This is a genomic window from Isoptericola sp. NPDC056578 (assembly GCF_042793275.1).
Lineage (GTDB): Bacteria > Actinomycetota > Actinomycetes > Actinomycetales > Cellulomonadaceae > Isoptericola.
In genome coordinates this window covers 1-56,653 of record NZ_JBHTVC010000023.1, presented here as the reverse complement: position 1 = coordinate 56,653, position 56,653 = coordinate 1, and the positions used below count along the sequence as shown (strand labels likewise).

Genomic DNA, 56,653 nt, shown 5'->3' with positions numbered 1-56,653 from the left:
ACCGCACCTGGAGCTCCTCGACGCGATCGGCGAGCTCGATGAGACGGGCGGCGCCGGGGAACAGCCGCGTGCGGAAGTCGGTGGTGATGCCGAACGCGAAGACGTCCAGCTCCACCTCGTCGACGAGGCGGGCCAGCTGCTCCACCTGGGCCGGGGAGTAGAACTGCGCCTCGTCGCACACGAGGTAGTCCACGACCCGACCGGCCTGCCGCTCGGCGGCCACGACGTCCCAGAAGTCGGTGTCGTCGGTGACCTCGCGGGCGTCGACCTCGAGCCCGAGCCGCGACGACAGCCGGGAGGTGCCGGCGCGGTCGTCGCGCGTGAAGATCAGACCGGTCCGCCCGCGCGCCGCGTGGTTGTGGTCGGTCTGCAGCGCCAGCGTCGACTTGCCGCTGTCCATGGTCCCGGAGAAGAAGACGAGCTCGGCCATGGGCAGATCCTGTCAGACCCGTGCCCCGTGCCGGGCCGGCGCCCGCGGCCTACTGCCCGACGCGCCCGTCCACGCACTCCCGCAGCAGGTCCGCGTGCCCGCAGTGCCGCGCGTACTCCTCGACGTGGCCGAGCAGCAGCTCGCGCAGCGAGATCTCGCCGCCCGGCTCCGCGCCCAGGTCGGAGAAGCCGGCGTTCGTGCTGCCGAGGTCGTCGAAGCCGTCGACCATGCGGTCGGTGGCGGCCATCTCCTCGTGCCAGCTCCGGAACGCCTCCGCGACGACGGCGGGGTCGGCCACCGCGCCGTCCCAGTCGCCGTCGCGGTGCGTCTCGCTGCGGTACAGCCACGGCGCGTCCTCGCCGGTCATGATGCGGCGCACGTGCCGCTCGTCCTCCGTGAGGTGGCGCACCAGTCCGAGCAGCGACATCGTCGACGGCGGCACCGAGCGGCGGGCGAGCTGCTCGGCGTCCAGGTCGGCGCACTTCATCTCGACGGTGAGCCGGTACGAGCGGAGCGAGTCGAGCAGGATCGCCCGTTCGTCGACCAGCTCGACGTCGCTCTCGCGCGGGTCGTCGTCCGGGTCCACCCACATGTCGGGGTAGACGGTGGCGCGGGTCCAACGGGACTCGGTCGCAGGGTCCTGCTCGCGGGGCTCCATCTCGGCATCGTGACACCCGCGACGCGGGCGCGCCACGGCTTTCCGCGCCGTGCTCGTGCCGTGCTCGTGCCGTGCTCGTGCCGCGCTCGTGCCGCGTGCGAGGGCGACGACCGCCGGGGCTACGCCTGCGCGACCAGCAGCGGCACGACCATCTCCGCGGGCGTGAGCGACCCGTGCACGCCCGGCATCTCGCGGGCGCCGGACGGGTGCAGGCGCGAGTCGACGACCGTCGCCGCCCCGCGCGCCGCGACCAGGACGTCGCCCACCGCGGGCAGCACGTGGTCGGCCACGGGACCCAGCCATCCGGCCGCGACCGCGTCGTCGCGCAGCACGACGAGAGCGTCGTCCCCGAGCACCGCGGCCCAGCGGTCCGCGACGTCCCGCGGGTCGGCGCCGGGAGCGACGTACACGTGGCCGGCGCGCGGCTCCCCGCCGAGGAGGGCGACGTCGCGCGCGAGCTCCGGCCGGGCGGCGACGTCGTGCTGGTGGGACAGGTCCGCCGTCACCTGACCGTGGTCGGCCGTGACGACGACGAGCGTGCCCTTCGGGACGGAGCGCACCAGGCGGCGCAGCTCGGAGTCCGTCTCCTCGAGGGCGTCGCCCCACTGCCACGACTGCGGACCGTGCTGGTGGCCCGCCTTGTCGACGGCACCGTGGTAGAGGTACACGAGGCCGGGCTCGCGCAGCTCGCGCACCGTGGTGCCCACCTGGGCGTCGAGCCCCTCGGCGGCCGCGTAGCGCGGGCCGCGCAGCGCCGCGCGCGTCATCCCGGAGCCCGCGAACCGCGCGGGCCCGGGCGAGGTGACGCGCACCCCGCGCCGCACGAGCGTCTCGAGCACCGTCGGCTCGCGCTGCACGTCCTCGGGCTCGGCACGCATCGGACCGGAGAGCTTGGTACGCCGGTACGGGTCCGACTGCTCGGTCCAGGACACGGTGGTGGCGAGGCCGCCCGTGGCGGGGTTGCGCTGCGTGTAGCCCAGGAGCCCGGTGCGGCCCGGGGCCGTGCCCGTGCCGAACGTCGCGAGCGCCGCCGCCGTCGTCGAGGGGAAGCTCGACAGCACCGACCGGCCGTCCGCGGCCAGCGAGCGCAGGAACGGGGCGTGCCCGCCACGCTCGGCGAGGTTGGCCAGGCCCAGGCCGTCGACGAGGACGACGACCACCCGGCGGACGCCGGAAGGCAGCCCGAGCGCGTCGCGGCAGTCCGCCGACCGCAGCCCGGTCGCGGTCGTGAGGTCCGCCCCGAGGGCGCCCGCGACGGCGGGCAGCACGGCGGCGAGGGAGCCCGTCCCGTAGGAGGGGGCGAGGAGGCCGTCCGGCAGCGCGAGGGTCGCCGTCATCGGGCGGCGCGCCCGCCCGTCCCGGTCGCCGCCGACAGGGAGCGCGAGAACGCGATCGCGCGGCGCAGGGCGTCCCGACCCTCCGCGGCACCGCTGACGCGCACGACGACGTCGTCGGGCGTGAGCTGGCCGGTGAGCCCGTGGTCGGCCTCGCAGTTCGGGTCCGGGCACTGCACGGGCTCGAGGTCGACGCGGGAGACGGCGCCCCAGCCGATGGCGAGCGTGAGCTCGGACGCGCTGTCCCCGGGGCGGTGCTCCGCCGGCTCGGCGACGATGTGCGTGAGGGCGACCGACCGGATCTCGCTCAGCGGCACGGCCTCCGTGGTCGCGGCGGCCGACGACGGGTGGGCGGCGTCGCCCTCGTGGTCGTCGACGTGCGCGGTGACGAGGCGGGTGGGCGTGAGGGCCAGCACGGTGAGGTGCCGGCGCACGGCGTCGTCGAAGGTGGTCTCGGCCTGGACGAGGTGGGCGAGCACGTCCTCGTCGGCGAGCGCGACGTCGAGGACGTCCTCCACGAGGTCCGGGTAGTACCCGGCCCGGCGCACGTGGGCGGACAGTTCGGTACGGAGGTTCTCGCGGGCGGTGGCATGCGGCACCCGCGCATTCTCCCACCGCCCCGGCGGCCGTGGCCACCGCCGTCCCCAGCCGGTGCCGTCCCCGCGTTCCGGCACGTCAGCCCGGCAGGGCGCGGCGCGGCGCGTCCGCGCGCTGCGCCGCCGACCGCAGCCGGACGACGGCGTGCAGCACGCTCACCCCGACCGAGCCGACGACGACGGGGTACAGCTCCAGCGACGCGAGCTCGGGCAGGTCGTCCGCCAGCACGGACACGCGCGCGAGCACGTCCTCGAGCGCGTCGATGTCCGCCTCCGGCGCGCCGCCGTACCCGAACAGCCGCGGCGCCGCGCGCACCGTGCGCACCATGGCGGCCACGTCGACGTCCGTCAGCGGCGGGATGCCGTAGGCCACGTCGTCGAGGAGGTCCGTCGCGTCGCCCGCGAGGCCGAACGACACCTTCGGGCCGAACAGCGGGTCCTCGCCCGAGCGGATGACGCACGGCACCCCGACGGGTGCCATCGGCTGCACCTCCATGGCGGGCTCGTCCTCCCCCAGGACGTCCAGGGCGACCTGCCGCATGCGCTCGACGTCGGCACGCAGCTCGGCCGCGTCGGCGATGTCCAGGCGCACCCCGCCCAGGTCGGTGCGGTGGCGCAGCGCCGTCGAGGCGGTCTTGAGGGCGACCGGCCAGCCGAGCTCGTCGGCCGCCGCGACGGCCTCGTCCGCCGTGCGCACGGTCCGCGAGCGCCAGAGCCGCACGCCGTAGCAGTCGAGCAGCTCCGCCGTCTCGTCCTGCGTGAGCGCCCGCCCCTCGCCGCCCTCGGCGTCGGCGAGCCAGCGCTCGACGAGCTTGCGCGCCCGCCGCGCGTCCATGCCCTCGGGCCGCACGTGGGTGCCGCGGTCCTCCGTGCGCCAGCGCGCGTACGTCACGACCTTGCCGAGCGCCGTCACCGCGTCCTCCGGCGTGGAGAACGCGGGGATCCGCACGGGCGTGCCGTCGGGGCCCGTGGCCGCGAGCTCGTCGGGCAGGCCGCTGAGGCCGAGCATCGACGCGACGGTGGTGCGCCCGGTCCGCGCGGCGGCCTCGGCGACGGCGCGCGCCACGGCCCCGGTGCGCGGCACGACGACGGGCACGTCGACGGCGACGACGACGTCGCACGCCCCGGGCGCGTAGAGCGCACCGGTCACCTGCGCGATCTGCTCGTCGGTGGCGTCCGGCGGCAGGAAGTCGGAGGACGCCGCGACGACGAGGCCCGCGGCGGCCGCGGCCTCGGCCACGAGGGCCGCGAGCGCGGCGGACGACGCGAGGATGCCCACCCTGCCGCCGGTCGGCAGCGGCTGGTGCGCGAGCACCTGCGCGACGTCCATGAGCTGGTGGGTGTTCTCGGCCCGGATCACGCCGGACTGCCGCAGCATCTCGTCGAGCAGGCGACGCGGCGCACGCGTGGCGCGCACGGCGTGCCCCGGGGGCACGACCTGGCCCGACCGGCCCGCCACGACCACGACGACGGGCTTGACCCCGGCCAGCCGGCGCGCGATCCGGGAGAACTTGCGGGGGTTGCCGATGGACTCGAGGTAGAGGCAGACGACGGCGGTGCGCGCGTCGTCCTGCCAGTACTGCATGAGGTCGTTGCCCGACACGTCGGCGCGATGCCCCGCGGACAGCAGCGCCGAGACGCCCAGGCCGCGCCGCTCGAGCGTCCGCGTGAGCGTGACGGCGGCGGGCGCCGACTGGCAGAACATGCCGACCACGCCGGCCCGGGGCGTCCGTTCCGCGAGGCTCGCGTGCAGCCGCGCGCCCGGCGTCGTGGTGAGCAGGCCGAACGACGCGGGGCCGATCACCCGCATCCCGCCCGCGTGCGCGGCGCGCACCAGCTCGCGCTGCCGGGCCAGGCCGTCCGGCCCGGTCTCCGCGTACCCGGCGGCCAGCACGACGACGCCGCGCGCGCCGCGACCGGCCAGGCGCCGCACCGCGTCGACGGCGGCGTCCGGCGGCACCGCCAGGAGCGCGAGGTCGACGCCGTCGTCGCGCGCGTCCCCGTCGCTCGCCTCGTCGCCGGCCCCGAGCGCGTCGTCCCACGACCCGGCGACCGCGAGCCCCGGGGCGTCCGGGACCGGACCGGGGGCGCCGAGCACCGTGAGCCGGGTGTCCCCCGGGTCGGTCGCCGCGGCGTCGACGACGCGCTGCGCGAGGTGGTGTTCCGGCGTCGCTCCGCCGGGCCCCGCAGGGCCGGGCCCGACGAGCAGGACCCGGCGGGCGGACAGCAGCGCCTGCATCGAGCGCGCCTCCGCGCGGTGCTCGCGGTCCGCCATCACCTCGCGGGAGCGCTCCGTGGGGTCGAGGTCGAAGGCCACCGTGACCACGCCGTCGTCGAGGTGCTGGCTCACCGCGTACCCGGCGTCGCGGAAGACGGCGAGCATCGACGAGTTCTGCGGCAGCACGTCCGCGGTGAAGCGCCGCACCCCGCGCTCGCGCGCCGCCGCGGCGACGTGCTCGAGGAGCACCGAGCCGAGGCCCTTGCCCTGCATCGCGTCGGCGATGTTGAAGGCCACCTCCGCCTCCGTGGGCGTGACCTTGTCGTACCGGGCGACGCCGAGCACGTCCTCGCGCGGGCGGCCCGCGTCGTCGGCGCCGGGCCGCACCGCGACCAGGGCCACCCGGTCGCGCTGGTCGAGGTGGGTGAGGCGGTTCAGCTCGCGGTCCGTCAGCCGGCGCACCGGCGCGAAGAAGCGGAAGTACGCGGACCGCTCGGACTGCGCCTCCTGGAAGCGCTGGATCGCGTCGGCGTCGTCGGGCCGCAGGGGGCGCACGTGCATGGTCGTGCCGTCGCGCAGCACGACGTCGGCCTCCCACGCGACCGGGTACCCAGGGTCCGGCCGAGCGTCCTGCCCAGCCGCCGGCCGGGCGTCCGGAGTGTCGGGTGCGTCCACCCGTGCAGGCTATCCGGGCCCTGTGACGCGGGCGCGTCGCCGCGCCTGCGCGGCCCTGTGGGCGCCGGCGACTAGAGTCTGGTGCCGTCCGCGAGGGACGCCGACCGCGAACCCCGCCGGCCGTCCCGCCGAGCCGTCCATCGAACTCAGGAGCCGCACCGCATGGCGCGCAAGAGCAGCAGCGCACCCGCCACCGACGAGCCGTTCGACGAGAAGATCGTCGACATCGACGTCGCGGCGGAGATGGAGACGTCGTTCCTCGAGTACGCGTACTCCGTCATCTACTCGCGCGCCCTGCCGGACGCCCGCGACGGCCTCAAGCCGGTGCACCGCCGGATCCTCTACATGATGTCCGACATGGGCCTGCGGCCCGACCGCGCGCACGTGAAGTCGTCGCGCGTGGTCGGCGAGGTCATGGGCAAGCTGCACCCGCACGGTGACACCGCGATCTACGACGCGCTGGTGCGCCTCGCGCAGGACTTCTCGATGCGCCTGCCGCTGGTCGACGGGCACGGGAACTTCGGCTCCCTCGACGACGGCCCGGCCGCTCCGCGGTACACCGAGGCCCGGCTCGCCCCGCCGTCGATGGCGATGACCGCGGGGCTCGACGAGGACGTCGTCGACTTCGTCCCGAACTACGACAACAAGCTCACGCAGCCCGCGGTGCTGCCGTCCGCGGTGCCGAACCTGCTGGTCAACGGCTCGTCCGGCATCGCGGTCGGCATGGCGACGAACATGGCGCCGCACAACCTCGTCGAGGTCGTGGCCGCCGCCCAGCACCTCATCACGAACCCCGACGCGACGCTCGACGACGTCATGCGCTTCGTGCCCGGCCCCGACCTGCCCTCGGGCGGCAAGATCGTCGGGCTCGACGGCGTGCGCGACGCCTACCGCACGGGGCGCGGCACGTTCCGCACGCGCGCGACGGCGCGGGTCGAGAACGTCACGCCCCGCCGCAAGGGCATCGTGGTGACCGAGCTGCCCTACGGCGTCGGCCCGGAGAAGGTGATCGAGAAGATCGCCGACGGCGTGAAGGCCAAGAAGATCCAGGGCGTCACCAACGTCCAGGACCTCACCGACCGCACCCACGGGCTGCGCCTGGTCGTCGAGGTGAAGACCGGCTTCGACCCCGACGCCGTGCTCGAGCAGCTGTACCGCACCACCCCGCTCGAGGACTCGTTCGGCATCAACAACGTGGCCCTCGTCGACGGGCAGCCGCGCACGCTCGGCCTCCTCGAGCTGCTGCGGGTGTGGGTGGCCCACCGGATCGACGTCGTGCGCCGCCGCTCGACCTTCCGGCTCGCCAAGCGGCAGGAGCGCCTGCACCTGGTCGAGGGCCTGCTGCTGGCCATCGTCGACATCGACGAGGTCATCCAGGTCATCCGCACCTCCGACGACGCGGGCGCCGCGCGCGAGCGCCTCATGAGCGTCTTCGACCTCTCGGAGCCCCAGGCCACGTACATCCTCGACCTCCAGCTGCGCCGCCTCACCAAGTTCTCCCGCATCGAGCTGGAGAAGGAGCAGTCGGAGCTGGAGCGCGAGATCGCCGAGCTCCAGGAGATCCTCGCCGACGACGCGCGCCTGCGCGCCGTCGTCAGCGCCGAGATGGGCGAGGTCGCCTCGACCTACGGCACCCCGCGCCGCACCGTGCTGCTCGACTCGGCCGGCGGCGCCACCGTCCCGGCGGCGACGAACGGCCGCAGCAAGGCGCCGGCCATCAGCCTGGAGATCGCGGACTCCCCCACCCGGGCGCTCCTGTCGGCCACCGGGCTGCTGGCCCGCACCTCGGGCGAGGCCGCGGACGCGCCCCTCGAGCGCGCCGGGCGCCGGCACGCCCACGACGCGATGCGCGGGGACGTCGCCACCACGACGCGCGGCGACGTCGGTCTCGTGACGTCCGCGGGCCGTCTCCTGCGGGTGTCCGCGCTCGACCTTCCCGCGCTCCCCCCGGTCGACGGCCCGCCGTCCCTCTCGGGCGGGATCCCGGTGAGCGAGCTGGTCGCGCTCGCGCCCGGCGAGACCGCCCTGGCCGTGGTCTCGCTGGACGACGACGCGCCCACCCTGGCCCTCGGCACCGCGAACGGCGTCGTCAAGCGCGTCGCCGCGGGCGACGTGCCCGCGAACCGCGACGAGTGGGACGTCATCGCCCTCAAGGACGGCGACCGTGTGGTCGGTGCGAGCCCGGTCGGCGAGGACGACGAGCTCGTCTTCGTCGCCTCCGACGCGAGCCTGCTGCACTTCGACGCCTCCGCGGTGCGCCCGCAGGGCCGGGCCGCGGCCGGCATGGCGGGCATCCGCCTCGGTGCGGGCCAGCAGGTCGTCTTCTTCGGCGTCGCGAGGGCCGCGACCCGCGACCTGCACACGGTCGTCACGGTGGCGGGGACGTCGGGCGCGCTGCCCGGCACGGGCGGCGGCTCCGCGAAGGTCACGCCGTACGAGCTGTACCCCGGCAAGGGGCGCGGCACCGGCGGGGTGCGCGCGCACCGCTTCCTCAAGGGCGAGGACGGCCTCGTCCTGGCCTGGGTGGGCGAGGGGCCCGCCCGCGCCGTGGGCGGCGCCGGTCAGCCGGCCGAGCTGCCGGAGAGCACCGACCGCCGCGACGGTTCGGGCCAGCCGCTGCCCGCGCCCGTCGCCGCGATCGGCTGACGGCCGGGCATGACCCCGGGCCCCGTCGCCGAGCCGGACGACGTACCCGTCCTCGTGGTCGTGACGGGCCGCCCCGGCACGGGCAAGACCACGCTGGCGCGGCGTCTCGCCCGGGCGCTGCGCGCCGCCTACGTGCGGGTCGACGCGATCGAGGCGGCGCTCGGCGCCGGCGACGCCCGCTCCGCCGGACCCGAGGGCTACGCGGTCGCGCACCTGCTCGCCCGGTCCACCCTCGAGCTCGGCGGCGACGTCGTGGTGGACGCCGTCTGCCCGGTGCCGGAGTCCCGGTCGGCCTGGGCCGACACCGCGCGGGCCGCCGGGGCACGCCCCGTCGTGCTCGAGACCGTGCTCGCGGACGCCGCCGAGCACCGCCGCCGCGTCGAGGCCCGGCGGCCCGACCTCCCGGGCCAGCGTGTGCCGACCTGGCAGGACGTCGCGCTGGGCGGGTACGCGTCCTGGGACGAGGCCCGCGACGGCGTGCGCACCCCGGTCGCGACCACCTCGTCCGACGACGCGCTCACGACCGCGCTCCGTACCGTCGGCCCCCGCGGCCGCGCCCGCCCGGTCCGCTAGCGGTCGACTGCGGCGACGATCGCCGTGCCCAGGTCGGCAGGGCGCGAGAACATCGGCCAGTGGCCCGTGGGCAGGTCGACGATCTCGTAGTCGTGCAGCCGCGCCAGCTCGGCCACGAACGGGTGACCCTCGGCCATCAGTCCCCGCAGCACCTCGCCGGGCATCTCGCAGGCGATCACCGTCGTCGGGACGTCGAGCCGGCGCGCGTCGTCGCCGAGGTGGTGGCCCTCGCGGACCGTCCCGCCGGGCTGCGGCACGGCACGGTCCCGGAACCGTGCGCGGACCTCGTCGTCGAGTCCGACGAGGTCCTGCTCCTCGAACTCGCTCCATGCGGGCAGCTCGTGGTCGACGACGTCGGCCGGGAGGTCGGCATTCACGGCCTGGCCCTCGGCGAACGGCCCCGAGTCGACGTACACCACGCGGGCGACCCGGTCCGGGCGCCGGTCGGAGGCCGCGTACACGAGCCCTCCGCCGGCGGAGTGCCCCACGAGCGCGACGGGCGCGTCGCCCGGGACGGCGTCGATCGCGGCGACCACGGTGTCCACGTGGTCCGCCAGGCGGATGCCGGAGCGGTCGGCGTCCACCGATTCCAGTCCCGGCAGGGTGACGGCGTGGGGCGTGTGGCCCGCCGCCGCGAGCACCGGGACGACGTCGTCCCAGGCCGATCCGTCGAGCCAGAACCCGGGTACGAGGATGATGTCCATGTCCCGAGATTAGGCGTGACCTCCGACACGTCGGCTGCTTCACTGCCGCCATGCCCGACCTCGACCTGCCGGACCCCGACCTCCACCTGCCCGACGGCTACGTCTTCACCACCGCCCGCGAGCGGATCGACGCCGACCGGGTGCACGAGCTGCTCGCTGCGCACGCGTACTGGGCCGCCGGCCGTTCCCGCGAGCAGCAGCGCGCCGCCATGGCGGCGTCCCGGAGCTACGGCGTCCTCGCCGCGACGGGCGACCTCGCCGCCTACGCCCGCCTGGTCACGGACGGCGCGACGTTCGGCTGGCTCGCGGACGTGATCGTCGACCCCGCGCACCGGGGGCACGGGCTGGGCCGCGCCGTCGTCGCGGGCGCGCTGGCCGACGTCGAGTCCCTCGGGCTGAAGCGGGTCCTACTGCGCGCGTCCGACCAGGGCCGGCGCATCTACGAGCGCGCCGGCTTCATGCCCGTCCCCGAGCCCGACAGCTGGCTGCAGCTGCAGGCGAGCACCCCGGCCACCAGGAGCGCCTGACCCGCGACGTAGGTGAGCATCACCCAGAAGCCGGAGGCGGGCGGGTCGAACCAGCCGGTGAAGGCGCCCAGCGCGATCATGGCGTCCGACGCCAGGAAGACGACGCCGCCGGCGCCGGCCAGCGGGTGCACGCCCGTGGCGAGCACCGCCATCGCCACCAGGCAGACCCCGTAGACGACCACGGCGGCCAGCAGCGGCCCGGGCGCACCCGGGGCGCAGGCCACGACGAGCGCCACGGCCGCGAGGACGTAGGGCGCGAGGAGCGCCGGCCGGCGCACGACGCTCGCCCGCCGGGTCGGCCAGAACGCGACGACGTAGGCACCCTGGGCGAGCAGGAAGAAGCCCACCATGACGAGGAACGCGGCATCACCCTCGAACGCCGCGGGAGCCGTGTCCCCCAGCCAGGACAGGCCGAGGGCCACGGCGACCAGGCGCACCAGCCGCGAGCGCGGTGCGGGCGCGGCGCACCAGAGCGTCACGGCGAGCAGGGGCATCAGGCAGACCTGGGTGACGCGCGCCCAGGTGCTGGCCTCGGCCACCTGGGCCACGAGGTGCAGCACGGTGAGCATCGCCAGCGCGACGGCGGCCGCGCGGGAGGTGACGGTGGGCAGGAGCCGCTGCGGCGGCGCCGGGAGCAGCCCGGGATGAACGACGTCGGTCACGCGGGGCAGCCTAGGGCCCCGGGGCGTCAGTCCGAAACCCGCCGTCGGGTGAGCCCCGTCCGCCGGTCAGAGCTCGATCGTCACCAGGCGCGAGCCGTGCCGCTCGGTGTACCCCAGGCTCGCGTACAGGCCGTGGGCGCCGCTCGGGTTCTGGGTGTCGACGTCGAGCGCGGCGACCGCCATGCCGTCGGCGGCGAACGCCCGCATGCCGGCGGCGAGCAGCGCGACGGCGACCTTGCGGCCGCGGTAGGCGCGGCGCACGCCGAGGATCTCCGTGTAGCCGAACGGGTGGCCGCGCACCGCGAAGTCCGCCGTGAACCGGGCCGCGACGTGGTAGCCGACGACGAGCGGCTCACCCGCCCGCAGCGCGGCCGCCGTCTCGCCGTCGGTGCGCGGGTCGGCCAGGAGGGCGGCGACGTCCGGCGCAGGGTCCACGACCACGAACGACCACTCGGGGGCGTAGGTCGAGCGCCCGCTCCGCCACTGCTCCGGGGTCTGCGGCTCGCTGCCCCAGTGGTCGCGGAACGCGTCGTTGTGGGCCAGGCGGGCGGGCTCGTCGAGGTCGTCGGCGAGCGGCACGAGCCGGAGCCCGTCGTCGAGCGCGACATCGGGCACGGGGTGCGCGTCGAGGTCGCGCAGGTCGCGCTCGAGGTCGGAGTAGAAGCGGCGCGGCGTGAAGCCCGCACGCTCGTACAGCCGCACCTTCGGGGCCGGGGCCGTGTCCTCGAGGAACCCCCCGATCCGGCCGGGGACGCTCGCGCCGGAGGCGGCGAGCATCTGGCGGGCCCGTGCCTCCTGCCAGGCGAACAGCTCCCGGCCGATGCCCTCCCCGCGGCGGTCGGGGTGCACGGCCCCCCACAGGAACGCCCGCACCCGGCTGGTGTCGCCGGGCATGGTCTCGACGTAGCCGTAGGCGCGCAGCAGACCGTCGGCGTCGAGCCCCACGACCGAGTCGGTCGCGAGCCGGCGCCACGGTGCGTCGAGGATCTCGAGCAGCTCGTCCAGCGTTTCCCGGTACGGCTCGCGGTCCGCCTCCGCGACCGTGTTGCGCAGGTCGAGCAGGGCGCCGGCGTCGTCGCGGGTCGCGGGGCGCCAGGTCAGCCCGCCGGCCGTGAGCGGCGGCAGGACGGACGGGGCGCCAGCGCGCTCCGCGAGGGGCGCGAGCGGGGCGGGGGCAGGGGTCGCCATGGGCCACACGGTAGGCACCGCCGGGGCCCCCCGCACGGCCTTTTCGTCCGCCGGCGCTTGTCCGGGGCGGCGGCCGTGTGGCACGGTGCACCGTCCTGACCTGCACCGACCGCAACGGAGCGTGCGATGACCGAGACCGTCCCCGCCGTGTACGAGCTCCTCGACCCGCGGTTCGCCGCCGTGCGCGGCGACAGCCGCCTCGAGCGCCTCTGGACCGGCGCGCGCTGGACCGAGGGACCGCTGTACGTCCCCGCGGGCCGCTACCTGCTGTTCAGCGACATCCCCAACGACCGGGTGCTGCGCTGGGACGAGACGGACGGCTCGGTGAGCGTCTTCGACTCCCCCGCCGGTTACGCCAACGGGCGCACGATCGACCGGCAGGGCCGCGTCGTCACGTGCCAGCAGGGTCCGCGGCGCGTGGTGCGCACGGAGCACGACGGGTCCATGACGGTCCTCGCCGACCGGTGGCAGGGACGGCGCCTCAACAGCCCCAACGACGTCGTCGTGTCGGCCGACGACGCGGTCTGGTTCACCGACCCTCCGTACGGGATCACGAGCGACTACGAGGGCGAGCACGCGGAGCCGGAGATCGACGGCTGCCACGTCTACCGGGTCGACCCGCGCACGGGCGAGGTGGCCGCCGTCGCGACGGACCTCGAGCGCCCCAACGGACTGGCGTTCTCCGTCGACGGGCAGCGGCTGTACGTCGCGGACACGCAACGCCGGCACCTGCGGGCCTTCGACGTCGACGGCGGACGACTCACGGGCGGGGACGTCCTCGCCGAGCTCGACGGCGGGCCGGACGGCGTGCGCGTCGACACGGCGGGCCGCGTCTGGGTGGCCGCCGGGGAGGCCCTGCACGTCCTCGACCCCGACGGCACGCTCCTCGGGCGGCTCCACCTGCCCGAGGAGGTCTCGAACCTCGCCTTCGGCGGCCGCAAGCGCAACCGCCTCTTCGTCACGGCGTCCACGTCGGTGTACTCGATCCTGCTCACCGTGAACGGCGCTCCGCTGCTCTGAGCCGGGCCCGCGGGGCCCGCTCGCGACGGTGGACGCGCCGTCCGAGCGGCGCCGCGCGCCGTTACGCTGCACGGGTGACGACCACGCTCGACCCCGCCGCCGCCGACGCCCGCTCCACCGCCCTGCGCGAGGCCCTGCGCACGCGCGTCGTGGTGGCCGACGGGGCCATGGGCACGATGATCCAGGCCGCGGACCCCACCCTCGAGGACTACGAGGGGCACGAGGGCTGCAACGAGATCCTCAACGTGTCGCGGCCCGACATCATCCGCGCCGTGCACGACGAGTACCTCGAGGTGGGCGTCGACGCGATCGAGACCAACACCTTCGGCGCCAACTGGTCGAACCTGTCCGACTACGGCATCGACGACCGGATCCGCGAGCTCGCCCGGGCGGGCGCCGCCCTGGCCCGCGGGCGCGCGGACGCCTTCGCCACCGCCGACCACCCGCGCTGGGTGCTCGGCTCGATGGGCCCGGGCACCAAGCTGCCGAGCCTCGGCCACACCACGTACGCGCACCTGCGCACGACGTTCGCCGAGCAGGCGGCCGGGCTCCTCGAGGGCGGCGCGGACGCGCTGCTGGTGGAGACCAGCCAGGACCTGCTGCAGGCGAAGGCGGCGGTCACGGGCTGCCACGACGCGATCGCGGAGGTCGGCCGCGACGTGCCGGTCATCGTCTCCGTCACCGTCGAGACCACCGGCACCATGCTCATGGGCTCGGAGATCGGCGCGGCGCTCACCACGCTGCAGGCGATCGGCGTCGACGCGATCGGCCTGAACTGCGCCACCGGCCCGGACCAGATGAGCGAGCACCTGCGCCACCTCGCGCGGCACTCCGAGGTGCCGGTCACCTGCATGCCCAACGCGGGCCTGCCGGAGCTCGGACCTCACGGCGCCGTCTACCCGCTGACGCCGCAGGAGCTCGCCGCCGCGCACACGCAGTTCGTGCAGGAGTTCGCGCTCGGCCTGGTCGGCGGGTGCTGCGGCACGACGCCCGAGCACATGCGCCAGGTGGTCGAGGCCGTGCGGGGCCGGGAGCTGCCCGCCCGGGACCCGCAGCGCGAGAACGGCGTCGCGTCCCTCTACTCCCACACCGACCTGCGCCAGGACACGTCGTACCTGGCGATCGGCGAGCGCACCAACGCCAACGGCTCCAAGGCGTTCCGTGAGGCGATGCTCGAGGGCCGCTGGGACGACGTCGTCGACATCGCGCGCGCCCAGACGCGCGACGGCGCGCACCTGCTGGACGTCTGCATCGATTACGTGGGGCGCGACGGCGTGGCGGACGTGCGCGAGGTCGTCTCGCGGCTGGCGTCGGCCTCCACGCTGCCGCTGGTGATCGACTCGACCGAGCCGGCCGTGCTGCAGGCAGGGCTCGAGCTGCTCGGTGGGCGCGGCGTCGTGAACTCGGTGAACTTCGAGGACGGCGACGGCCCGGGCTCCCGCTACGCGAAGATCATGCCGCTCGTGCAGGAGCACGGGGCCGCCGTCGTCGCGCTGACCATCGACGAGGAGGGCCAGGCGCGCACCAAGGACGGCAAGGTCGCGATCGCCACCCGCCTCGTCGAGCAGCTCACGGGCGACTGGGGCATGCGGGTGGACGACATCATCGTCGACGCCCTGACCTTCCCCATCGCGACGGGCCAGGAGGAGACGCGGCGCGACGCCATCGAGACGATCGAGGCGATCCGCGAGATCACCACCCGCTTCCCCGGCGTGCACACCACGCTCGGCGTCTCCAACGTGTCGTTCGGCCTGAACCCGGCCGCACGCACGGTGCTGAACTCGGTGTTCCTGCACGAGGCGACGCAGGCGGGCCTGGACTCCGCCATCGTGCACGCGGCGAAGATCCTGCCGCGCAACGCCATCCCCGACGAGCAGTGGGAGGCGGCGGAGGACCTGGTGTGGGACCGGCGCCGCTACGACGACGAGGGCAACCTCGTCCACGACCCGCTGGCGCACCTGCTCGAGCTGTTCTCGGGGGTCGACGCCACCGCCCTGCGCGACCAGCGCGCCGCCGAGCTCGCCGCGCTGCCCGTCGGCGAACGGCTCGAGCGCCGCATCGTCGACGGCGCGCGCAAGGGCCTGGAGGAGGACGTCGACGAGGCGCTCGCCGACGGCATGAAGGCCCTCGACATCGTCAACACCCACCTGCTGGGCGGCATGAAGGTCGTGGGCGAGCTGTTCGGCTCCGGCCAGATGCAGCTGCCGTTCGTGCTCCAGTCCGCCGAGGTGATGAAGACCGCGGTGGCGCTGCTCGAGCCGCACATGGAGAAGGTCGAGGGCGGCGAGGACCGCTCCAAGGGGACGGTCGTGCTGGCCACCGTGCGCGGGGACGTGCACGACATCGGCAAGAACCTCGTCGACATCATCCTCACCAACAACGGCTACACGGTCGTGAACATCGGCATCAAGCAGCCGGTCAGCGCGATGATCGAGGCCGCCGAGGAGCACGACGCCGACGTCATCGGGATGTCCGGCCTGCTCGTGAAGTCGACGGTCGTGATGAAGGAGAACCTCGCGGAGCTGGTCTCCCGCGGGCTGGAGAAGCGCTGGCCCGTGCTGCTCGGCGGCGCGGCCCTCACCCGCACGTACGTCGAGGACGACCTCGCCTCCGCGTTCCCCGGCACCGTGCGGTACGCGAAGGACGCGTTCGAGGGGCTGCGGCTCATGGAGCCGCTCGTCGCCATCGCGCGCGGCGCCGACCCGGAGTCCGTGGGCCTGCCCGCGCTCCGCAAGCGCCGGCACGGCGTCGTCACCGTCACCGAGACGGCGCCGGAGGACCTGCCGGCGCGCTCCGACGTCGCCGCCGACAACCCCGTGCCCGAACCCCCGTTCTGGGGCACCCGCGTGGTCAAGGGCGTCCAGCTCGCCGACTACGCGGCGTTCCTCGACGAGCGTGCGACGTTCATGGGCCAGTGGGGGCTCAAGCCCGGTCGAGGCGAGGACGGTGCCTCGTACGAGGAGCTCGTCGAGACCGAGGGCCGGCCACGGCTGGCCGCGTGGCTCGAGCGCGTGCGCACCGACCAGATCATGGACCCGACCGTCGTGTACGGGTACTTCCCCGTGTGGTCCGAGGGCGATGACGTCGTGGTGGCGCACCACGACGGGCCCGACGGCGGCTCCGGCGGCGAGCCGGGCACCGAGCGGCTGCGGTTCCACTTCCCGCGCCAGCGCCGCGACCGGCACCTGTGTCTCGCCGACTTCGTGCGGCCGCGGTCGTTCGCCGAGGAGACCGGCCGGTTCGACGTGCTGCCCGTGCAGCTCGTCACCGTGGGCGACACCGTCTCGGGCCACACCGCGAAGCTCTTCGAGGCGAACGCCTACCGCGAGTACATGGAGCTGCACGGCCTGTCCGTCCAGCTCACCGAGGCGCTCGCCGAGTTCTGGCACTCCCGCGTGCGCGACGAGCTCGGCTTCTCCGGCGAGGAGCCCACCGACGTCGAGGGCCTCTTCAAGCTGCAGTACCGCGGCGCGCGGTTCTCCCTCGGCTACCCCGCGTGCCCCGACATGGAGGACCGCCGCAAGGTCGTCGAGCTGCTGCGGCCGGAGCGCGTCGGCGTGACGCTGTCCGACGAGCTGCAGCTGCACCCCGAGCAGTCCACCGACGCGTTCGTCTTCCACCACCCCGAGGCGAAGTACTTCTCGGTGTGAGTCCTGGGGCGTGCTCTGTCGGGTCGACCAGGTTCGACGTCGGGCGCGCAACCAGGGACGATACGAGCATGAGCACGCCGCAGACCGGTCAGGACGTCATGCCCACGGGGCCCCACCAGGCGATCGCCGTGGACCGCTACCGGCCCACCGACCGCGACGCCCTCTACGACGTGTGCCTGCGCACGGGCGACTCGGGCGAGGACGCCACCGGGCTGTACGCCGACGGCGACCTGCTCGGCCACGTCTACCTCGGCGCGTACCTCGAGCTGGAGCCCGACCTGGCGCGCGTCCTGCGGCGGGAGGACGGCACGCCCCTCGGGTACTGCGTGGCCACGGCGAGCACCGCGGACTTCGAGCGCCGCTGCGAGGAGAGCTGGTGGCCGGCGCTGCGGCGGCGGTACGCCGCCCCCGCGGAGGACGACGCGTCGCCGGACGCGCCGCTGCTGCGCGCGATCCACGCGCCGTCGCGCACCACGGCGCCGTGGCTCGACGAGTTCCCTGCGCACCTCCACGTGGACCTCCTGCCCGAGGCGCAGGGCGGCGGCCGCGGACGCCGCGTGCTCGAGGCGGTGCTCGACGCCGTCGCCGCGGCCGGTGCGCCGGGCATCCACCTCGGCGTCGGCGGGCGCAACGTGCGCGCGATCGGCTTCTACGAGCACCTGGGCTTCCGCACGCTGGAGCACCACCCGTGGGGGCTGACCATGGGCATGCGCCTGCCGCGCCGCTGATCCCGGACCGGCGCCGTCGATCGATCGCCGGCCACAGGCTAGGCGGCCGCGCTCCCTCGCAGGATGGACGTCATCTTCTTGCCCTTGGCGACCTCGTCGACGAGCTTGTCCATCCAGCGGATCTGCTGCATCAGCGGGTCGTCGATGTCCTCGACGCGCACACCGCAGATCACCCCGGTGATGAGTGACGCGTTCGGGTTCATCGCGGGCGCCTGGGCGAAGAACGTCTCCAGGTCCACCTCGTCGGCGACGGCCCTCTCGAGGCCGCCGTCGTCGTAGCCCGTGAGCCAGGTCAGGACGCGGTCGAGGTCGTCCGTGCTGCGGTCCTTGCGCTCCACCTTCTGCACGTAGAGCGGGTACACGCTGGCGAAGGGCATCCGCCGGATCCGGTCGGCAGGCATCGGTCGCCTCCTGTCGTGGCGGTCGGGTGTGCTCCCGTCGAGGCTATCGCGCGGCGACCGCGCCGACGCCCGGCACGGACGCCCGCTCGAGCCGTGCCACGAGCGCGACGAGACCCGCGGCGAGCGGCACGAGCACCAGGTTGCCCAGCAGCATCGGGCGCAGGAAGGGCAGCCCGGCGACGTAGCTGGCCAGCAGCCCGTCCAGGCCCGCGGGGTAGAACGTGCCCCGGCCGAGCCACCACACGCCCGCGTTGGTCCACAGGTAGAAGAACAGGGAGCTGCCGACGCCGAAGCCGAGCGCGGCGACGAGGCGTCCCGCGCCACCCCGGGTGCGGCCGGCCCACCAGGCGCCGACGCCGATCACGGCCCAAGCGGTCCACGTGAACACCAGCACCGAGGAGTTCCCGAGCAGGACGTCGCTCACCGCGACCACGACCAACGGCGCGAGCATCGCGAGCCGGTGGCGCAGCAGCCCCGCGGCGGCGAACGCCGCCGCGGTCGAGAGCTCGAGGTTCGGCGGCGCGCCGAGATCGGTCTTCACCAGCCGCCAGACGACGGCGCCCGCGACGAGCAGCACGGCCAGCGCGGGCCGCCACCACCGGTGCACGAGCTCGCGGGCGGCCAGCGGAGCCTCCAGGCGCGAGGTCACGGCGGTCACTGCTCGATCTCCTCGAGCTTCCAGGTGATGGTCTGCCCGTCCTTGGTCTCGAGCGAGCCCGCGCCGACCTGGGCCATCTCGTCGTCGACGTACAGGCCCCAGAACTCCGTCTCCGGGTCGGCCTCGCGACCGCGGATCGCGGTGACGAAGGCGTTCTCGCCCTCGCCCTGCACCTGCGCGTCCGGGTCCTTCTCCTCCAGCAGCTCGAGAGCGGTCTTGCCGTCCTCGCCCTCGTAGGAGAACTTGCCGACGTTCTCGGCCACCTGCTCGGTCGCATCCACCGATGCGGAGACCGACGGCGACGCGCCGTCCGACGAGCCGCCCTCCGAGCACCCGGCGACGACCCCCGAGGTCAGGGCCAGTGCGGGCAGGAGTACGAGCAGTCGTGGCGCCGTCCGGCGCGTTGCGGTCTTCACGGCCAGAGGGTACCCATCACCGGGGCGCACCCGCCGCTCGGGCCGCCATGCGGACGAGGTCAGGCGTCGATCCGCGACTGGTCCAGCGTGCTCGCCCCGGCGACGATGAACTCCTTGCGGGGTGCGACGTCGCTGCCCATGAGCAGCTCGAACACCCGCTCCGCGGCCTCGGCGCCCTCCACCGTGACGCGGCGCAACGTACGGTGCCGCGGGTCCATGGTGGTCTCGGCGAGCTGGTCCGCGTCCATCTCCCCCAGCCCCTTGTACCGCTGGATGTCCTCCTTGTACCGGCGGCCGGCACGGTCGAGCTTCTTCAGCGTCGCGGTGAGCTCGGCCTCCGAGTACGTGTACACGTACTCGTTCTTGCGTCGGCCGCTGCCCAGCACCTCCACCCGGTGCAGCGGCGGGACGGCGGCGAACACGCGGCCCGCCTCGAGCATCGGACGCATGTAGCGGTAGAAGAGCGTGAGCAGCAGGGTGCGGATGTGCGCGCCGTCGACGTCGGCGTCGGTCATCAGCACGATCTTGCCGTAGCGGGCCGCGTCGAGGTCGAAGGACCGTCCGGAGCCGGCCCCGAGCACCTGGATGATGGCGGCGCACTCCGCATTGCGGAGCATGTCGCTGATCGACGCCTTCTGGACGTTGAGGATCTTGCCGCGGATCGGCAGCAGCGCCTGGAAGTCGCTCGAGCGCGCCAGCTTGGCCGTGCCGAGGGCGCTGTCGCCCTCGACGATGAACAGCTCGCTGCGGTTCACGTCGTCGCTGCGGCAGTCCGCGAGCTTCGCCGGCAGCGACGACGCCTCGAGGGCGTTCTTGCGCCGCGAGATCTCCTTCTGCTTGCGCGCCGTGACGCGGGCGCGCATCTCGGCCACGACCTTCTCGAGCAGCAGCGCCGACTGCGCCTTCTCGTCCCGCTTGGACGACGTGAGGAGGGCGCCCAGCTCCTTCTCGACGACGCGGGAGACGATCGCCCGCACGGGTGCGGTGCCGAGCACCTCCTTGGTCTGCCCCTCGAACTGCGGCTCCGCGAGGCGGACCGTGACGACCGCGGTGAGGCCCGCGAGGACGTCGTCCTTCTCGATGCGCTCGGCCGCGTCCTTCGTGGAGACCTTCAGTCGCCGCGCGTTCGTCTCGATCTGCTTGCGCACCGTCTTGAGCAGACCCTGCTCGAAGCCGGACAGGTGGGAGCCGCCCTTGGGCGTCGCGATGATGTTGACGAAGGTGCGCACCTCCGTGTCGTACCCGCCGCCCCAGCGCAGCGCCACGTCCACCTCGCAGTCGCGCTGCACCTCCTGCGGGGACATGTGGCCGCGGGAGTCCAGCACCGGCACGGTCTCCGTGAAGTGGCCGCTGCCCTTGAGCTGCCACGTCGACGTGACCGGTGCGTCGGGCGCGAGGAACTCGACGAAGTCGACCGCGCCGCCGTCGTGCTGGAAGACCTCCTCGTGCGGGCCCGACTCCCCCGGCGTGCCCGGCAACCCGCGCTCGTCGCGCACCGTGAGCTTCAGGCCCGGCACCAGGAACGTCGTCTGGCGCGCGCGCGTGACCAGCTCGTCGTAGCTGAACACCGCCGTCTTGGGGAACACCTGCCGGTCGGCCCAGTAGCGCACGCGCGTGCCGGTGACGCCGCGCTTCGCCTTGCCGACGATCGCGAGCTCCGACCCGGACACGAAGGGCTCGAACGGCGACTCCGGCGACGGGCCGGAGGCCGGGTCCCCGAAGACTCCCGGCTCCCCCCGGTGGAACGTCATCCCGTACGTCTTGCCGCTGCGGTCGACCTCGACGTCGAGCCGCGCCGAGAGCGCGTTCACGACCGAGGCGCCCACGCCGTGCAGGCCGCCCGACGCCGTGTACGAGCCGCCACCGAACTTGCCGCCCGCGTGCAGCTTGGTGAAGACCACCTCGACGCCCGTCAGGCCCGTCTTGGGCTCGACGTCCACCGGGATGCCGCGGCCGTCGTCCTCCACCGTCACCGACGAGTCGGCGTGCAGCACGACGCGGATCGCGGTCGCGAAGCCGCCGAGGGCCTCGTCGACCGAGTTGTCGATGATCTCCCACAGGCAGTGCATGAGGCCGCGCGAGTCGGTGGACCCGATGTACATGCCGGGGCGCTTGCGCACCGCCTCGAGGCCCTCGAGGACCGACAGGTGGCGCGCGGTGTACCCGGACTCGGAGGTGGCTGTCACGGGAACGAGGGTAGACGATTCGAACGCCTGTACCGTCGACCCACGCCGCCGGGTGTGCTCCACGCCGCTATGCCCGGAGCGAACCCGGCCCGGGTCGGGGATGCTCCGGGCCACCTGTCTGGTTGGATGGTCATGTGAGCACCACGACGACCGAACCGACCCAGCCGCTGACCGCCGCCGACCGCTGCGACCGCTGCGGCGCCCAGGCGTACGTGCGAGTGGTCCTGCCTGTCGGAGAGCTCCTCTTCTGCGGGCACCACGCACGCGCGCACGCGGACGCCTACCAGGGTGTCGCCGTCCACGTCCAGGACGAGACGGACCGGCTCCACGAGGAGCACGGGGCGCGCTGACCCCGGCGCAGCACACCGACCCCACGAGAGCCCCGCACCGTCCGGTGCGGGGCTCTCGTGCGTCGTGCGCGGGATGACGGTCGTGGCCGGCGAGGATCAGCTGCTGCGGCCCGAGAACGAGCCGACCCACGACCCCGGGACGCCGAGGGTGGTGCGCCACCCGTCCGCCGTCTTGGTCCGCGACACCTTCGTCCCCAGGGCCGAGGTGGCCGTCAGCGTCTTGACCTGGCCGCTCGACCACCGCGACGTCACCGCGATCGAGCGCACCGACGCGAGGCCGAAGACCGACCGGGCCTTCGCCTGCGTGATCGAGTCGCTCCACGTCAGGTACGGGTTGCCGGGCGCCTTGGCCGAGGAGGTGTCGGCCACGTGCACGAGGTAGGGCAGTGCCGCAGTCCCGAACACCTCCGTGTTGGTCGCCGTGCCGCGGCGACCTCCCGCGCTGCCGGTCGACGCGAAGTACGGCGTCTCCGCGAATCCGCCCTCGGCGTCGCGCAGCACGGTCACCGTGCCTTCCTGCACCGTGGCGTCCACCGCCGCGACCCAGGCGCTCCCCCAGCTCCCGCCCTGCTTCTTCCAGCCGGTGTAGTGCTGCGAGCGGGTGTCGTCGTAGACGTGGCAGCCGCACGTGGACTTCAGGCCCTTCACCTTCTCGACGATCGCGTAGTTGCGCGCCGCGACGGCCTGCGCCTCCAGGGCGGCAGCACCGCGGTTGCTGCTCGCGCCCCAGCCCGAGGGCATCTCGTCGAGCCCGTAGAGGTACTCGGTGTTGATGACCACCTGGTTGACGACGTTCGGCCGGTTCGACCGCTTCGTCACCACCAGGCGTCCGTTGCGGTAGGTCCCCTGGGCGCCGGCCACGGTCGCGACCGCCTTCGTCCCGGTGGGCTGGTAGTCCCGCGTGCCGGACCACTCGTAGGTCAGGCTGGAGCGCGCGGACACGCTCTTCGTCGTCGTACCGCCCTTCGTCACCTTGGCCGTGACCCCCGCGGACGCGACGCCGACGGTCACCTTCTCCGAGGCTCCGCCGCTCGCCACGACCGCGCCCGTCGGGTCCTTGAGCCGCCAGGCGCCGGAGCCGACCGCCAGCACCGTCGTGGTCCGGCTGTCCGACGGCGGTCCGAGCACCTGCACGTCCAGGGTGGTCCGGGGGTCGTTCGCCGTCGAGACGGTGGTGCCCGGGTAGTAGTAGCCCAGGATCTGGGCCGCGGTACGGCCCGAGCGCGACTGCTCGTAGGCGCCCCACTGGGCCATCCCGACGCCGTGCCCCGAGCCCGAGCCGGAGATCGCGAACCGCACCGGCACCACGAGCACCGTGACACCGCCGCTCGTGGCGTGGCTGGTCCGGAAGCGGTACGTCGTCGAGGCGGTGGGCTTCACCGTGGTCGACACGCGGCCCGTCGACCCGGTCCGCACGGTGCGGACCTTCACCCACGACGTCCCCGTCTTGCGCTGCAGCGTGACCGTCGCGCCCTGCACGGGCTTGCCGGACTTGAGGTAGCGGACCGTGAGGGACTTTCCGGTCGCCGCCGTCGTCGTCCCCCCGCCGGAGCCCGTCAGCGACCAGGTCGCCGCCTGCGCCGGGGGCGCCACGAGCACCGAGGCGAGCGACAGCGCCAGGGCGACGACGAGCGCGAGCAGGGCGACGACCCGGGGCCGCCCGGGGAGGGTCGTGGTCTGGAGCACGCGGACACCTTGCCACATCGACCCAGGCCAGGGGAACGACCCCCACAGTTCACCCGGGGGCCCGGGGCACCGACCGTCATCGCCGGCGCGCGGCCGTCTCTCTCTTCTCGGCACCGTCCACCGAAGGAGAGTCCCCGATGTCCAGCTCCGCTCCCGCCGCCCCCGACCGCGACCTCGACGGGGCCGCCGCCCTCGCGGCCCAGCTCGACCGCGCGCTCGACGGCACCACGGCCCTGCCCGCCGACCCGGCCTACGACGCCGCGCTCCCCGGCTTCAACCTCGCGCTCGCCCACCGGCCCGCGCTCGTCGTGCGGGCGGCCTCGCCCGAGGACGTCGTCGCGACGGTCCGCGCCGCCGCGGGCCACGGCTTCGGCGTCGGAGTCCGCTCCACGGGCCACAGCGCCGCCGCGACCGGCGCCGGCGACGTCCTGCTCGACGTGTCCGCCCTCGACACCCTCGTCGTCGACCCCGTCGCCCGCACCGCGACCGTCGGGCCCGGCGTCCCCTGGCAGGCGGTGCTCACCGCCGGCGCAGACCACGGGCTGGGCGGGCTCTGCGGCTCGTCGCCCCACGTCGGGGTGGTCGGCTACACGCTCGGCGGCGGGCTCGGCCCCCTGGCTCGCACCTTCGGCTTCGCCGCCGACCACGTCCGCGCGATCGACGTGGTCACCCCGGCCGGCGACCTCGTCACGGCGACGCCGACGCAGCACGAAGAGCTCTTCTGGGCGCTGCGCGGTGGCGGCGGGTCGTTCGGCGTCGTCGTGGCGATGACGTTCGACCTCTTCCCGCTCGACACGGTCCGGGCCGGCACGCTGTGGTTCGACGTCGACGACGCGCCTGCGGTGCTCCACCGCTGGCGGGCCGAGACCGCCTCCCTTCCCGAGGAGGTCTCGACGTCGGTGGCCCGGCTCAACCTGCCTCCGCTGCCGGAGGTCCCCGAGCCGCTGCGGGGCCGCGCCGTGCTCGTCGTCCGGTACGTGCGCCACGGCGAGCTCGCCGCGCCCGACCCGCTCGTCGACACGCTGCGGCAGGTCGCGACGCCCATCCTCGACACGGTCGGCGACCTGCCGTACGCGCGGATCGGCGAGGTGCATGCCGACCCGGACGCCCCGATGCCCCTCGTGGACCGCGGCGGCCTCCTGCACACGCTGGACGAGGACGCGGTCGACGCCTTCCTCGGCGCCGTGCCTCCGGACTCCCCCGTGCTCGCCGCGGAGATCCGGCTGCTGGGCGGCGCCGTCGCCCGGCCGGCGGGCGTGCCGAACGCCGTCGCCGGCCGCGAGGCGTCCTACACGGTGTTCCTGGGAGCGCTCGCCGCCCCCGTGGGCCCCCCGGACGTGGCCGACGAGCTCCAGCGGGTGTGCGAGACGATGGCGCCGTGGAGCACGGGCGGCGCCCTGGTGAACTTTGCGGGGCCGCGCGACGACGTCGGCGCGTCGCTCGTGCACCGCGCCTACGGCCCGGCCTACGAGCGCCTGGTGGCGCTGCGCCGGCGGCTCGACCCGCACGGCGTGCTCGCCCCGTCGGCCCGGTGGGACGTCGTGGACGGCACCCCGGCGGCCTGACGTCGGCCGTCACCGTCGTCCCGGACGTGCGAGAGCCCCGGTACCGATCCGGTACCGGGGCTCTCGCGTGCTGCGGGCGCGGCCGCATGGGCCGAGCCGTGCAGGCTCAGTCGAGGTAGTCGCGCAGGACCTGCGAGCGCGACGGGTGCCGCAGCTTCGACATGGTCTTGGACTCGATCTGGCGGATCCGCTCACGCGTGACGCCGTAGACCTTGCCGATCTCGTCGAGCGTCTTGGGCTGGCCGTCCTGCAGGCCGAAGCGCATGGAGACGACGCCCGCCTCGCGCTCCGAGAGGGTGTCGAGCACCTGGTGCAGCTGCTCCTGAAGCAGCGTGAAGCTCACGGCGTCGGCCGGGACGACAGCCTCGGAGTCCTCGATGAGGTCGCCGAACTCGCTGTCGCCGTCCTCGCCGAGCGGGGTGTGCAGCGAGATGGGCTCGCGGCCGTACTTCTGGACCTCGACCACCTTCTCGGGGGTCATGTCCAGCTCCTTGGCGAGCTCCTCCGGGGTGGGCTCGCGGCCCAGGTCCTGGAGCATCTGGCGCTGCACGCGGGCCAGCTTGTTGATGACCTCGACCATGTGCACCGGGATTCGGATGGTGCGGGCCTGGTCCGCCATCGCGCGGGTGATCGCCTGCCGGATCCACCAGGTCGCGTACGTCGAGAACTTGTAGCCCTTGGTGTAGTCGAACTTCTCGACCGCGCGGATCAGACCGAGGTTGCCCTCCTGGATCAGGTCCAGGAACAGCATGCCGCGGCCGGTGTAGCGCTTGGCGAGGGAGACGACGAGACGCAGGTTCGCCTCGAGCAGGTGGTTCTTGGCGCGCTTGCCGTCGTGCGCGATCCACCGCAGGTCGCGGTACATCCGACGCTCGTCGGCGCTCGCCTTCGTCTTGTCGTAGGCGGCGAAGTCCTTGGACAGGCGCTCCTCCGCGAACAGGCCGGCCTCGATGCGCTTGGCGAGCTCGACCTCCTGTTCAGCGTTCAGCAACGCGACCTTGCCGATCTGCTTGAGGTAGTCCTTGACGGGGTCGGCGGTCGCGCCGGCCGTGACGACCTGCTGCGCGGGCTGGTCGTCGTCGTCGGTGTCCGAGACGACGAAGCCGGTCTCCTCGTCCTCGCCCTTGCCCTTGCCTGCGGCGGCGGTGGCCTTGCCGCCCTTGGCGGCGGCCTCGTTCTCCTGCTCGTCCTCGGCGTCGTTCACGTCGTCGAGCTCGACGTCCTCGACGTCGTCGGGACCGGGCTCGTCCTTCGACGCCGCCTTGCGGCCACGCGTCGGCTTCGCGCCCTTGGCCGCGGCGGTCTTGGTGCCTGCGGACCTCGTGGACGCGCCCTTCGCCGCCGGCTTCTTGGCGGTCGTCGCCTCGGCCGGCTCGTCGTCCGTCGACGCGGCGGACTTCACGGCGGAGGTCGTCACGGTCGAGGTCTTCACCGGGCTCGCGGACCGCGCCGCGGGCGCCTTCGCACGCGTCGTCGTGCTCCGGCCGGCGCTGGCAGCGGCGACCTTGGTGGCCGTGGGCACACCGATCTCCACCCCGGCGGTCGCGAAGGCGCGCAGGACCGCCTTCAGACGCTTCGGGTCCGCCACCGCGGCGTTCTCGCAGGCAGCGCGGAAGCTCTCGGCGTCGACCCGGCCGTCGGCGGTGCCTCGAGCGAGCAGGCCCTGCAGGGCAGGGTGCTCGAACTCGCGGGGAAGTGCAGGGTTCTGCGCAGTGGACGCCACAAACCGACCTTTCGGCATTCGAGGGGACGGTGCACCGCCGTCAAGGCCTCCGACTCGGACTGTCGTGGCTCAGGCGGACACCTCTATTGTACCGGCGACATCAGCGACGGAAGGGCACCACGGGCTCCTGCGCCCAGTCCCGTACCCACGTCGTCCGTTCCCCGGTCCTGGCTCAACGTACGGGGCGGCGCGAAGATTCCCGGTCGCACAGGCGGAACGGCGGGCGAAACTCCGGGCGGCACGGCGCCCCCGGAGCTCACCCGTGCTCGCGCCGGACCGCCCGAGGACGGTCGCGAGCGTCACACCGCACGGCTCCAGGGCCGCGCGGGTCGCCGCGCGTGTCGTCACGGCTTCACCGCCAGGACCGGGCAGGGCGCCTCGAGCAGGATGCGCTGCGCGCCGGACCCGAGGATCAGCTTGCCCACCGGGCTGCGCCTGCGCAGGCCCACGACGATGAGCTCGGCGCCCGCCTCCTGCGCCGTGCGCACCAGATCCTCGGCGAGGTCACCTGTTCCGCCCACCACCGAGTAGACGAGCCCTGAGGTGGCCAGGTCGTCCTCGACCGCCTGTCTCTCGGGCCCGCCGTCGTCCCGGGCGACGACGACCGTGAGCGGGACGGACCGCTCCCGCGCTTCGCGCTTCGCTGCGGCCAGCGCCGCCTGTCCCTCGGCCGTGCTCAGGAGTCCGACGACGATCGCCATGGGGGCACGCTACCCGACGGTCGGCCAGGTCACACCGACCGCACCGGACGCACCTTCCACAGCGGGCCCCCGCGCCGCGCTCACCCACCCGGGCGGGACCGCGGCCTCCAGCACGCCGGCCACGAGCGCGGCCAGCCGGTAGGTCGGGTCCTGGCGCGCGGACTCCCGCACGCGGCGGGCCGCGAGCCACCCGTCGCCCCGCCACCACGCCAGGAAGCCCAGCAGCGCGAGGGGCGGCGCGTGCCACCGCCGCGGCGCGCCTCCCACCAGCTGCTCCAGCACGAGCCGGGCCGCGTCGGCGGTCGCCCCGTCCGGCGGTACCCCGACCCTCGGGTCCACCACCCGGGCGATCGCTCGGGCCGTGGCGGCCTCCACGTCGCGCGTGACGGCGGCGTCCCCGCCCGCCCCGGCGGTCCGGTCCGCCGCCTCGCGCGCCCCCGGGACCAACGACAGCAGCACGGCGTCGCGGACCCTGACGTCCGCGAGCGCCACCGCCAGGCGGCCGAGTCGTGCTGCGGGGAGCTCGACGTCGCCGTCCGGGCACGTGCGCAGCTCCGCCGCCGCCTGGCGCACCAGGTCGCACCAGACGCCGTAGGCCTCGGCACGCCAGTGCCCCAGCTCGTCACGGGCCGTCCCACGAGGCGCCGCACGGGTCGTGTCACCTGCCGCCTCGCGCGCCCGCGCCGCGCGTCCGGCGGCCTTGGCGACTCGGTCCCGCACGCTCGCCGGCAGCGCGCGCACCCGGTGCGCCTCCTGCTCCGTGTCGGCGACCGCCCGCCCGGCGACCACGAACGCCGCCCCCACCTCTCCGTGCTCGAGCTCGCCCACCGGCCGCCCTCGCGCCGGGCAGCACGCAGGATCGACGCAGTCGAGGCCGCGGTAGCCGTCCGGGCCGACCAGCCAGGCCTCGACGTCGACCGCCGGGCCCAGCGACTCCGCCAGCGCCGCCACCCCGGCTGCCTCGCGCGCCCGGGCCTGGTCCGGCGGGGACGCCGTGTAGAGCACGACGAGCGCCAGGCGGGCCCCGACCCCGGCAACCGCCCGGGCGACGACGTCCGTGCGGCCCCACCCCTCGGCGACGTCGCCTCCGGAGGCCTCGCCGCGGTCTGCCGGTCCGGTCCGCACGACGAGGCCGACCCGGCCCTCCCCGGTGACGGCGACGACGACCACGCACTCCCGCGGCCGGAACCCCAGCAGGTACGGCACGGCCGCGAGCAGGTCACGGGAGGAGCGGAGCACGACGGGCGTGTCGAAGGCGAGGCCGGGCTCCCCGGCGCGATCGGTGGCATATGCGGCGTCCATGGGTCCGATCCCAGGGCACCGCTCGAGCCCCTGCGCCGCTGGCGTGCCCTGCTGTGGACGGCGCCCGACTGGGGGCAGGCTCCGTGGCCTGCGTCGCCGCGCGACGTCCGCGGCGTCCCGCCCGTCCGGACGTGCGAGCGGGGCACAGCGGGCCGCTACGGTAGGCGCCGTGCCCTCGCTCCCCCGCCTTCCGCGCCGCGCGGCCCGGTCGCGTCCCGCACCCGCGGCGGGGGCCCGCGGCGTCGGCGCCGCGGCGCTCACCGCGCTCCTCGCGCTGTCCGGCTGCGGGCTGCTCGGCGACGCCGGGGCACCGGACGACGACGTCGCCGCGACCGGCGAGGACGGGTCCGGGGTCGGGGTGCGCGGCGCGACCGAGGCACCCGCTCCGGAGGCGGGGCCGGGCGACGCGTCAGCCCTGCCCACGTTCGACCCGGACACGACGGTCGGCGGGTACGCCGACGGGTTCCCCGAGAAGCTGCTCGGGGCCCCGGAGGACGCGACGGTGCTCGCCAGCTCGGCCACCTCGGGCGAGGGCGGCCTCACCGACGTCACCCTCAACCTCGCCACGCAGCGCGGCACGCAGGAGGTCATCGACCAGCTCGCCAAGCGGCTGCGCAAGGCGGGCTTCGAGGAGTCCGGCACGTCGAGCCTGTCCGGCCTCACCGCCCAGACCACCTTCGGCCGCGAGAGCACGCCGAAGGGGAAGAAGGACGCGGGACCGGTCGTGGAGTCCGTCACCCTCGGCGTGCTCGACGAGGGCGAGCGCCGCCTCGTGACGGTCAGCGGCTCCGTCGTCGTCGGCTGACGGGCCTCGCCCCGTCGGGACCTCCCGACCGGGCGCATAGGCTGTCGGCATGCCCACTGCCGCGTCGCTGGTCGACCTCGAGAACCTCCGCACCGACGTCGACGCCAGGGTCGAGGAGCACCTCGACGCCCTCGCCCGCGAGGTCGCCTCGATCGGCACCGCGGCGACCGCGCTGACCGACCAGGCCGCCGTGCTGCTGCGCGGGGGCAAGCGGCTGCGGGCGGCGTTCTGCTACTGGTCCTACCGGGCCCACGGCGGCGCCGCGGTCGGCCCCGAGCGGGACGCGGTGGTGCGGGCCGGTGCGGCACTCGAGCTGTTCCAGGCCGCCGCCCTGCTGCACGACGACGTCATGGACGCGTCGGACACGCGCCGCGGCGAGCCCACCGCGCACCGCGCGTTCGAGGCGCGGCACGCCGCCGCGGGCTGGGCGGGCTCGGCCGAGCGGTTCGGCACGTCCGCCGCGATCCTGCTCGGCGACCTGTGCCTCGTGGCGTGCCAGCGCGAGATCGCGGCCGCCGTCGCCGACCTGCCGGCGGAGCGCGCGGCCGCGGCCCGCGCGCTGTTCGACGCCATGCAGACCGAGGTGGTCGTGGGTCAGTACCTCGACGTCCTCGTGCAGGCCGAGCCCTGGGGCCTGGACCCCGCGGCCGACGAGGAGCGCGCCCGCGACGTGCTGCGCGCCAAGTCGGCGCGCTACTCGGTCGAGCGCCCGCTCGTGCTCGGAGCGGTCCTCGCGGGGGCGTCGCCCGCGCGGGTGACGGCCGTCTCGGACGCCGGGCTGCCGCTCGGGGAGGCGTTCCAGCTCCGCGACGACGTGCTGGGCGTGTTCGGCGACCCGTCCGTGACGGGCAAGCCCGCCGGCGACGACCTGCGCGAGGGCAAGCGCACGGTGCTGGTGGCGCGCACGCTGGCCGCCGCGGGCGCGGGCGACCGCGACCTCGTCGTCGCACGGCTCGGCGACCCGGCCCTGGACGCCGCCACCGTCGAGCGGCTGCGCGGGATCATCGCCGGCTCGGGGGCGCTCGACGGCGTCGAGACCCTCATCGACGGTCTCGCGGACGGCGCGCTGGACGCGCTGTCGGCGGCCCCGCTCGCCGAGCCCGGGCGCGAGGTCCTCCTGGACCTCGCGCGGGCCGCCGTCGACCGGGCGGCCTGACCCTCCGGCCGCCCTCAGACCGAGGGACCGGGCGTCAGAGCAGCGCCTGCGCCACCCGACGCACCTCGGCCCGACGACCGGCGCGCAGCTCCCCGATCGGGGTGCGGCCGATCGACGGCTCGGTCTCGAACAGCCAGCGCAGGATGGCGGCGTCGTCCAGCCCGACGTCCGAGAGCACCAGCACGGTGCCACGCAGCGTGTGGAGCACGTGCGGGGCCCCGTCGTCGGTCACGAGGAACGCGGCGGGCACCTGGAACGTGTTCCGCTCGCCCCGCTTGATCCCCACCAGCGAGCGCTCCGAGACCAGGCCGCGCACCTTGCTCACCTCGGTCCCGAGGGCCTCGGCCACGTCGGGCAGGGTGAGCCACTCGTCCACGAGGGACTCGAGGGCGGTGCGGTCGTCGGTGCGGTCGTCGGTGCTGCCGGAGGCGGGGGCGCCGGGCTCCGGCGTGGTGGTGTCGCTCACCGGACCAGCCTACGGGCCTGCCGAACCGGGCGCCCCTACACTCGTCGCGTGGCCATCACGACGACCGACCCGATGCTCGGCCGCCTGGTCGACGGGCGGTACGAGATCGTCGCGCGCGTCGCCCGAGGGGGCATGGCCACGGTGTACCGGGCCACCGACCGCCGGCTCGACCGCGAGGTCGCCGTCAAGGTGATGCACCCGCACCTCGCGGACGGCGTGGACGGCGCCGCCTTCGTGTCCCGCTTCCGCCGTGAGGCGCGCGCCGCCGCCCGCCTCACCCACCCCGGCGTCGTCGCGGTCTACGACCAGGGCGTCGACGGCGACACCAGCTATCTCGCCATGGAGTACGTGCCGGGCACCAACCTGCGGCGCGAGCTGCACGCGTCGGGCGCCCTCACCCTGGGCCGCGCCCTCGACGTCGTCGCGCAGGTGCTCGCGGCCCTCGCCGCCGCGCACCGCAAGGGGTTGGTCCACCGGGACGTCAAGCCGGAGAACGTGCTCGTCGTCGGTGACGACGCCGCCCCCGACGGCCCCCAGGACGACTCCGCCGGCGGCACCGTGCCGGGCGCACGGGTCAAGGTCGCCGACTTCGGCCTCGCGCGCGCGGTCACCGAGGTGACCACGACCACCACCGGAACCGTCCTGGGCACGGTCGCGTACCTGGCGCCCGAGGTGATCACCAGCGGCACCTGCGACGCCCGCACCGACGTCTACGCGGTCGGGGTGCTCGCCTACGAGCTGGTCACGGGCACGCTGCCCTATGCGGGCGAGACGCCGATCCAGGTCGCCTTCCACCACGTGCACGAGGACCTCCCGGCCCCGTCCGCGCTCGTGGACTGGCTCCCCGCCGAGGTCGACGCGCTCGTCGCGTCCTTCGCGGCGCGGGACCCTCAGCGCCGCCCGCCGGACGCAGGTGCCGCCCTCGCGGCCGTCGAGGCGCTGCGCTCGTCGCTCGACGACGCCCTGCTCGCGCGACGGGCGGAGCGGCCCGGGGCCGGCACCGGTCCCTCCGACGCCGCGGGTCCGGGCGGCTCGCCCGGGACCGGCGACGCACCGCCCGACGACGGCGAGGACGACGGCAGCGCGGGGACGGACGCGGTCGACGAGATCCCGACGGCGTTCTTCCAGGAGGTGTCGGCGAGCGCGCCGGCACAGCCCACCGACCTGCTGGTCGAGCAGCCCACCGAGGCCTACCGGCGTCCCTCCCGCCGTCGTCGCGCGGTCGCGTGGACCCTCACGCTGGTGCTGGTGCTCGCCGGCGGCGGGCTGGGCACGTGGTGGTGGTTCGCGGACGGTCCCGGCGCGTGGACCTCGGTGCCGACCGGGGTCGCCGGGGTGGCTGCCGACGACGCCCGCGCCGTGCTCGAGGACGCCGGGCTGGGCACCACGACGAGCCGCGCCTTCGACGACGACGTCCCGCAGGGGTCGGTCGTGACGACCGTGCCCGCACCCGGCGACCGGGTGCGCACGGACGGCTCCGTGGAGCTGGTCGTGTCCCGCGGCGTGCAGATGCTCACGGTGCCGGACGACCTGGTCGGTGCCGACCACGAGGACGCCACCGGCGCCCTGGAGGACGCCGGCTTCACCGTCGGCGACCCCGCCCGGTCGTACGACGACGAGGCAGGCCGCGGCGAGGTGCTGGACGTGTCGGTCGACGAGGGCTCGCGCCAGCGGCACGACACCGTCGTGACGCTCACCGTCTCCGACGGCCCCGCCCCGGTGCAGGTGCCGCAGGAGGTGGGCAAGGAGAAGGACACGGCCGTCGCCGACCTCGAGGGCCTGGGGCTCGTCGTCGAGCTGGCCGACCCGAAGTACTCCGAGGACGTCCCGAAGGGGCACGTGCTCGCCCAGGACCCGAAGGAGGGGGCCACCGCGCACCGCACGGACACGGTGACGCTGACGATCTCCCAGGGCCCGCCCCTGGTCGAGGTGCCGAACGTCGTGGGCAAGCACACCGGGCCGGCGCGCGAGGCGCTAGAGAAGGCGGGCTTCAAGGTCGACGAGAACGCCTACCTGGGCGGCATCCTCGACACCGTCCGGTTCCAGGACACCACGGGCAAGGCCCCGAAGGGCAGCACGGTCACCCTGACGGTCTGGTGAGCCGCACCGTCGGGCGCGTCACCAGCTCGTGAGCATCTCCGCCACGCGGAACGCCATCTCGAGCGACTGCTGGTGGTTGAGGCGCGGGTCGACGAGCGTCTCGTAGCGCAGCGCCAGCCCGGCGTCGTCGATCTCCTCGCTGCCGCCGAGCACCTCGGTGACGTCGTCACCGGTGAGCTCCATGTGCAGGCCGCCCGGCACCGTGCCCAGGGCGCGGTGCACCTCGAAGAAGCCGGTGACCTCGTCGAGCACGTCCGAGAACCGGCGCGTCTTGTAGCCGCTGTCGGAGGTGATGGTGTTGCCGTGCATCGGGTCGGTCACCCAGGTGACGGCCACGCCCGCGGCGGTGACCTTCTCGACCACCTCGGGCAGCACGTCGCGCACCTTGCCGGCGCCCATCCGGGTGACGAACGTGAGCCGGCCCGGGGTGTTGCCCGGGTTGAGCCGCGCGGCCAGCGCGAGGGCGTCGTCGGCCGACGTCGTCGGGCCGAGCTTGACCCCGATCGGGTTGGCCACACGCGACAGGAACTCCACGTGCGCGCCGTCGAGCTGGCGGGTGCGCTCGCCGATCCACAGGAAGTGGGCCGACGTCGCGTACGCCTCGCCGGACCGGGAGTCGACCCGGGTGAGCGCCCGCTCGTAGTCGAGGATGAGCGCCTCGTGGCTGAGGTAGAACTCCACGGAGCGCAGGGCGTCGAAGTCCGCGCCGCAGGCCTCCATGAAGCGGATCGCCCGGTCGATCTCCGCCGCCGTGCGCTCGTACCGCGCGTAGGCGGGGTTGCGCATGAACCCGCGGTTCCACTCGTGCACGCGCCGCAGGTCGGCGTGGCCGCCCTGGGTGAAGGCCCGCACCACGTTCGCCGTCGCGGACGAGATCCGGTACGCCTGCTCGAGCCGCCGCGGGTCGGGCGTGCGCGACGCGGTCGTGAACTCGTGCCCGTTGACCATGTCGCCGCGGTAGGCGGGCAGCGTCACGCCGTCGCGGGTCTCGAGGTCCGACGAGCGCGGCTTGGCGTACTGCCCGGCCAGCCGCCCCATCTTCACCACGGGCGTGCTGGCGCCGTGGGTGAGCACCACGGCCATCTGCAGGATGGTGCGCATCTTGTTGCGGATGCGGGTCGCGTTCGCGTCGGCGAACGTCTCCGCGCAGTCCCCGCCCTGCAGCAGGAACGCCTCGCCGCGGCCCGCGGCGGCGAGGCGTTCCGTGAGCAGCCGGGCCTCGGCCGGCACCACGAGGGGCGCGGCCTGCGAGAGCCGGCCCGCCACCGCCGCGAGCGCCTCGGCGTCCGGCCACACGGGCTGCTGGCGCGCCTCGAGGGTCCGGAACCGGTCCAGGCCCTCGGGGTCGCTCCCGGGCGGGGTGTCGACGGCGGTGGTCATGCGGGCTTCTTCCTCTGGCTGCGGGTCGGGCGCGACCGGGTCGTCAGTGCGCGGCGGGCTTCGCGGGCACCAGAGGCTGGCCGATGCCCTCGAGGATCTCGCCGAACCACGGCTGGCTGACGTCGAACGCCTTGCCGCCGGCGATGCGGGGGAAGGCGATCGCCTTGAGGCGGTCGCCGTCCTCCTCGTCGTGGCCGATGACGCCGGGCTCGCCGCGCAGCGCGCACTCGACGGCCAGGTCGGTCATCGACTTGATGAGACGCAGGTCCTCGGCGTTCGCCGCCGCGGCGCGGGAGTAGTAGCCCGACTTCTGCACCATGACCTTCTCGGCGCCCAGCTTCTCCGCGAACTGCTTGGCGAACCACTGGCCCGGGTTGATGGTGTCGAGCTTGACGTGCCCGAACGGGTCGCGCGGCACCTCCTCGCCGGCGGCCTCGAGCTGCTGGACGATCTCGTTCATCCCCGCGCCCTCGGACAGGAAGATGTTGACGTTGCCGATCTCGTCCATGACGGCGCGCAGGCGGGCGGCCTCGGCGTCGATGTCGATCTCCAGCTCGGGCAGGAACACCGCGTGCACGTCCCAGCGCTCGCGCGTCAGGCCGAGGGCGGGCGCCCACTCCTGGGCGTCGAGCCACGTGCGGTACTCCTTCGCGGCGGCCGCCGTGAGCCAGCCGCAGTGGCGGCCCATGACCTCGTGCACGATCAGCATGCGCGGGCCGGAGCGGTGCTCGCCGATGACGTTCGCGGCGAAGCCCGCGGCCTCCTCGGCCGCCGTCCAGGCGCCCAGCGACTGCTTGATCGGCACCACGTCGTTGTCGATCGTCTTGGGCAGGCCCACGACGGTGAGCTCGTACCCGTTGTCGTGCAGGTACGCGGCCAGGTCCGCGGCCGTGGTGTTCGTGTCGTCGCCGCCGATGGTGTGCAGCACGTCGACGCCGTCGGCCTTGAGCTGCTCGGCCGCGACCTCCAGCGGGTTCTGTCCCTCCTGCACGAGGCCGCGCTTGACGCAGTCCGCGGCGTTGGTGAGCTTCACGCGGGAGTTGCCGATCGGCGAGCCGCCGAAGCGGTGCAGGATGCCGGCCTGCTTGCGGCCCTCCTCGTCCACGACGATCTTCGTGCCCGTGAGGAGCCCGTGGTAGCCGTACTGGTAGGCGATGATCTCGATCGACGGGTCGAGCTCCGTGTAGCGCTCGATGAGGCCGCCGACGGCGGAGGACAGGCAGGGCGCGAAGCCGCCGGCGGTCAGGAGAGCCACGCGACGAACCGACATGACAGGGGCTACCTCTCGGTGGGGGACGGGAACCCTCCCATCCTAGGAGCACCTCCCCGCGCCGGGCCCCGCACGTCCGGCGGGCGAACGCACCGTGCGCTCCGGAGCCCGGCCGTGCGATGATGTCGGGCGAGCCTCCCCCGCCGTCCGGCGCCGGGAGGCTCTTGCGTATGACGACACCTGCGCCCCTCCCCGACCCGTCCGCCCACCCCGCGGGCCCGCCGGTCCGCGTCCGGCGTGCCACGCCGGCGGACCGCCCTGTCCTCGAGCGGCTGTGGCCGCTCTTCCGTCACGACATGTCCGCCGTCTCGGGTGAGCTCCCCGGGCCCGACGGGACCTTTCGCGACGAACGGCTCCGCGCCGCCCTGGACGAGATCGACGGGATCGACGGGATCGAACACGACGCGCAGGGGGACGAGGACGGGAGGGGACGACGTCCCGCGGTCTGGCGCGGGTACCTGGCGACGGTCGACGGCGACGCGACCGGGGCGGGTGGACGGACGGGCGAGCGACCCGTGGCGTTCGCCCTGGTCCGGGGCCTCGACGCGCCGACCCGGGTGCTGTCGGCGTTCTTCGTGGTGCGAGCGGCCCGGCAGCAGGGCGTCGGGCGCGACGTCGCCGCCGCCGTGCTGCGGGACGTGCCCGGGCCGTGGGAGATCGCGTTCCAGGACGCCAACGCCGCCGCGGCGGCGTTCTGGCCACGCGTCGCGACCGACGTCGCGGGCGACGCGTGGTCTGTCACCCACCGCGCGGTCCCCGGCCGGCCCGACGTGCCGCCGGACGCGTGGCTGAGCCTTTCGGTGGGCCGAGCGGTGGGCTGAGCGGTGGGCTGAGGCGGCTCAGGACCCGGCGCCGGGCTCCTCCGGCGGCTGGTGCTGGGCCGCCGCGAGGCGCGCCTTCATCGTGGCCGCGTACACGTCGACGTACTCCTGCTCGGACAGCCGCAGGATGGCGTACATGATCTCGTCGGTCACCGACCGCAGCACGAAACGGTCGCCCTCCATCCCCCGGTAGCGGCTGAAGTCGAGGGGCTCGCCGAAGACCATGCCGATCGGCATCGGCTTGGGGATCGACCGGCCGATCGGCTGCGCGACGTCGGTGCCCACCATCGCCACCGGGATCACGGGGGCGCCGGACTCCAGGGCGAGGCGGGCGACGCCGGTCTTGCCGCGGTACAGCCGCCCGTCGGGGCTGCGGGTGCCCTCGGGGTAGATGCCGAACAGGTCGCCGTCGTCGAGCACGCGCAGCCCGGTGTTCAGCGCGGCCTCGCTGGCCTTGCCGCCGGACCGGTCCACCGGGATCGTCCCGACGCCGCGCATGAAGCCGGCCACCATCCGGCCCCGGACTCCGCCGCCGGTGAAGTAGTCCGACTTGCCGAGGAACTGGACCTGGCGGTCGAGCACGAGCGGCAGGACGAACGAGTCGATGACGGCGAGATGGTTGCTCGCGAGGATCGCCGGGCCGGAGGTCGGGACGTTCTCGACGCCCTTCGTCCAGGGGCGGAACGCCAGCCGGAGCCACGGCCCCACCACCACGTTCTTCATCACCCAGTAGAACAACTGTCCTCCTCGCCCAGTGCTGCACGGCGCCCCGCTCAGCGGACCGCCGGTGACGGGCCGTGGCGCCGACGGGCGGGACCGTCGACACGAAGCATCGCCCACGACAATAGAGTGAACCCATGCCCGTACCGAACCCGGACGCCGAACCGGACCTGCCGGACGACGACCTGCCCGACGACGCCGTCGAGGCCCGCTGGGCCGACATCGTCGCGCAGCTGGGGCCCCTCGACGAGCCCGCCGACGCCGACCGTCCGGACGAACCTGCGGGCGACACGACGGGCGACACGACGGGCGACACGACCGAGGACACGACCGCGGACCAGCGCCGCGAGGAGGCCGCACCGCCGCCCGGACGGGTGGTGAGCCCGGGTCCCCGCGACTGGCCCGTCACGCCGGAGATCGAGGAACTCGAAGAGACGGAGTCTCATTTCACGCCGCCGGAGCCCGACCCGGTCCTGTCCCGCGACCCCCTCCTCACCCTCGCGTGGGCGGCGGTCGTCGGGGTGCCGGTGCTCGTCGTGCTCGGCGTCGTCCTGCGCGCCGCCGTGCCGGCCCTGCGCATCCCCGGATGGTCAGGCCCGGTCGCCGGAGTCCTCTTCCTCGTCGCGCTCGGCATCCTGATCTGGCGGATGCCGCACCGCCGCGACCCGGACGACCACAGCACGGGCGCCGTCGTCTGACCGACCCGGGAGGGCTGGTCGGGCGAGCCGACCGGCCGGCGGGACGGTCGGGTCAGCGACGGGCGAGGTCGGCGGCGCCGATGATGCCCGCCTCGTTGCCGTGCTCGGCGAGCTCGATCTGGGCGACCGGGCGGTGCCCAAGGGCCGAGAGCTGCGCCTCGTAGGCCTTGCGCACGGGCAGGAGCAGCAGGTCACCGGCCGCGCCGACGCCCCCACCGATGACGATCAGCTCGGGGTCCAGCAGCGCGGCGACGGACGCGGAGCCCTCGCCGATCCACCGGCCCAGCGTCGCCAGCAGCTCGACCGCGAGCTCGTCACCCTCCTGCGCCGCCTGCGTGACGTGCGGGCCCTCGAGGGCGGACACGTCGCCGCCGGCGAGCTCGACCAGCCGGGCCGACCGTTCCGGCTGGGCGATCACGGCCTGCTTCGCGTCGCGCACCAGGGCCGTGCCGGACGCGTACTGCTCCCAGCAGCCCTCGTGGCCGCAGCCGCAGTAGTGGCCGCCCGGGACGACGCGCATGTGGCCCACCTCGGCCGCGACGCCCCACTTGCCGCGCACGAGCTCGCGGTCCACCACGATCGCGCCGCCGAGCCCGGTGCCGACCGTCAGCATGAGCATGTCGGTGGCCTCGCGGGCGGCGCCGAACCGGAACTCCGCCCAGCCCGCCGCGTTCGCGTCGTTCTCGACGACCACGGGGACGTCGACGTCCAGCAGGCCCTCGATCCGCTCGGCCAGCGGGTACTCGCGCCAGGCGATGTTCGGTGCGAAGAGCACCGAGCGCCGGTCGGGGCTCACGAACCCGGCGGCGGCGAGGCCGATCGCGCCGATCTCGTGCTCCTTGGCCAGCTCGGTGCACGCGTCCGCGATCGCCCGGTCGATCGAGGCGACGTCGTCGGCGACCGTCTCGCGCCGCACCTTCGCGAGGATCTTGCCCGCCTCGTCCACCACACCCACGGCAATCTTGGTGCCGCCGATGTCGACTCCGATGGCGTGCATGCAAGACCTCGCGTTCATGTGTCGGGACGCCGCGTCCACACGGCGCAACACCCGGGTCGCCGTCGCGGCGCCGGGGGCGCGCGGTGCGCGCAGGGACAAGACTAGCCACCACGACCCGGGGGTGCGACGCTCGTCCATCACCGGGACGCCACCATCGGCCACGGACCGTCACCGAACCGTGTCCTGGACCACTCTTGAGACCCGGTATCGTGGCGGCCGGGGAACGCACCCCTGGCCAATGCATGAGCATGGACGATGGAGTCAGCATGGACGAGATCACCATTCCGCAGGCGGTCGAGCTGCCTGCCACGTCGAACCTCAACGACCTCCTCGCCACCCGTGTGGCGAGCGACCCGCGCGCCACGCTCGCCGAGCGTCCTTCCGGCGACGGCTGGCAGCCGGTCTCGGCCGCACAGTTCGACGCCGAGGTGGTGGCCGTCGCCAAGGGGCTGGTCGCCAAGGGCGTCCAGCCCGGCGACCCCGTCGGCATCATGTCCCACACCCGCTACGAGTGGACCCTGCTCGACTTCGCCGCCTGGGCCGCGGGCGCGGTCCCCGTGCCGATCTACGAGACGTCGTCCGCCGAGCAGGTGGACTGGATCCTCACCGACTCCGGCATCACGCTGCTCGTCGTCGAGGACTCCGGCCTCGCCGCCACCGTCGCGGAGGTCTCCGACCGTGCGCCGGCCCTGCGCGAGGTCCTCGAGATCGAGGACGGCGCGATCGCCAAGCTGACGGCCGCGGGCGCCGACGTCGCCGATGACGAGATCGTCCGCCGCCGCGGGATCGCGGACCTCGCCGACGTCGCGACGATCATCTACACCTCCGGCACGACCGGCACCCCCAAGGGCGCCGAGATCACGCACGGCAACCTCACGCTGCTCGGCGTGAACGCCGTCGCCGCCGTGCCCGAGGTGTTCAAGGACGGCGGGCGCACGCTGCTCTTCCTGCCGCTGGCGCACGTCTTCGCGCGCTACATCGAGATCCTCGCGATCGCGAGCGGCACGGTGCTCGGCCACTGGGCCGACCTCAAGACGGTCACCGCCGGCCTGGAGGCCTTCCGGCCCACGTACATCCTCGCGGTGCCCCGCGTCTTCGAGAAGGTGTACAACGCGGCGGAGCAGAAGGCGGCTGCCGGCGGCAAGCTGAAGATCTTCCACTGGGCGGCCGCGACCGGCATCGCCTACTCGCGGGCGCTCGACACGCCGTCGGGCCCGTCGCTGTGGCTCCGCGTCCAGCACAAGGTCGCCGACACCCTCGTGTTCTCGAAGTTGCGTGCCGTGCTCGGCGGGCAGGCCCAGTACGCCGTCTCCGGCGGCGGCCCGCTCGGCGAACGGCTCGGTCATTTCTTCCGCGGCCTCGGCGTCACGATCCTCGAGGGCTACGGGCTCACCGAGACCACAGCGCCGACCAGCGTGAACCGCCCCGACGCCATCAAGATCGGCTCGGTGGGGCCGCAGCTGCCCGGCTGCGGGGTCAGGATCGCCCCGGACGGCGAGGTGCTGCTGCGCGGCATCCAGGTGTTCCGCGGGTACCACAACAACCCGGAGGCGACCGCCGAGGCGTTCGACGACGGCTGGTTCCGCAGCGGCGACCTCGGCACCCTCGACGACGACGGGTTCCTCACGATCACCGGCCGCAAGAAGGAGATCATCGTGACGGCCGGGGGCAAGAACGTCGCCCCGGCGCTCCTCGAGGACCGGATCCGGGCGCACGCCCTCGTGAGCCAGTGCGTCGTGGTCGGCGACAACCGCCCGTTCATCGGCGCGCTCATCACGCTCGACGCCGAGGGCCTGCCCGGCTGGCTCAAGATGCACGACAAGCCGGAGATGACGCCTGAGCAGGCCTCGACCGACCCGGACGTGCTGGCGGCGCTCGACGCCGCCGTGACCCGTGCCAACCAGGCGGTGTCGAAGGCCGAGTCGATCCGCAAGTTCGCCGTGCTGCCGGGCGACCTCACGGTCGAGAACGGGTACCTCACGCCCAAGCAGAGCGTGCGCCGTCACGTCTTCGTCAAGGACTTCGCCACCGAGATCGACCAGCTGTACGTCGACACGCGGCAGAAGTCCGCGAGCTGACACCGGCGCCGCCCCGCACCAGCACCGGGCGGCTGCACGTGCCGGCTCCGCCGAGCCCGCCGGGACCTCGTCCCGGCGGGCTCGACCTCTGCCCGGCCCGGCTCCCCTGTCGGAGGCCGCCGCTACGGTCCCGGCATGCCGAGCACCACCCCGTCCCCGACGCGCAGCACCGGGCACCCGACCGCGCTCCAGCCCTCGTTCGAGGACCTCGGTACCGCCCTGCGGGACGTCACCTTCGTCGTGGTCGACCTCGAGACGACCGGTGGCCGGGCCGCCGACGGCGGCATCACGGAGATCGGCGCGGTCAAGGTCCGGGGCGGCGAGGTGCTGGGCGAGCTGCAGTCGCTCGTCAACCCGGGCCACCCCGTGCCGGCCTTCGTCGCCCGGCTCACCGGCATCACGACGTCCATGGTCGCCACGGCTCCCCCGGTCGAGCTCGTCCTGCCGAGCTTCCTGGAGTTCGCCCGCGACGCCGTGCTGGTGGCGCACAACGCACCGTTCGACGTCGGCTTCCTGCGCGCCGCCTGCGACCGGCTCGGCTACGACTGGCCGGGCTTCCGGGTGGTGGACACCGTGCCCCTCGCGCGCCGCGTCGTCACCCGCGACGAGGCGCCGAACCACAAGCTGTCCACCTTGGCCGCGCTCTTCCGGGCACGGGTGACGCCCGAGCACCGCGCGCTGGCGGACGCGCGGGCCACCGTGGACGTGCTGCACGCGCTCCTGGAGCGCCTGGCGCCGCTCGGCATCACCCACCTGGAGGACCTCGCCGGCGCCGCCGACCCCGTCCCGCCGGACGTGCGCCGCAAGCGGACGCTCGCGGACGGCCTGCCCGAGGCCCCGGGGGTGTACCTCTTCCGCGGCCCCGGGGACGAGGTGCTGTACGTCGGCACGTCCACGAACCTCCGCAAGCGGGTGCGGTCCTACTTCACGGCCGCGGAGAAGCGCGGGCGCATCACCGAGATGGTGCGGATCGCGCACGCCGTCACCCCCGTGGTCTGCGCGACCCCGCTCGAGGCGTCGGTGCGCGAGCTGCGTCTCATCGCCGAGCACGCCCCGCGGTACAACCGGCGCTCCAAGCACCCGGAGCGCCAGACCTGGGTGCGTCTCACGGACGAGGCCTACCCCCGGCTGTCCGTCGTGCGCGACGTGCGGGCCGGGACGCCGCACATCGGCCCGTTCACGTCGCGACAGACAGCGCTGGCCGCCGTCGAGGCGGTCCACGACGCCCTGCCCCTGCGCCAGTGCACGGCGCGCCTCCCCCGCGTCGCGCGGACGGCCGGCAGCCCGTGCGCCCTCGCGGGGATGGGCCGCTGCTCCGCGCCGTGCACGGCGGCCGGCCGCGCCGACGACGGGTACGACGCCGTCGCGGACGCGGCCCGCACGGCGCTGACGTCCGACCCCTCGTCCGTCGTCGACGCCCTCGCCGCGCGGGTGGCCAGGCTCGCGGCGCAGGAACGTTTCGAGGAGGCCGGGACGGTGACCCACCGGCTCCGGGCGTTCGTGCAGGGCGCGGCGCGCGCCCAGCGGCTGGACCCGGTCGCCCGGTGCGCCGAGCTCGTCGCCGCGCGGCCCACCCCCGCGGGCGGCTGGGAGCTCGTCGTCGTGAAGCACGCGCGGCTCGCCGCGACCGCCGTGACCGGTCCCGACGAGGACCCGCTGCCCGTGGTCGACGCCCTGCGCGCCACGGCGGAGGTCGTCGCCCCGCCCGTGGCGCCCGCGCCCGCATGCCATCCCGAGGAGGCCGCCCTGGTGCTGGCCTGGCTGGAGGAGCCCGGGGTCCGGCTCGTGCACGTGAGCGACCCCTGGACGTGCCCGGTGCGCTCCGCGGCCGCGCACACCGACCTCGGCGCGGTCTCGACGACGGTCGCCGGCCTGTGGGCCGGCCCGGGCACGCCCGACGAGACCACCGAGCACGTCGCGGACCCGGGGTCGGTGGCTACGATGACGGCATGCTGACCGCGATCGTGCTCATCGACACCGAGGCCGACCAGATCCCCGAGGTCGCCACCAAGGTCACCGACCTCAAGGGAGTCAGCGAGGTCTACTCCGTCACCGGCAAGGCCGACCTGGTCGCCATGGTGCGAGTGCGCGAGCACGAGGAGCTCGCCGACGTCATCGCCGACGGGATCAGCAAGGTCCCCGGCGTGGTGCGCACGGAGACGCTCATCGCGTTCCGCACCTACTCGAACGTCGACCTCGAGCAGGCCTTCGCCCTCGGCCTGGACGACTGAGACCGGACGACCGAGAACCGGGGCAACCAGGCCGGGTCCGTCCGGCCGCCCCGCTGCCCTGTCAGGCCGGGTCCGCCCGGCCGCCCCGCTGCCCTGTCAGGCCGCGGTCGCCGCGACCCAGCCGTCGAGCACCCGGACGGCCCCGCCCTCGTCGACGCTGCGGGCGGCGAGCTCCATCCCCGCGGCCAGCCGCTCGACGAGCGAGCCCTGGCCGGTGCCGGGCAGGCTCCCGTCGGCGACGAGGCCCGCGGCGGCGTTGAGCAGCACAGTCTCGCGCACCGGGCCGCGGTCGGTCCCGTCGAGGACCCGGCGCGCCACGCCCGCGTTATGGGCGGCGTCGCCCCCGCGGAGGTCGGCGACCTCGATGCGCTGCAGGCCGAGGTCCGCCGCGGCGTCGAGCCGCTGCTCGACGACCGCGCCGCCGCGCACCTCCCACACGGTCGTGCCGCCGGTGGCCGCGAGCTCGTCGAGGCCGTCGTCGCCGCGGAACACGAGCGCGTCCGTCCCGCGGCTCGCGAACACCCCGGCCATGAGCGGCGCCATGCGGGCGTCGGCACAGCCGACCGCCGTCGCCCCGGGCTGGGCGGGGTTGGTCAGCGGGCCGAGGAAGTTGAACGCCGTGGCGATGCCCAGGTCGCGGCGGGCCACGCCGGCGTGCCGCATCGACGGGTGGAACAGGCCGGCGAAGCAGAACGTGATGCCGACCTGCTCGGCCAGGGCCGCGACCCGCTCGGGTGCCTGGTCGAGGCGGATCCCGAGCGCCTCCAGCACGTCCGCCGAGCCCGACGACGAGGACGCCGCGCGGTTGCCGTGCTTGACCACCCGCAGCCCGGCCCCTGCGATCACGACCGCCGCCATCGTGGACACGTTCACCGTGTGGTGCCGGTCGCCGCCCGTGCCGACGATGTCCACCGTCCTCCCCGGGACCTCGATCCGCGTGGCGTGCGCGAGCATCGCGTCAGCGAGCCCCGTGAGCTCCGCGGCCGTCTCCCCCTTGGCCCGGAGCCCGACGAGGAAGCCGGCAAGACGCGTCGGGGGCACCTCGCCCGACATGACCTCGTCCATGGCCCAGGCCGTCTCGGCGGTGGTCAGGTCGCGCCCGGCGACCAGCTCGGTGAGGATGCCGGGCCAGGTGAGGTCGGAGGCCGGGTCGGTGGAGGCCACGGAGGTCCCTTCGGGGTCGGAGCAGGACGCCCTCCGACAGGGCGTGGGCGGCCCCGCGGCGGGTCAGGCGGCTGCGGTCAGGAAGCCGGCCACCGTGCGCTGCAGCTCGATCGCGTCGAGCGGCCTCGGCACCACGGCGTCGGCGAGCGACCACGATGCTAGCCATCCGTCGTCGGGCCTGCCGGTGAGGACCACGACGGGCGGGCAGCGGTACACCTCGTTCTTGAGCTGGCGGCACAATCCCATGCCCCCGGACTTGTCCGCCTCTCCGTCCAGCACGAGCAGGTCCCACCCGCCGCGGTCGGCCGCCGCGATGAGCGCAGCCGGCGTCGCGACCTCCGCCCACGCGATCTCCGGGGCGTGCGCGCGCAGACGAGGGCCGACGGCGGTGCGCACGTGGGCGCGGACGGTGCGGTCGTCGCTGTAGAGCAGGATGCGCGGCCCCCGGGCCGCCGGGCCCGTGCGGGCCGTCGGGACGATCGCTCCGGTCGGGCTGGTCGGGCTGGTCGGGCTGGTCGTCGTCGGGTCCGTCTGGTCCGTCTGATCCGTCAACTGTCTGGCTCCCCTTCGCGGACGTGCACGGCTTCGGGCACGGTCACGACGTCCGCCACCCGTACCGCGGCCGTCGGACGTCGACGTTTGCTGGCATCGTGGCACACTCGCGTCACCTCGGGCAGGTGCCGAACGTGGTCTTTTACTGGCACTCTCCACGGATCCGTCACCTCGTAGTGGCAGAGTGGCGAGTTTCCGCAGATTCTGTGCACATCGACTTCGCGCAAGGCCCGCCCGGGTGGCTCGAACCGGCCGTATGTCGGCCATAATGGCTGACGTGTCGACCGCAACGGCTGCTGCCCCCCATGCCCACCAGCACGTGAGCGTCAACCGTCCGAACCCCGTGTCGGTCGGGACGATCGTCTGGCTCGCGAGCGAGCTCATGTTCTTCGCTGGCCTCTTCGCGATGTACTTCACCGTCCGGTCGGTGATGCCCGAGGCGGAGTGGGCCGCTCAGGCGGACAAGCTCAACATCACCTTCTCGACGATCAACACCACCGTGCTGGTGCTGTCGTCGGTCACCTGCCAGATGGGCGTGTGGGCCGCCGAGCGGTTCAAGCCGGTGCGCTCCGGCTCCCTGCTGCAGGTGAACAAGTGGGGCATGCACGAGTGGATGACGCTCACCTACCTCATGGGTGCGTTCTTCATCGGCGGCCAGATCTTCGAGTACACCGAGCTGGTGCACGAGGGCCTGACCATCTCGTCCAGCCCCTACGGCTCGGTCTTCTACCTGACCACCGGCTTCCACGGCCTCCACGTGCTGGGCGGCCTCATCGCCTTCCTGTTCCTGCTGGGGCGTTCCTTCGCCGCCAAGAACTTCGGCCACCACGAGGCCACCACCGCGATCGTCACGTCCTACTACTGGCACTTCGTCGACGTGGTGTGGATCGCCCTCTTCGCCGTCATCTACCTCCTGCGCTGAACCCCCCGGCCGGCGTCGCCGCCGGCACTGACCCTGCACCTTCGATCTGCGAGACGAGGATCATTTCGTGAAGGCACTCGCCGCCCGCAGGCACCACCGGTTCGCGCCGGTCGTGCTGTTGCTGCTGGCGCTGCTGGTCACGGGCGGCGTCTACGCCGCCCTGGCCCCGAGCCCGGCCCAGGCCGACACCGCCAGCACCGCGGACATCGAGACCGGGAAGAAGCTCTTCCAGGCCAACTGCGCCACCTGCCACGGCCCGAACGCGGAAGGCACCACCGAGGCGCCCTCGCTCGTCGGCGTCGGCGCGGCCGCGGTCGACTTCCAGGTCTCCACCGGCCGGATGCCGATGCAGATGAACGGCCCCCAGGCCGAGGCCAAGCCCCGGCAGATGGACGAGGAGCAGACCGCCGCGCTCGCCGCGTACGTCGCGTCTCTCGGCGCCGGCCCGGCCATCCCCACCGACGAGCAGGTGGACGGGAGCAAGGGCGACGCCGCCAACGGCATGGCGCTGTTCCGCACCAACTGCGCCATGTGCCACAACGCCGTGGGCGCCGGTGGCGCCCTCTCGGAGGGCAAGTTCGCGCCGCCGCTGTGGGACACCTCCGGCCGCAACGTGTACCAGGCCATGCTCACCGGCCCGCAGTCGATGCCGGTGTTCAACGACGCCAACATCACCCCTGACGAGAAGCGCGACATCATCGCCTTCCTCGACGAGCAGGACCAGGGCTCGGCCGGTGGCCTCACCCTGGGCTCGCTCGGCCCGGTCAGCGAGGGCCTCTGGGCCTGGATCATCGGCATCGGCCTGATCATCGGCGGCGCGGTGTGGATCGGAGCGAAGTCCTCGTGAGCGAGAACCAGAACCCCCAGGGCCCGTCGCGCGACGTGGCCCGGCACGACGGCGACGGCACGGTCGCCCGGACCGACCGTTTCGCGGACCCGGGCGTCCCTGCGCACCACCCCCGCCTGACGGACACCGACCCCAAGGCCGCCAAGCGCAACGAGCGGATCATCGCGATCCTCTTCGCCGTGTCGTGCCTCGGCACGATCGGCTCGATCGTGGCCTACTTCGCCGTCCGGCCGGACGGCACCACGCCCGGCGTGCGCCTCTCGACGGTGCTGCTCGGCGTCGCGATCGCGATCTCCCTCTTCGGCATCGGCTTCGCGGCCGTGCACTGGGCCAAGACCCTGATGTCGGGCAAGGAGTACGTCGAGGAGCGCCACTCGAGCAGCAGCTCGGAGGACGTGCGCGAGGTCGTCCAGCAGCAGTTCAAGGACGGTCTCGAGGACTCCGGCATCGCCCGCCGCCCCGTCCTCAAGGGCGCGGTCGTCTCCGCGCTCGCCCTCTTCCCGCTGACCATCGCCGTGCCGCTCGTGTCGAGCGTCGGTGGCACGTGGAACGTCGCCTCGTTCCGCCACACGATCTGGAAGAAGGGCGTCCGCCTGGCGTACGACCCCTCCGGGCGCCCGATCAAGGCCTCGGACCTCACGGTCGGCTCCGTCGCGCACGTCATCCCCGACGTGCCCGCCGAGGAGCGCGAGTCGCACGAGTGGATCACGGAGAAGTCGAAGGCGGTCGTGCTCCTCGTGCGCATGGACCCCCGCGACCTCAAGCGCGACCACCGCGAGGGCGCCTCCTACGACGGCATCGTCGCGTACTCGAAGATCTGCACCCACGTCGGGTGCCCGGTCGCCCTCTACGAGCAGCAGACGCACCACCTGCTGTGCCCGTGCCACCAGTCGACGTTCGACATCGCGGACGGTTGCAAGGTGGTCTTCGGACCGGCCAAGCGCCCGCTGCCCCAGCTGCCCATCACCGTCGACGACGAGGGGTATCTTGTGGCTGAGGACGACTTCAACGAGCCCATCGGCCCGAGCTACTGGGAGCGCCTGAAGTGAGCACCACGACCACTCCCCCCGCCACGGCGGAGCCGACGACCGTGATCGGCAAGTCCGCCGACTACCTCGACCAGCGGACCAAGGTCGGCGTGCTCGCGAAGCAGCTCGTCCGCAAGGTCTTCCCGGACCACTGGTCCTTCATGCTCGGCGAGATCGCGCTGTTCTCGTTCGTCGTGCTGCTCATCTCCGGCGTGTTCCTGGCGATGTTCTTCGACCCGTCGATGGCGCTCGTCACGCACCACGGCGCTCCGGCGACGATGGACGGCCAGCTCATGTCCACGGCCTTCTCGTCGACGCTCAACATGTCGTTCGAGGTGCGCGGCGGCCTGCTCATGCGGCAGATCCACCACTGGTCGGCGCTGATCTTCGTCGCCGGCATCGTGGTGCACATGATGCGCGTCTTCTTCACCGGCGCCTTCCGCAAGCCCCGCGAGCTCAACTGGCTGGTCGGCACGATGCTGCTGATCCTCAGCCTCCTCGCCGGCTTCTCGGGCTACTCGCTCCCGGACGACGTGCTCTCCGGCAACGGCCTGCGCATCACCGACGGCGTCATCAAGTCGATCCCGATCATCGGGTCGTACCTCTCCTGGTTCGTCTTCGGCGGCGAGTTCCCGGGCGAGCACATCATCCCGCGCCTGTTCACGGTGCACATCCTGCTCGTGCCCGCGCTCATCCTGGCGCTGGTCGGCGTGCACCTGTTCCTCATGGTGCTGAACAAGCACACCCAGTACCCGGGCGGTGGCCGCACCGACAAGAACGTCGTCGGCTACCCCGCGGTCCCGGCGTTCGCCACGAAGATGGGCGGCAACTTCTTCATCATCTTCGGCGTGCTGGCCCTCATGGGCGGCACGATGGCGATCAACAACGTCTGGAACTACGGCCCGTACGACCCGTCACCGGTGTCAGCGGGAGCCCAGCCGGACTGGTACATGCTGTTCCTCGAGGGATCGCTGCGCCTCATGCCGGGCCAGGCCGAGATCGTCACGTGGGGCGACTTCACGCTGTCGCTGAACATCCTCGTGCCGGCGGTCATCATCCCGGGCCTGCTGTTCACGTTCCTCTTCGTGTACCCGTTCGTCGAGGCGAAGGTGACCGGCGACCACCGCGAGCACCACGTGCTCGACCGCCCGCGCAACGTCCCGGCCCGCACGGGCCTCGGCGTCGCGTTCCTGACGGCGTTCGTCATCCTGGCGCTGGCCGGGTCGAACGACCTCATCGCGACACACTTCGCCCTGTCGATCAACACGATCACCTGGGTCTTCCGGATCCTGTTCTTCGTCGGCCCGGTCTTCGCGTTCTGGGTCACGAAGCGGATCTGCCTGGGCCTGCAGCGCAAGGACCGCGAGCTGGTGCTGCACGGTCACGAGACCGGCCGCATCGTCCGGTTCGCCAACGGCGAGTACATCGAGGTCCACCGCCCGCTCGACGAGCAGGAGCGCTGGCTGCGCGTCAACTACGAGGCGCACCGACCCCTGGAGGTCGAGCCCGCGACCGACGCCCGCGGCGTCAAGCGCAAGGGCTACAAGAAGGACAAGCGCTGGCAGAAGCTGTCGCAGTTCTTCTACGAGGACCGGGTGGAGCCCGTGACTCCGGCCGAGCTGGCCGCGGCGCACGCCCACGGCGAGCACGACGAGCTCGAGCCCGCCCACGACACCCCCGAGCTGGTCTCGGGGTCTGGCAACGTCGAGCGGGAGCACTGAGTCTCCTGCAGGCTGGAACGGTGGCCCGCGCTCCCCTCCCCCGACTCGTCGGGCGGGGTGCGCGGGCCGTCGTCGTCCCCGGCCGATGAGTTCGGTCGGAGACCGGTCGTCGACGACGTCCCCCATCGCACGCCGGGCACGACGTGCGGCACGCAACCGGAGGTAACTCAGCATGGCTGTCTACACGCTCCCTGACCTGCCCTACGACTACAGCGCCCTCGAGCCGCACATCAGCGGCAAGATCATGGAGCTGCACCACGACAAGCACCACGCCGCCTACGTCACCGGCGCCAACACCGCCCTGGAGAAGCTCGCCGAGGCCCGCGAGTCCGGCGACAACGCCGCGGTGAACCTGCACGAGAAGAACCTCGCGTTCAACCTCGGCGGCCACACCAACCACACCGTCTTCTGGAACAACCTCTCCCCCGAGGGCGGCGGCCAGCCCGAGGGCGAGCTCGCCGAGGCCGTCAAGGACGCCTTCGGCTCGTTCTCGACGTTCCAGGCCCAGTTCGCCGCCGTCGCCACCGGCATCCAGGGCTCCGGCTGGGCCGTGCTCGGCTGGGACTCCATCGGCCAGCGCCTCGCGATCTTCCAGCTCTTCGACCAGCAGGCCAACGTCCCCGTCGGCATCACCCCGCTGTTCATGCTGGACATGTGGGAGCACGCCTTCTACCTGGACTACCTCAACGTCAAGGCCGACTACGTCAAGGCCGTGTGGAACATCGCGAACTGGCAGGACGTCGCCGCGCGCCTCCAGCGCGCCCGCACCCAGACCGCCGGGCTCATCGTCCCCGCCTGACCCGCTCAGCCCGCACAGGGCGGCGCAAGCACGCGCGAGGGCCCCGCACGCATCCGCGTGCGGGGCCCTTCGTCGTCCTCTCCGAGCTGCGCGGCAGCCTCGGGATCAGTTCTGGCCGAACTCCGAGTACGGGATCACGTCCTCGTCGGCGGGCGCCTGGACGTCGATCGGCTCGCCCCACTTGCTGAACGTCGACTCGACGACCATCTCCTGGCCCTCGACCTCCATCGTGATGTCGGCCTCCACGGGCAGCCCCTTCGGGTCCACCTTGTACACCGCGGAGATCTCGCCGAGCTGGTCCGCGGTCGACGCATCGATGCCCGCCGTGCCGTCCTTCACCTTGGACGGGTCGATCGTGGCCGTGTAGACCTCGGTCTCGACGCCGTCGACGGTCTCGGAGCCGGTGTGCTCGAACGAGGTGACGGCGTCGGCCATCGCCTCCGCCTGCGAGGCGGCGTCCATGGACTCCATCGAGTCGATCGTGCCGGCCAGGGCAGGGTCGTCCGCCATGTCCTCGGCGGTCATCGACAGGTACTTGCCCTGCGTCATCTCGCCCATGGACAGGTAGATCGTGCCGTCGAGCAGCACGATGTCCATGTCCATGCCCATGACCGCCATGGTCATCTGCAGGGTCGTCTCCTCGAACGTCGGGCCGTAGGCGACGTCGGCCGTCGTGGTGCTCTCGGTCATCCCGGCCGACTCGGCAAGCTCCCCCGAGTAGGTCAGCTCCATGTGCGCAGTCGAGGCCTCTCCCTGCGCGGCCTTCATCTTCCCGGCCAGGTCCGTCATCGTCGAGACCGTCGCGATCTCCGCCGCCTGCTCCTGGGCGGCCTGCTCGCCCCCGGCGGGTGCCGGGGACGCGCCCCCGCAGGCGCTCAGGGCGAGGGCGACCAGGCCTGCCGACGCCAGGGCCACGGTCTTCTGGGGGACGCGCATGCTGCTCCTTCTCGGGGAAACGTGAGACTTCATTGCATCACGGGACCGTCGTCCCATGGGCGGGTCGGACCGCGCGGACGCCGATCGTTGCCGATCCGTGTCCCGCGACGTCGCCTCCCCCCGGAACGGCGAAGAGCCCCTCACGCGAGTCGCGTGAGGGGCTCTCGTCAGAGCAGGAGCGTCAGTGGGCGTGCTGCCCGCGGCTGAACTCGAACACCCAGCCGACGAGCCCGATGACCCCGAGGATGAAGCCGATGTACAGCACCCACCAGCCCACGGCGAGCCCGAGGAACGCGACCGCGGCGGCAGCGGCGATGACCAGCGGCCACCAGCTCCACGGCGAGTACACGCCCTGGTCGCCGGCGCCCTGTTCGATCTCGCCCTCCTCGTCGTCCTCCGGGCGAGGGTCGATGCGACGCGCGGTGAGCGCCAGGTAGGCGCCCACCATGGCGACGAGCGCCCCTACGAGGGGGATGCCGAGGTAGCCGACCGGCTCCTGGAAGTGCGTGACCAACCCGTAGATCACGCCGACCAGGACGAAGAACGGGGCGAGGAACAGGAAGAGCTTGATCTCGATCTTCACTTGCGGTTCTCCTCCTCGTCGTCGATCACGGTGGTGGTCGACTGTGCGGCCGACGACTGCGCGCTGTCGCGTCGCTCCTCGACGAGCTGCTGGTGCCCCCGGCGCTCCGGGTCACCGAAGACCTGGTTGAGCGGGCCGTGGCCCGGCGCCTGCTCCATCGCCGCGACCTCGGGGTGGTGCAGGTCGAAGGCCGGCGACTCCGAGCGGATGCGCGGCAGCGAGGTGAAGTTGTGCCGCGGCGGCGGGCAGCTGGTGGCCCACTCGAGCGAGCGGCCGTAGCCCCACGGGTCGTCGACGGTGACCTTCGGCGCGTTGCGCCAGGTCGTGTACACGTTCCACAGGAACGGGAGGGTCGAGGCGGCCAGGATGAACGCGCCGATGGTCGACACCTGGTTCTCCCAGGTGAAGCCCTCCTCGGGCATGTAGTCCGCGTAGCGGCGGGCCATGCCCTCGACACCCAGCCAGTGCTGGATGAGGAAGGTCATGTGGAAGCCGACGAACAGCAGCCAGAAGTGGACCTTGCCGAGCCGCTCGTTGAGCATCCGGCCCGTGAACTTCGGCCACCAGAAGTAGAAGCCGGCGAACATCGCGAAGACCACGGTGCCGAAGACCACGTAGTGGAAGTGCGCCACCACGAAGTACGAGTCGGACAGGTGGAAGTCCAGGGCGGGGCTCGACAGGATGATGCCCGTCAGACCGCCGAAGAGGAAGGTCACGAGGAAGCCGATCGACCACAGCATGGGTGTCTCGAACGTGAGTTTCCCGCGCCACATCGTGCCGATCCAGTTGAAGAACTTCACGCCGGTCGGGATGGCGATCAGCATCGTCATGAAGGCGAAGAAGGGCAGGAGCACCGCACCGGTGACGTACATGTGGTGGGCCCACACCGTCACGGACAGCGCCGCGATCGCGATCGTCGCGTAGATCAGGCCCTTGTAGCCGAAGATCGGCTTGCGGCTGAAGACCGGGAAGATCTCCGACACGATGCCGAAGAACGGCAGCGCGATGATGTAGACCTCGGGGTGGCCGAAGAACCAGAACAGGTGCTGCCAGAGGATCGCCCCGCCGTTCTCGGGGTTAAAGACCTGCGCACCGAGGCGACGGTCGGCGCCCAGCGCGAACAGCGCAGAGGCCAGCGGCGGGAAGGCCATCAGCACGAGCAGGCTCGTGACGAGCGTGTTCCACGTGAAGATCGGCATCCGGAACATGGTCATGCCCGGCGCGCGCATCGTGATGATCGTGGTGATGAAGTTGACGGCACCGAGGATCGTGCCGAAGCCCGCCAGCGCGAGCCCGAACACCCAGAGGTCTCCGCCTAGCCCTGGACTGAACGTCGTATTCGACAACGGCGCATAGGCGAACCAGCCGAACGACGCGGCGCCCTGCGGGGTGAAGAATCCCGCCCCAGCGATGAGGCCGCCGAAGAGGAACAGCCAGTACGCGAACATGTTGAGCCGCGGGAACGCGACGTCGGGCGCACCGATCTGCAGCGGCATGATCACGTTGGCGAAGCCCGCGAACAACGGCGTCGCGAACAGCAGCAGCATGATCGTGCCGTGCATCGTGAAGAGCTGGTTGTACTGCTCCTTGCTCTGCACGACCTGCAGGCCGGGCATGAACAGCTCGGCGCGGATCAGCAGGGCGAGGATGCCACCCACGGCGAACCAGATGAACGACGTGATGAGGTACAGGTAGCCGATCGTCTTGTGGTCGGTGGAGGTGATCCACTTGACCACGGTGCGACCGAGGTTCTGGCGCTTCGGCGCGAGACCGGGGATGACCTCGACGTCGTGCGCGGGGGCAGTCGTGGCCGCCATCAGTTCTCGACCTCCGGGAGGGTGTCTTCCTGCGGGAAGTTCGCGTCGTGCTGCTGGCGGTTCAGGTCGAGCCCGAGCTCGCCGGTCTGGCCCGCGGCCTCGAGGTCGGCCATGTGGGCGTCGTACTCCGCCTGCGACACGACCTTGACGTTGAAGAGCATCCCGGAGTGGAACTCGCCGCAGAGCTCGGCGCACTTGCCGGCGTACGTGCCCTCACGGGTCGGGGTGACCTGGAAGGTGTTCGTCCGGCCCGGGATCATGTCCTGCTTGTACAGGAAGGCGGGGATCCAGAAGGAGTGGATGACGTCGCGCGAGTCCAGGGTGAACTCGACCGTCTGGTCGACCGGGAGGTACAGCGTCGGGACGTCCTTCGACGTGCCCGGGGCGCCGTCCACCTCGTCGTCGAGCGTCTGGCCGCCGACGTCGAGCAGGTGCTGCCCGGAGTCGTAGACGTCGTCGTCGAGGTAGTTGAAGTCCCAGCTCCACTGCTTGCCGATGACCTGGATGTTCACGTCCGGCTCGGCGCTGGTGTCCTGCACCGCCGACATGTCGCGGTCCGTGTAGAAGAACAGGACGAGGATCATGATCGTCGGCACGGCCGTGTACATGATCTCGAGCGGCATGTGGTAGCGCGTCTGGATCGGGAGCTGGTGGTCGTCCCGACGCTTGCGGTACGCCGCGACGCACCACAGCATCAGGCCCCACGTGATCACACCGACGATCAGCGCCGCGATCCAGGAGCCGACCCAGAGGTTGGTGATTCGCTCGGTCTGGTTGGTCACCTCCCCGTCGCTGTAGCCGGGCAGGTATCCGCGCTTGACGGAGTCGCTGGCACAACCGGAGGCCAACACGGCGACGGCGCCGGCGATAGCCGTCGCGCGCAGGATGACCCGCCGGGTGCGGGTGGGGCTCTTCGAGTGCAAGGGAGGCCTTTCACGTCACGTCCTGCCCGACCGCCACGGCCCCTCTGGGCAACAGGCACGCGGACAGGACCTTCGTCCTCGATGAAGTGCAGCCTAGCGCGCCCGGAGCAGGTTCGACGCCGCAAAAGCCCCCTCGGGGCGTGACTCTTTCCGCACGGGACGTCCACATCTCCTTCTTGCACACAGACCCCTGGAGAGTGTCAGATCGATCCTCAGGAGTGTCAGATCCTCGGAGCGCTCCCGGACCCCGACGGACCGGACCTCGAGACCCCGAAGATGGCACGATCGTGCCCCGGGCGCGCTTCGGGCGCCCGCCCGACCCGCCCGCCGACGGTGTCGGGACGCAAGTCAGCCCCCACGGAGCACGCCTGTGACCGACACCACCGACCCGACCGGGAACCACTCCCCCTCGGCGCCGTCCACCCCGACGTCCCAGGCGGCGACCGCGGCGACGTCCTCAGCGACCGCCGGCTCACGGGTGCACCTGGACAACGGCGGGGGCGCCCCGCTGCACCCGCTCGCGCGGCAGGCCCTGCTGCAGGCGCTCGAGGACGGCTGGGCCGACCCGCACCGGCTGCACACCGAGGGACGCCGCGCGGCGCGGCTGCTCGACGGCGCACGAGAGGCCGTCGCCGCCGTCCTCGGCGCGCGCACGGAGGAGGTGCGCTTCACCGCCAGCCACGCGTCCGCCCTCCGCGACGCCCTGCTGGGCACCGCGCAGGCCCGGCGCCGCGCGGGTGGGGACGTCGTCGTGGGCGCCACCGAGCGCGCGGCGGTGCTGCACGCGGCGGCGGCGGCCGCAGGGGCCCAGGAGGGCGAGCGCGTCGTGGTGGACGTCGACCGCCACGGCCGCGTCGACGCGGCCACCTTCGCGGAGCGGGTCGCGCGACCCGGCGTCGCGCTCGCCGCGCTCCAGCACGCCAACGGAGAGGTGGGCACGCGACAGCCGCTGGCCGTCGTGCACGACGCCGCGCGGGCGGCGGAGGTGCCGCTGCTCGTGGACGCGGGCGCGTCGCTGGGTCACGACGTCGTCCCCGACTCCTGGGACCTCCTCGCCGCCCACCCGGCCGACTGGGGCGGGCCCGCCGGGATCGGCGTGCTCGCCGTGCGCCAGCGCGTGCGTGCCGTCCCGCCCGGGCCGGAGGACGCCGACCCCTGGGCGCCCGGCGGGGTGAGCGTGCCCGCCGCGTTCGCCGCCGCCGTGGCCCTCCAGGCGACGACGGCCGACCGCGCCGCGCAGGACGAGCGGCGCCGGCTCCTCACGGCGCGCGTGCGGGCGGCGGCCGCCGCCGTTCCCGACGTCGAGGTGGTGGGCGACCCGGACGACCGGCTCCCCCACGTCGTGACGTTCTCCTGCCTGTACGTGGACGGAGAGGCCCTCGTGACCGAGCTGGACCGGGCCGGGTTCGCGGTCGGCTCCGGCTCGGCCTGCACCGCCAGCACCCTGGAGCCGTCGCACGTGCTCGCGGCGATGGGGGTGCTCACGCACGGCAACGTGCGGATCGCCCTCGACCGGTCGACCACCGAGGACGACGTCGACCGCTTCCTCGCGGTCCTGCCGGGCGCCGTCCGGCGGGTGCGCGACGTGCTCGGGGTGGCCGGGCTGTGAGCACCGACGGCGCAGGGTCTGGCGCAGAGATCGGCGCAGGGGTGGACGCCGTGGTGGTCGACGCCCGCGGCCTGCGCTGCCCGCTCCCGGTGATCCGGCTCGCCGCGGCGGCCCGCGACCTGCCCGCCGGGACGCTCGTGACCGTGCTGTCGACCGACCCGGCGGCCCGTCTCGACGTGCCCGCCTGGGCCCGGATGCGCGGGCACGCGACGGTCGGCGAGACCACGACCGGGACCGAGGCCGAGACCGGAGCGGTGGAGGAGCCCGACGACGACCGGAGCGGCGACGAGGACGGCGGGACCGCTCCGACGACGTGGTCGATCACCGTGCGTCTGGGCGCCGCCTCCTGATCCGCGACGACACTGATCCACGGCGACATTGGCCCGCAACGACACCGCCCCGCAACGACGACGGCCCGGCCGCCCCGTGGGGG

50 protein-coding genes (1 of these 50 cut by a window edge) are annotated in these 56,653 nt (G+C 73.6%); 23 read left to right on the top strand and 27 right to left on the bottom strand.

Annotation, left to right across the window (positions count from 1 at the left end; genetic code table 11):
- From ACFQ80_RS11255 to ACFQ80_RS11235, 5 genes are all read right to left on the bottom strand, one after another.
- Window positions 1–430: the 5' portion of a thymidine kinase gene (locus ACFQ80_RS11255; protein ID WP_430551092.1), read on the bottom strand. It extends 230 nt beyond the left edge of the window; the window shows 430 of its 660 coding nt (coding positions 1–430); its start codon is at window positions 428–430; its stop codon lies off the left edge, out of view.
- Window positions 431–479: 49 nt separating this feature from the next.
- Window positions 480–1,088: a DinB family protein gene (locus tag ACFQ80_RS11250; protein WP_430563712.1), complete on the bottom strand. Its 609-nt coding sequence runs from the start codon at window positions 1,086–1,088 to the stop codon at window positions 480–482.
- Between the two features lie 119 nt (window positions 1,089–1,207).
- On the bottom strand, window positions 1,208–2,425 hold the full coding sequence (locus ACFQ80_RS11245; RefSeq protein WP_430563711.1) for an alkaline phosphatase family protein: 1,218 nt from the start codon (window positions 2,423–2,425) through the stop codon (window positions 1,208–1,210).
- Window positions 2,422–3,021 carry a DUF5998 family protein gene (locus ACFQ80_RS11240; RefSeq protein WP_430551089.1) on the bottom strand — a complete coding sequence of 200 codons (600 nt, stop codon included), beginning with the start codon at window positions 3,019–3,021 and terminating at the stop codon, window positions 2,422–2,424. The genes ACFQ80_RS11245 and ACFQ80_RS11240 overlap by 4 nt, the downstream gene beginning before the upstream one ends.
- 76 nt (window positions 3,022–3,097) lie before the next feature.
- A complete protein-coding gene (locus ACFQ80_RS11235) occupies window positions 3,098–5,911 on the bottom strand; it encodes a GNAT family N-acetyltransferase (RefSeq protein WP_430563710.1) in 2,814 nt (937 codons plus the stop codon).
- A 162-nt stretch (window positions 5,912–6,073) separates the two neighbouring features.
- Here ACFQ80_RS11235 and ACFQ80_RS11230 point away from each other — a divergent pair, with 162 nt between their 5' ends.
- Together ACFQ80_RS11230 and ACFQ80_RS11225 are read left to right on the top strand one after the other, a co-directional pair.
- A complete protein-coding gene (locus ACFQ80_RS11230; RefSeq protein WP_430563709.1) occupies window positions 6,074–8,557 on the top strand; it encodes a DNA topoisomerase (ATP-hydrolyzing) subunit A in 2,484 nt (827 codons plus the stop codon).
- 9 nt (window positions 8,558–8,566) lie between these two features.
- Window positions 8,567–9,130: an AAA family ATPase gene (locus tag ACFQ80_RS11225; RefSeq protein ID WP_430563708.1), complete on the top strand. Its 564-nt coding sequence runs from the start codon at window positions 8,567–8,569 to the stop codon at window positions 9,128–9,130.
- Here ACFQ80_RS11225 and ACFQ80_RS11220 read toward each other — a convergent pair.
- Window positions 9,127–9,834 carry an alpha/beta fold hydrolase gene (locus tag ACFQ80_RS11220; protein ID WP_430551085.1) on the bottom strand — a complete coding sequence of 236 codons (708 nt, stop codon included), beginning with the start codon at window positions 9,832–9,834 and terminating at the stop codon, window positions 9,127–9,129. The genes ACFQ80_RS11225 and ACFQ80_RS11220 overlap by 4 nt on opposite strands.
- 50 nt (window positions 9,835–9,884) lie before the next feature.
- Between ACFQ80_RS11220 and ACFQ80_RS11215 the strand changes: the two genes are divergently transcribed.
- A complete protein-coding gene (locus ACFQ80_RS11215) occupies window positions 9,885–10,361 on the top strand; it encodes a GNAT family N-acetyltransferase (RefSeq protein WP_430563707.1) in 477 nt (158 codons plus the stop codon).
- On the opposite strand, the gene ACFQ80_RS11210 is transcribed toward ACFQ80_RS11215, so the two are convergent.
- Together ACFQ80_RS11210 and ACFQ80_RS11205 are read right to left on the bottom strand one after the other, a co-directional pair.
- Window positions 10,274–11,023 (bottom strand): lysoplasmalogenase, encoded by a 750-nt coding sequence (locus ACFQ80_RS11210; protein ID WP_430551083.1) that lies wholly within the window; start codon window positions 11,021–11,023, stop codon window positions 10,274–10,276. The two genes, ACFQ80_RS11215 and ACFQ80_RS11210, sit on opposite strands and share 88 nt — an antisense overlap.
- 66 nt (window positions 11,024–11,089) lie before the next feature.
- Complete coding sequence (locus tag ACFQ80_RS11205; RefSeq protein ID WP_430551082.1) at window positions 11,090–12,211, bottom strand: GNAT family N-acetyltransferase; 1,122 nt, start codon at window positions 12,209–12,211, stop codon at window positions 11,090–11,092.
- Window positions 12,212–12,337: 126 nt separating this feature from the next.
- Here ACFQ80_RS11205 and ACFQ80_RS11200 point away from each other — a divergent pair, with 126 nt between their 5' ends.
- From ACFQ80_RS11200 to ACFQ80_RS11190, 3 genes are all read left to right on the top strand, one after another.
- Complete coding sequence (locus tag ACFQ80_RS11200) at window positions 12,338–13,231, top strand: SMP-30/gluconolactonase/LRE family protein (protein WP_430551081.1); 894 nt, start codon at window positions 12,338–12,340, stop codon at window positions 13,229–13,231.
- A gap of 74 nt (window positions 13,232–13,305) precedes the next feature.
- Window positions 13,306–16,881 carry a methionine synthase gene (metH, locus tag ACFQ80_RS11195; protein WP_430551080.1) on the top strand — a complete coding sequence of 1,192 codons (3,576 nt, stop codon included), beginning with the start codon at window positions 13,306–13,308 and terminating at the stop codon, window positions 16,879–16,881.
- A 68-nt stretch (window positions 16,882–16,949) separates the two neighbouring features.
- Window positions 16,950–17,609, top strand: coding sequence for a GNAT family N-acetyltransferase (locus ACFQ80_RS11190; protein ID WP_430563706.1), 660 nt, complete (start codon window positions 16,950–16,952; stop codon window positions 17,607–17,609).
- Window positions 17,610–17,647: 38 nt separating this feature from the next.
- Here ACFQ80_RS11190 and ACFQ80_RS11185 read toward each other — a convergent pair whose 3' ends face one another.
- Genes ACFQ80_RS11185 through ACFQ80_RS11170 form a run of 4 tightly spaced genes read right to left on the bottom strand, consistent with a single transcriptional unit; the run spans window position 17,648 to window position 21,270 of the window.
- Window positions 17,648–18,010 (bottom strand): DUF2200 domain-containing protein, encoded by a 363-nt coding sequence (locus tag ACFQ80_RS11185; RefSeq protein WP_430563705.1) that lies wholly within the window; start codon window positions 18,008–18,010, stop codon window positions 17,648–17,650.
- 43 nt (window positions 18,011–18,053) lie between these two features.
- Window positions 18,054–18,668, bottom strand: a complete 615-nt coding sequence (locus tag ACFQ80_RS11180; RefSeq protein WP_430551077.1) for a DUF6580 family putative transport protein — start codon at window positions 18,666–18,668, stop codon at window positions 18,054–18,056.
- A complete protein-coding gene (locus ACFQ80_RS11175) occupies window positions 18,665–19,084 on the bottom strand; it encodes a DUF4430 domain-containing protein (RefSeq protein WP_430563704.1) in 420 nt (139 codons plus the stop codon). Before ACFQ80_RS11175 ends, ACFQ80_RS11180 begins: the two co-directional genes overlap by 4 nt.
- 59 nt (window positions 19,085–19,143) lie before the next feature.
- The gene (locus tag ACFQ80_RS11170; protein WP_430551075.1) at window positions 19,144–21,270 is read right to left on the bottom strand and encodes a type IIA DNA topoisomerase subunit B; all 2,127 of its coding nucleotides are present in this window, start codon (window positions 21,268–21,270) and stop codon (window positions 19,144–19,146) included.
- Between the two features lie 134 nt (window positions 21,271–21,404).
- Here ACFQ80_RS11170 and ACFQ80_RS11165 point away from each other — a divergent pair, with 134 nt between their 5' ends.
- Window positions 21,405–21,620 (top strand): DUF7455 domain-containing protein, encoded by a 216-nt coding sequence (locus tag ACFQ80_RS11165; RefSeq protein ID WP_429729875.1) that lies wholly within the window; start codon window positions 21,405–21,407, stop codon window positions 21,618–21,620.
- A 96-nt stretch (window positions 21,621–21,716) separates the two neighbouring features.
- Here the strand turns inward: ACFQ80_RS11165 and ACFQ80_RS11160 are convergent, their stop codons facing one another.
- Window positions 21,717–23,306, bottom strand: coding sequence for a SpoIID/LytB domain-containing protein (locus ACFQ80_RS11160; protein WP_430563703.1), 1,590 nt, complete (start codon window positions 23,304–23,306; stop codon window positions 21,717–21,719).
- A 137-nt stretch (window positions 23,307–23,443) separates the two neighbouring features.
- On the opposite strand from ACFQ80_RS11160, the gene ACFQ80_RS11155 reads away from it, so the two are divergent.
- On the top strand, window positions 23,444–24,871 hold the full coding sequence (locus ACFQ80_RS11155) for an FAD-binding oxidoreductase (RefSeq protein WP_430563702.1): 1,428 nt from the start codon (window positions 23,444–23,446) through the stop codon (window positions 24,869–24,871).
- 106 nt (window positions 24,872–24,977) lie between these two features.
- On the opposite strand, the gene ACFQ80_RS11150 is transcribed toward ACFQ80_RS11155, so the two are convergent.
- The 3 genes from ACFQ80_RS11150 to ACFQ80_RS11140 all read right to left on the bottom strand — a co-directional run bounded on the left by ACFQ80_RS11150 (window position 24,978) and on the right by ACFQ80_RS11140 (window position 28,597).
- Window positions 24,978–26,594: an RNA polymerase sigma factor gene (locus ACFQ80_RS11150; protein WP_430563701.1), complete on the bottom strand. Its 1,617-nt coding sequence runs from the start codon at window positions 26,592–26,594 to the stop codon at window positions 24,978–24,980.
- 344 nt (window positions 26,595–26,938) lie between these two features.
- On the bottom strand, window positions 26,939–27,295 hold the full coding sequence (locus ACFQ80_RS11145) for a universal stress protein (RefSeq protein WP_430563700.1): 357 nt from the start codon (window positions 27,293–27,295) through the stop codon (window positions 26,939–26,941).
- A gap of 9 nt (window positions 27,296–27,304) precedes the next feature.
- Entirely contained in the window at window positions 27,305–28,597 is a 1,293-nt protein-coding gene (locus ACFQ80_RS11140) for a DUF4192 family protein (RefSeq protein WP_430563699.1), read from the bottom strand.
- A 169-nt stretch (window positions 28,598–28,766) separates the two neighbouring features.
- Here ACFQ80_RS11140 and ACFQ80_RS11135 point away from each other — a divergent pair, with 169 nt between their 5' ends.
- Both ACFQ80_RS11135 and ACFQ80_RS11130 read left to right on the top strand, forming a co-directional pair.
- Window positions 28,767–29,402, top strand: coding sequence for a hypothetical protein (locus ACFQ80_RS11135; RefSeq protein WP_430551069.1), 636 nt, complete (start codon window positions 28,767–28,769; stop codon window positions 29,400–29,402).
- Between the two features lie 49 nt (window positions 29,403–29,451).
- Entirely contained in the window at window positions 29,452–30,558 is a 1,107-nt protein-coding gene (locus ACFQ80_RS11130; protein ID WP_430551068.1) for a polyprenyl synthetase family protein, read from the top strand.
- Window positions 30,559–30,592: 34 nt separating this feature from the next.
- On the opposite strand, the gene ACFQ80_RS11125 is transcribed toward ACFQ80_RS11130, so the two are convergent.
- Window positions 30,593–31,024 (bottom strand): Rv2175c family DNA-binding protein, encoded by a 432-nt coding sequence (locus ACFQ80_RS11125; protein WP_430563698.1) that lies wholly within the window; start codon window positions 31,022–31,024, stop codon window positions 30,593–30,595.
- 48 nt (window positions 31,025–31,072) lie between these two features.
- Here ACFQ80_RS11125 and pknB point away from each other — a divergent pair, with 48 nt between their 5' ends.
- A complete protein-coding gene (pknB, locus tag ACFQ80_RS11120; protein WP_430563697.1) occupies window positions 31,073–33,124 on the top strand; it encodes a Stk1 family PASTA domain-containing Ser/Thr kinase in 2,052 nt (683 codons plus the stop codon).
- Window positions 33,125–33,142: 18 nt separating this feature from the next.
- Here pknB and ACFQ80_RS11115 read toward each other — a convergent pair whose 3' ends face one another.
- Both ACFQ80_RS11115 and ACFQ80_RS11110 read right to left on the bottom strand, forming a co-directional pair.
- Window positions 33,143–34,504: a class II 3-deoxy-7-phosphoheptulonate synthase gene (locus tag ACFQ80_RS11115; protein WP_430551065.1), complete on the bottom strand. Its 1,362-nt coding sequence runs from the start codon at window positions 34,502–34,504 to the stop codon at window positions 33,143–33,145.
- A gap of 43 nt (window positions 34,505–34,547) precedes the next feature.
- The gene (locus ACFQ80_RS11110) at window positions 34,548–35,774 is read right to left on the bottom strand and encodes a pyrophosphate--fructose-6-phosphate 1-phosphotransferase (protein WP_430551064.1); all 1,227 of its coding nucleotides are present in this window, start codon (window positions 35,772–35,774) and stop codon (window positions 34,548–34,550) included.
- Between the two features lie 170 nt (window positions 35,775–35,944).
- On the opposite strand from ACFQ80_RS11110, the gene ACFQ80_RS11105 reads away from it, so the two are divergent.
- A complete protein-coding gene (locus ACFQ80_RS11105) occupies window positions 35,945–36,595 on the top strand; it encodes a GNAT family N-acetyltransferase (protein WP_430563696.1) in 651 nt (216 codons plus the stop codon).
- An 18-nt stretch (window positions 36,596–36,613) separates the two neighbouring features.
- On the opposite strand, the gene ACFQ80_RS11100 is transcribed toward ACFQ80_RS11105, so the two are convergent.
- On the bottom strand, window positions 36,614–37,333 hold the full coding sequence (locus ACFQ80_RS11100) for a lysophospholipid acyltransferase family protein (RefSeq protein WP_430551061.1): 720 nt from the start codon (window positions 37,331–37,333) through the stop codon (window positions 36,614–36,616).
- Between the two features lie 119 nt (window positions 37,334–37,452).
- On the opposite strand from ACFQ80_RS11100, the gene ACFQ80_RS11095 reads away from it, so the two are divergent.
- A complete protein-coding gene (locus ACFQ80_RS11095) occupies window positions 37,453–38,013 on the top strand; it encodes a hypothetical protein (RefSeq protein WP_430563695.1) in 561 nt (186 codons plus the stop codon).
- A gap of 52 nt (window positions 38,014–38,065) precedes the next feature.
- Here ACFQ80_RS11095 and ACFQ80_RS11090 read toward each other — a convergent pair whose 3' ends face one another.
- The gene (locus ACFQ80_RS11090) at window positions 38,066–39,010 is read right to left on the bottom strand and encodes an ROK family glucokinase (protein ID WP_430551059.1); all 945 of its coding nucleotides are present in this window, start codon (window positions 39,008–39,010) and stop codon (window positions 38,066–38,068) included.
- Window positions 39,011–39,276: 266 nt separating this feature from the next.
- Between ACFQ80_RS11090 and ACFQ80_RS11085 the strand changes: the two genes are divergently transcribed.
- The 3 genes from ACFQ80_RS11085 to ACFQ80_RS11075 all read left to right on the top strand — a co-directional run bounded on the left by ACFQ80_RS11085 (window position 39,277) and on the right by ACFQ80_RS11075 (window position 43,319).
- Complete coding sequence (locus tag ACFQ80_RS11085; protein ID WP_430563694.1) at window positions 39,277–41,088, top strand: AMP-dependent synthetase/ligase; 1,812 nt, start codon at window positions 39,277–39,279, stop codon at window positions 41,086–41,088.
- A gap of 135 nt (window positions 41,089–41,223) precedes the next feature.
- Window positions 41,224–43,044 carry a DEDD exonuclease domain-containing protein gene (locus ACFQ80_RS11080; protein ID WP_430551057.1) on the top strand — a complete coding sequence of 607 codons (1,821 nt, stop codon included), beginning with the start codon at window positions 41,224–41,226 and terminating at the stop codon, window positions 43,042–43,044.
- Window positions 43,038–43,319 carry an Lrp/AsnC family transcriptional regulator gene (locus tag ACFQ80_RS11075; RefSeq protein ID WP_430545226.1) on the top strand — a complete coding sequence of 94 codons (282 nt, stop codon included), beginning with the start codon at window positions 43,038–43,040 and terminating at the stop codon, window positions 43,317–43,319. Before ACFQ80_RS11080 ends, ACFQ80_RS11075 begins: the two co-directional genes overlap by 7 nt.
- Window positions 43,320–43,415: 96 nt before the next feature.
- On the opposite strand, the gene trpD is transcribed toward ACFQ80_RS11075, so the two are convergent.
- Window positions 43,416–44,483 carry an anthranilate phosphoribosyltransferase gene (gene trpD, locus ACFQ80_RS11070; protein ID WP_430551056.1) on the bottom strand — a complete coding sequence of 356 codons (1,068 nt, stop codon included), beginning with the start codon at window positions 44,481–44,483 and terminating at the stop codon, window positions 43,416–43,418.
- A 63-nt stretch (window positions 44,484–44,546) separates the two neighbouring features.
- Window positions 44,547–44,963 carry a hypothetical protein gene (locus ACFQ80_RS11065; protein ID WP_430551265.1) on the bottom strand — a complete coding sequence of 139 codons (417 nt, stop codon included), beginning with the start codon at window positions 44,961–44,963 and terminating at the stop codon, window positions 44,547–44,549.
- Window positions 44,964–45,303: 340 nt separating this feature from the next.
- Here ACFQ80_RS11065 and ACFQ80_RS11060 point away from each other — a divergent pair, with 340 nt between their 5' ends.
- The 5 genes from ACFQ80_RS11060 to ACFQ80_RS11040 all read left to right on the top strand — a co-directional run bounded on the left by ACFQ80_RS11060 (window position 45,304) and on the right by ACFQ80_RS11040 (window position 50,352).
- A complete protein-coding gene (locus ACFQ80_RS11060; protein WP_430563693.1) occupies window positions 45,304–45,957 on the top strand; it encodes a heme-copper oxidase subunit III in 654 nt (217 codons plus the stop codon).
- Window positions 45,958–46,024: 67 nt separating this feature from the next.
- Window positions 46,025–46,804, top strand: a complete 780-nt coding sequence (locus ACFQ80_RS11055; RefSeq protein WP_430551054.1) for a c-type cytochrome — start codon at window positions 46,025–46,027, stop codon at window positions 46,802–46,804.
- Window positions 46,801–47,853 (top strand): Rieske 2Fe-2S domain-containing protein, encoded by a 1,053-nt coding sequence (locus ACFQ80_RS11050; RefSeq protein WP_430551053.1) that lies wholly within the window; start codon window positions 46,801–46,803, stop codon window positions 47,851–47,853. Before ACFQ80_RS11055 ends, ACFQ80_RS11050 begins: the two co-directional genes overlap by 4 nt.
- Window positions 47,850–49,553 (top strand): cytochrome bc complex cytochrome b subunit, encoded by a 1,704-nt coding sequence (locus ACFQ80_RS11045; protein ID WP_430551052.1) that lies wholly within the window; start codon window positions 47,850–47,852, stop codon window positions 49,551–49,553. The genes ACFQ80_RS11050 and ACFQ80_RS11045 overlap by 4 nt, the downstream gene beginning before the upstream one ends.
- A 172-nt stretch (window positions 49,554–49,725) precedes the next feature.
- Complete coding sequence (locus tag ACFQ80_RS11040) at window positions 49,726–50,352, top strand: superoxide dismutase (protein WP_430563692.1); 627 nt, start codon at window positions 49,726–49,728, stop codon at window positions 50,350–50,352.
- 105 nt (window positions 50,353–50,457) lie between these two features.
- Here the strand turns inward: ACFQ80_RS11040 and ACFQ80_RS11035 are convergent, their stop codons facing one another.
- From ACFQ80_RS11035 to coxB, 4 genes are all read right to left on the bottom strand, one after another.
- Entirely contained in the window at window positions 50,458–51,288 is an 831-nt protein-coding gene (locus ACFQ80_RS11035; protein ID WP_430551050.1) for an LppX_LprAFG lipoprotein, read from the bottom strand.
- Between the two features lie 181 nt (window positions 51,289–51,469).
- Window positions 51,470–51,871 carry a cytochrome c oxidase subunit 4 gene (locus ACFQ80_RS11030; RefSeq protein ID WP_430551049.1) on the bottom strand — a complete coding sequence of 134 codons (402 nt, stop codon included), beginning with the start codon at window positions 51,869–51,871 and terminating at the stop codon, window positions 51,470–51,472.
- Window positions 51,868–53,688, bottom strand: coding sequence for a cytochrome c oxidase subunit I (gene ctaD / locus ACFQ80_RS11025; RefSeq protein ID WP_430551048.1), 1,821 nt, complete (start codon window positions 53,686–53,688; stop codon window positions 51,868–51,870). The genes ACFQ80_RS11030 and ctaD overlap by 4 nt, the downstream gene beginning before the upstream one ends.
- On the bottom strand, window positions 53,688–54,611 hold the full coding sequence (gene coxB, locus ACFQ80_RS11020; protein WP_430551047.1) for a cytochrome c oxidase subunit II: 924 nt from the start codon (window positions 54,609–54,611) through the stop codon (window positions 53,688–53,690). The genes ctaD and coxB overlap by 1 nt, the downstream gene beginning before the upstream one ends.
- Window positions 54,612–55,089: 478 nt before the next feature.
- Between coxB and ACFQ80_RS11015 the strand changes: the two genes are divergently transcribed.
- Together ACFQ80_RS11015 and ACFQ80_RS11010 are read left to right on the top strand one after the other, a co-directional pair.
- A complete protein-coding gene (locus tag ACFQ80_RS11015) occupies window positions 55,090–56,220 on the top strand; it encodes a cysteine desulfurase family protein (protein ID WP_430563718.1) in 1,131 nt (376 codons plus the stop codon).
- Window positions 56,217–56,570, top strand: a complete 354-nt coding sequence (locus ACFQ80_RS11010; RefSeq protein ID WP_430563691.1) for a sulfurtransferase TusA family protein — start codon at window positions 56,217–56,219, stop codon at window positions 56,568–56,570. Before ACFQ80_RS11015 ends, ACFQ80_RS11010 begins: the two co-directional genes overlap by 4 nt.
- The last annotated feature ends 83 nt before the right edge of the window (window positions 56,571–56,653 follow it).

Coding starts and splice junctions, on each gene's coding strand:
- ACFQ80_RS11250 (WP_430563712.1), bottom strand. CDS start 1,088: ATGGAGCCCCGCGAGCAGGACCCTGCGACCGAGTCCCGTTGGACCCGC.
- ACFQ80_RS11245 (WP_430563711.1), bottom strand. CDS start 2,425: ATGACGGCGACCCTCGCGCTGCCGGACGGCCTCCTCGCCCCCTCCTAC.
- ACFQ80_RS11230 (WP_430563709.1), top strand. CDS start 6,074: ATGGCGCGCAAGAGCAGCAGCGCACCCGCCACCGACGAGCCGTTCGAC.
- ACFQ80_RS11225 (WP_430563708.1), top strand. CDS start 8,567: ATGACCCCGGGCCCCGTCGCCGAGCCGGACGACGTACCCGTCCTCGTG.
- ACFQ80_RS11220 (WP_430551085.1), bottom strand. CDS start 9,834: ATGGACATCATCCTCGTACCCGGGTTCTGGCTCGACGGATCGGCCTGG.
- ACFQ80_RS11215 (WP_430563707.1), top strand. CDS start 9,885: ATGCCCGACCTCGACCTGCCGGACCCCGACCTCCACCTGCCCGACGGC.
- ACFQ80_RS11205 (WP_430551082.1), bottom strand. CDS start 12,211: ATGGCGACCCCTGCCCCCGCCCCGCTCGCGCCCCTCGCGGAGCGCGCT.
- ACFQ80_RS11200 (WP_430551081.1), top strand. CDS start 12,338: ATGACCGAGACCGTCCCCGCCGTGTACGAGCTCCTCGACCCGCGGTTC.
- ACFQ80_RS11190 (WP_430563706.1), top strand. CDS start 16,950: ATGAGCACGCCGCAGACCGGTCAGGACGTCATGCCCACGGGGCCCCAC.
- ACFQ80_RS11185 (WP_430563705.1), bottom strand. CDS start 18,010: ATGCCTGCCGACCGGATCCGGCGGATGCCCTTCGCCAGCGTGTACCCG.
- ACFQ80_RS11155 (WP_430563702.1), top strand. CDS start 23,444: ATGTCCAGCTCCGCTCCCGCCGCCCCCGACCGCGACCTCGACGGGGCC.
- ACFQ80_RS11145 (WP_430563700.1), bottom strand. CDS start 27,295: ATGGCGATCGTCGTCGGACTCCTGAGCACGGCCGAGGGACAGGCGGCG.
- ACFQ80_RS11140 (WP_430563699.1), bottom strand. CDS start 28,597: ATGGACGCCGCATATGCCACCGATCGCGCCGGGGAGCCCGGCCTCGCC.
- ACFQ80_RS11130 (WP_430551068.1), top strand. CDS start 29,452: ATGCCCACTGCCGCGTCGCTGGTCGACCTCGAGAACCTCCGCACCGAC.
- ACFQ80_RS11115 (WP_430551065.1), bottom strand. CDS start 34,504: ATGACCACCGCCGTCGACACCCCGCCCGGGAGCGACCCCGAGGGCCTG.
- ACFQ80_RS11110 (WP_430551064.1), bottom strand. CDS start 35,774: ATGTCGGTTCGTCGCGTGGCTCTCCTGACCGCCGGCGGCTTCGCGCCC.
- ACFQ80_RS11105 (WP_430563696.1), top strand. CDS start 35,945: ATGACGACACCTGCGCCCCTCCCCGACCCGTCCGCCCACCCCGCGGGC.
- ACFQ80_RS11095 (WP_430563695.1), top strand. CDS start 37,453: ATGCCCGTACCGAACCCGGACGCCGAACCGGACCTGCCGGACGACGAC.
- ACFQ80_RS11090 (WP_430551059.1), bottom strand. CDS start 39,010: ATGCACGCCATCGGAGTCGACATCGGCGGCACCAAGATTGCCGTGGGT.
- ACFQ80_RS11085 (WP_430563694.1), top strand. CDS start 39,277: ATGGACGAGATCACCATTCCGCAGGCGGTCGAGCTGCCTGCCACGTCG.
- ACFQ80_RS11080 (WP_430551057.1), top strand. CDS start 41,224: ATGCCGAGCACCACCCCGTCCCCGACGCGCAGCACCGGGCACCCGACC.
- ACFQ80_RS11075 (WP_430545226.1), top strand. CDS start 43,038: ATGCTGACCGCGATCGTGCTCATCGACACCGAGGCCGACCAGATCCCC.
- ACFQ80_RS11060 (WP_430563693.1), top strand. CDS start 45,304: ATGGCTGACGTGTCGACCGCAACGGCTGCTGCCCCCCATGCCCACCAG.
- ACFQ80_RS11040 (WP_430563692.1), top strand. CDS start 49,726: ATGGCTGTCTACACGCTCCCTGACCTGCCCTACGACTACAGCGCCCTC.
- ACFQ80_RS11035 (WP_430551050.1), bottom strand. CDS start 51,288: ATGCGCGTCCCCCAGAAGACCGTGGCCCTGGCGTCGGCAGGCCTGGTC.
- ctaD (WP_430551048.1), bottom strand. CDS start 53,688: ATGGCGGCCACGACTGCCCCCGCGCACGACGTCGAGGTCATCCCCGGT.